The sequence below is a fragment of the Streptomyces sp. CB01373 genome (assembly GCF_002803075.1).
GTDB lineage: Bacteria > Actinomycetota > Actinomycetes > Streptomycetales > Streptomycetaceae > Streptomyces.
In genome coordinates this window covers 203,855-261,293 of the sequence record NZ_NNBK01000010.1, presented here as the reverse complement: position 1 = coordinate 261,293, position 57,439 = coordinate 203,855, and the positions used below count along the sequence as shown (strand labels likewise).

The following is a 57,439-nucleotide window of genomic DNA, read 5'->3' as shown; positions in this document are numbered from 1 at the left end:
GATCGCGTCCCGGGCCAGCCCGGCACGGCGCAGTTCCTCCGTGATCTCCAGGTCAAGGGCGACCGTGGCACCGGAGTCGGACGCCACCGACCAGCCCTCGCGCGGGGTCTCGGTGATGATCACCTCGTCCGGCGCGAGCGTCACCGTCTCGCCGTCGACCTCCACCGACGCCGTGCCCTCGCGCAGCGCCAGCGACAGCGCCGCCGCGTCCGCGCCCGCGATCGCCTTGGCGACGTCCTGCACCCGCTTGCCGAACCGCTTGCCCAGCGCACGGAAGTTGGCCTTGGCGGTGGTGTCCACCAGGGACCCGCCGACCTCGCTCAGCGATGCCAGGGAGGAGACGTTCAGCTCCTCCGTGATCTGCGCGTGCAGCTCCCGGTCCAGGGACTCGAAGCCCGCCGCCGCGACCAGGGCCCGGGACAGCGGCTGGCGGGTCTTGACGCCAGACTCGGCGCGCGTGGCACGGCCCAGCTCCACCAGGCGGCGCACCAGCACCATCTGCTTCGACAGCTCCGGGTCGATCGCCCCGAGGTCCGCCTCCGGCCAGGAGGCCAGGTGCACCGACTCCGGGGCGCCCGGGGCCACCGGCACGATCAGGTCCTGCCAGACCTGCTCGGTGATGAACGGGGTGATCGGCGCCATCAGCCTGGTCACCGTCTCCAGCACCTCGTGCAGCGTGCGCAGCGCGGCCTTGTCGCCCTGCCAGAACCGGCGGCGCGAGCGGCGGACGTACCAGTTCGACAGGTCGTCGACGAACGCCGACAGCAGCTTGCCCGCGCGCTGTGTGTCGTACGCCTCCAGGGCCTGCGTGACCTGGTCGGTCAGCGCGTGCAGCTCACTGAGCAGCCAGCGGTCGAGCAGCGGGCGGTCGGCCGGGGCCGGGTCGGCCTCAGTGGGTGCCCAGGCCGACGTACGGGCGTACAGGGCCTGGAAGGCGACCGTGTTCCAGTAGGTCAGGAGCGTCTTGCGGACGACCTCCTGGATGGTGCCGTGGCCCACCCGGCGGGCCGCCCACGGCGAGCCGCCGGCCGCCATGAACCAGCGCACCGCGTCCGCGCCGTGCTGGTCCATGAGCGGGATCGGCTGGAGGATGTTGCCCAGGTGCTTGGACATCTTCCGGCCGTCCTCGGCGAGGATGTGGCCCAGGCACACGACGTTCTCGTACGAGGACTTGTCGAAGACCAGCGTGCCGATCGCCATCAGCGTGTAGAACCAGCCGCGGGTCTGGTCGATCGCCTCGGAGATGAACTGCGCCGGGTACCGGCTCTCGAACAGCTCCTTGTTCTTGTACGGGTAGCCCCACTGCGCGAACGGCATCGAACCCGAGTCGTACCAGGCGTCGATGACCTCGGGCACGCGCGTGGCCGTCTTCTCGCACTGCGGGCACGGGAAGGCGACGTCGTCGATGAACGGGCGGTGCGGGTCCAGCTCCGACTGGTCGGTGCCGGTCAGGGCGGTCAGCTCCGCGCGGGAGCCGACACAGGTGAGGTGGCCGTCCTCGCAGTGCCAGATCGGCAGCGGTGTGCCCCAGTAGCGGTTGCGGGACAGCGCCCAGTCGATGTTGTTGTTCAGCCAGTCGCCGTACCGGCCGTGCTTGACGTTCTCGGGGAACCAGTTGGTCTTCTCGTTCTCCTCGAGCAGCCGGCCCTTGATCGCGGTGGTGCGGATGTACCAGGACGGCTGCGCGTAGTACAGCAGCGCGGTGTGGCAGCGCCAGCAGTGCGGGTAGCTGTGCTCGTACGGCACGTGCCGGAAGAGCAGGCCGCGCTCCCCGAGGTCCTCGGTGAGCTTCTCGTCCGCCTTCTTGAAGAAGACGCCGCCGACCAGCGGGACGTCGTCCTCGAACGTGCCGTCGGGGCGGACGGGGTTGACCACCGGCAGGCCGTAGGAGCGGCAGACCCTCAGGTCGTCCTCACCGAAGGCGGGGGACTGGTGGACCAGACCCGTGCCGTCCTCGGTGGTGACGTACTCGGCGTTGACCACGTAGTGGGCCGGCTCCGTGCTGTGCCCATCGGTTCCCTCGCCGGTGCTCGGGAACTCCACCAGCTCGAACGGGCGCTGGTACGTCCAGCGCTCCATCTCGGCGCCCGTGAAGGTCTCGCCCGTGGTCTCCCAGCCCTCGCCGAGTGCCTTGGCTACGAGCGGTTCGGCGACGACGAGCTTCTCCGTACCGTCCGTCGCGACCACGTAGGTCACCTCGGGGTGCGCGGCGACCGCGGTGTTGGACACCAGCGTCCACGGGGTCGTCGTCCACACCAGGAGCGAGGCCTGGCCGGCGAGCGGACCGGAGGTGAGCGGGAAGCGGACGTAGACGGAGGGGTCGACGACCGTCTCGTAGCCCTGGGCCAGCTCGTGGTCCGACAGTCCCGTGCCGCAGCGCGGGCACCAGGGGGCGACGCGGTGGTCCTGGACCAGCAGGCCCTTGTTGAAGATCTCCTTCAGCGACCACCAGACGGACTCGATGTACTCGGGCTCCATGGTGACGTAGGCCTCGTCGAGGTCGACCCAGTAGCCCATGCGGGTCGTCAGCTCGGAGAACGCGTCGGTGTGGCGGAGCACGGACTCGCGGCACTTGTCGTTGAACTCGGCGATGCCGTACGCCTCGATGTCCTTCTTGCCGCTGAAGCCGAGCTCCTTCTCGACCGCCAGCTCCACCGGGAGGCCGTGGCAGTCCCAGCCGGCCTTGCGGGCCACGTGGTAGCCGCGCATGGTGCGGAAGCGGGGGAAGACGTCCTTGAAGACGCGCGCCTCGATGTGGTGGGCGCCCGGCATGCCGTTGGCGGTGGGCGGGCCCTCGTAGAACACCCACTCGGGGCGGCCCTCGGACTGCTCCAGGCTCTTGGCGAAGATCTTCTGCTCGCGCCAGAAGTCGAGCACGGCGTGCTCGAGGGCGGGCAGGTCGACCTGCGCGGGCACCTGGCGGTACTGCGGCTGCGTATTCAACGAGCTTCCTCCGGCGGATGTGCTGCCTTCCGTCGGAGGGACGAGAGCCTTTGTGTGTCCACGCCGTGTGCGGCGCGCTCCCGCGGTACCACCCTCCTTGGCCCACCGGTGCGCCGTACGCTCCGACGAGCCCCCTCATTGAGGTCGCGATACCGGTTCTACCGGCCCCCGGCTCGGTGCTGGGGGCTTTCTTCCGGCGGCTCCGGGGTGATCTTCGCGTCGGGCTCGCCCCCGGGCTCACACCGTCCCCGGGTCGCTCTTGGCTGCGTACGCCGCTACTCGTCCCCATCCACGCTTTTCGCTCCGCCCAGTGTACGGCGCCCCGGCGACCGGGGCCGAACCGATTTTCCGGACCGGTGGTGACCCGGTTGCGCGGCGGCGCCGTCCGGATCGTAGGACGTGTGGCTGGTCGGATTACGTGGCGGCGAGCTGGGCACAACGCATGCATGCCGGCCGCGCGATCCGCGCGAGGCGGGCGAATCGGGCGGCGTGCCCCGTTGCCGCGGGACTCGAGTCGATTTATCGTCCCAGCACGATTCGCGAGCAAGATCACAATATGTGAAGGGGCCGCGGCCATGGTGGCGAAGCAGACCGCCGAGCAGTCGGCGTCCGGCAGGTCCCGGGGCATCGGCCCCGATGCCGCCGGTGGCGCGGCCAGGAAGACCACCCGAGCGGCGGCCAGGGCACCAGGCGGGGCCGCGAAGGAGGCGGTGGCCATGAAGGAGCCGGTCACGCCGAAGCAGAAGCGGACGGCCGAGGCCGGACCGACGACCGGACGCGGGCGCAGGGGCCCGACGGCAAGGGCGAACACGGCCGGGCGCGGGCAGGAGCCGGCCGGGGAGGAACCGGCTGCCGCGGGGGAGCCGGCTGCCGCGGGGGAGCCGACGGCGGCGCCCCGGGAACCGGCGCAGCCGGCTCCCGCGAAGGGCACGCGGAAGGCCGCCGCGAAGAAGCCGGCGGCGGGCAGGGCGACGCCTGAGAGGCGCCCCGCCGCCGCGGAGCCCCGCTCCAGGGGCGCCACGGCGAAGAAGCCCCCTGGCAAGCGGACCACGCCGGGGAAGCCCCCCGCCGGGCCGGAGCCCGCGGAGACCCCGGACGCGGGGGAGAGGGCGGCCGAGGGCCCCTCCGCGGCGGATGCCGCCGGCAGGGGCGCACGCAGCCCCCGGACAGCCGCGAAGAAGGCCGCCGCCGAGCGGCCGGGCACGGGGAAGGCCGCTGCCGATGGTGGCGCGGCCGGCGGGCGTGGCGTGGGCGCCGCACGGGAGGCCGTGAAGAAGCACGCCACGGGCGAGGAAGCGGGCGCCGCGGTGGCGGCCGGACCTGCCGTGTCCGAAAGGCCCGGGGGAAAGCACACCGACGGCGGGAGCGCGGGTACCCACAGCGCCGCCGAGAGGCCGGCCGCCCGGAGGGCGGCCACCGGCAAGGAGGCCACCCGTAAGGCGGGCGGAAAGGGCGCTCGTCGGTCGGTGGTGGCTTCCGGCGGGGGTGCGGCCGCCGAGGAGGAGCAGGCCGCCGGCGAGGACTCGATGGGGACCGCCGACGCGGCCGCCGACAGCGGTGTCGTCGAGGAGCCGGGTGCGCGGAGGGCCAACGGGGGAGGGGCCGCTCGTAAGGCGGGCGGAAAGGGCGCTCGTCGGTCGGTGGTGGCTTCTGGCGGGGGTGCGGCCGCCGAGGAGGAGCGGGTCACCCGTGAGGCGGGCCCAGAAGGCGCTCGGCGGGCGGTGGTCGCTGCCGGCGAGTCGGTGGCCGACGGGGCTGCCGTCGAGGGCGCGGGGACCCGGGAGGCCGGGCGGACGGGGAGCAGGGGGACCGTGCGCGATCGGGGTGGTGGGGCGGGGGGCGGGGACGACGCGGGGCATGCGGTGGCTCCTGGTGTCTCCGGTGCTGGTGCGGGCAGGAAGAGGACGGCCAAGAAGGCGGGCGCGGCGCGGGCCGCGAAGCAGACGGGAGCCACGACAGTGGTTGCGAAGAAGACCCCTGGCACGGCCGCGGCGGCCAAGACCGCCGTGCCCAAGGCACGCATCGCCGCGGCGGTGGATCCGGCCGACCTTCCGGTACGCCCGGGCGAGGACCCCTGGACCCTGGAGGAGGTCTCGGAGGCCCGCGCGGAGCTGGAGTCCGAGATGGAGCGGCTGAGCGCCGAGATCACCTCGTCCGAGGAGTCCCTCGCGGGCCTGATGCGGGACTCCGGCGACGGCGCGGGCGACGACGAGGCGGACACCGGCAGCAAGAACATCACCCGCGAGCACGAGATGGCGCTGGCCGCCAACGCGCGCGAGATGCTCACCCAGAGCGAGCGGGCCCTGCAACGGCTCGACGCGGGCACCTACGGCCTGTGCGAGACCTGCGGCAACCCCATCGGCAAGGCCCGCATGCAGGCCTTCCCGCGGGCCACCCTGTGCGTGGAGTGCAAGCAGAAGCAGGAACGCCGGTACTGAACCGGGTACGAGGCGTGCCGTAGTCTCGTCCTCAGTCAGGTACCTAGGTCAAGGGACTCACGTGGCAGAGGCGGAGCGCATCATCGGTACGCCGGACACTCCGGGGGTGGCGGGAGCGGGGCGGCAGCGACCCGGAGGGGACACCGCCCCGGGCGGCCCGTCCGGCGCCGAAGGGGCACGGGCCCCGGCGGGCGGGCCCGGCACCGGCGGCACGGCGGCGGGCCCGGACGGGACGAGCGGGACGCCGGCCGGCGCGGACGGACGGGCACCCGCCGCCGAGCGGCCCCGCGGCAGGCGCCGGATCGCCGTGCTGTTCACGGTCGCTGCCATCGCCTACGCCCTCGACCTGGCCAGCAAGATGCTCGTGGTCGCCAAGCTGGAGCACCGCCCGCCGATCCGGCTCATCGGGGACTGGCTGCAACTGGAGGCGATCCGCAACGCGGGCGCCGCCTTCGGCTTCGGCGAGGCCTTCACCGTGATCTTCACGGTCATCGCGGCCGCCGTGATCGTGGTGATCGCCCGCCTCGCGCGCAAGCTCTACAGCCTGCCCTGGGCCATCGCGCTGGGCCTGCTGCTCGGCGGCGCGCTGGGCAACCTCACCGACCGGCTCTTCCGGGCGCCGGGCGTCTTCGAGGGCGCCGTGGTCGACTTCATCTCGCCCAAGCACTTCGCCGTGTTCAACCTCGCCGACTCGGCGATCGTGTGCGGCGGCATCCTGATCGTGCTGCTCTCCTTCCGCGGCCTCGACCCGGACGGGACCGTCCACAAGGACTGAGCCCGGGACGGGAACGCCGGACCGGTCCGGCATACTCGACGGGTGAGCACGCTTCCCGAGATCCGTACCCTGCCCGTGCCCGAAGGCCTGGAGGGCGAGCGCGTCGACGCCGCCATCTCCCGGATGTTCGGCTTCTCCCGTACGAAGGCGGCGGAGCTGGCCGCCACGGGCAAGGTGCTGGTCGACGGCACGGTGGCCGGCAAGTCCGAGCGGGTGCGCGGCGGTGCCTGGCTCGAGGTCGAGATGCCGCAGGCACCCGCGCCCGTGCAGGTGGTCGCCGAGCCGGTCGAGGGCATGGAGATCGTGCACGACGACGACGACGTGGTCGTGATCGTCAAGCCGGTCGGCGTCGCCGCGCACCCCAGCCCCGGCTGGTCCGGCCCGACCGTGATCGGCGGCCTCGCGGCGGCCGGCTACCGCATCTCCACCTCCGGCGCCGCCGAGCGCCAGGGCATCGTGCACCGCCTCGACGTCGGCACCTCGGGTCTGATGGTGGTCGCCAAGTCCGAGTACGCGTACACGTCGCTCAAGCGCCAGTTCAAGGAGCGCACGGTCGACAAGCGCTACCACACCCTGGTCCAGGGCCACCCCGACCCGACCAGCGGCACCATCGACGCGCCCATCGGCCGGCACCCGAACCACGACTACAAGTGGGCGGTCACCGCCGACGGCAAGCCGTCCGTCACGCACTACGACCTGATCGAGGCGTTCCGCGCGGCCTCCCTGCTCGACGTCAAGCTGGAGACCGGGCGCACCCACCAGATCCGCGTCCACATGGCCGCCCACCGCCACCCCTGCGTCGGTGACCTGACCTACGGCGCCGACCCCACCCTCGCCAAGCGGCTGAGGCTGACCCGCCAGTGGCTGCACGCGGTCCGGCTCGGCTTCGAGCACCCCGGCGACGGCCAGTGGGTGGAGTTCGCCAGCGACTACCCCGAGGACCTCCAGCAGGCCCTGGACCAGGTCCGCGAGGAGACGTACGCGTGAGCGTGCCCTACGAGGTGCGCGTCGCCCGGGACCTCGCCGACCGCGAGGCGTGCTTCGCGGTGCGCAAGGAGGTCTTCGTCGTCGAGCAGGGCGTCCCGCAGGACATCGAGTACGACGAGTACGACGCCGTCGCCGTGCACGTGCTGGCGGTCCGCGACGACGGTGCGCCGCTCGGTACCGGGCGGCTGCTGCACGGCGCGGAGGCCGCCGCGAAGACCGGCGGCGACCCGGCCCTCGGCTCCCTGGGACGGCTCGCCGTCACCGAGGAGGCACGCGGTCTCGGCGTCGGCGCGGCCCTGGTGCGCGCGATCGAGGACGCGGCACGCGCGCGTGGCCTCACGGCGGTGGACCTGCACGCGCAGAGCCACGCGCTCGGCTTCTACGAGCGGCTGGGTTACGCGGCGTACGGACCGGAGTTCCCCGACGCGGGCATCCCGCACCGCGCGATGCGGCGCGCCTTGTAGCCCGCGAGTCCGAAGCGGCCGGTGAGCGGGGCGGCATGGCAGGCTTGAAGCCTGCCGTGTGAACGTCCGACGTCCCGGAGCGCTGAGCGTGGATCAGTTGGCCCTGCTGTTCGTCGTGTTGCTGGGGGCCGTGATCAGCGTCCCGGTCGGCGACCGGCTCGGGCTGCCCGCGCCGGTCCTGATGACGCTGCTCGGGATCGCCCTCGCCGTGCTCCACTTCGTGCCCAACATCGACATCCCGCCCGCCCTGATCCTGCCCGCCCTGCTGCCGCCGCTGCTCTACGCCGCCGTACGGCGCACGTCCTGGCGGCAGTTCACGGCGCACAAACGGCCGATCTTCCTGCTGGCCGTGGCGCTGGTGTTCGTCACGACCTTCTGTGTCGCTCTCGTCTCCCACGCCATCGTGCCGGGGCTGTCCGTCGCAGCCGCCGTGGCCCTGGGCGCGCTGGTCGCGCCGCCCGACCCGGTCGCTGCGACCGCCGTGGCCGGACAGCTCGGGCTGCCGCGCCGCCTGGTGTCGATCCTGGAGGGCGAGGGGCTGTTCAACGACGTCACCGCCATCGTCCTCTACCACGTGGCCATCGCCGCCGCCGTCAGCGGGGAGTTCTCGGCCTGGCGGGCCGGGCTCGACCTGGTGCTGTCCGCGGTGGTCGCGGTGGCCGTCGGCATGCTGCTCGGCTGGGGCACGAACAGGGTGCTGGACCTGCTGGGGGATCCGACCCTGCAGATCGGGCTGACGCTGCTCGTGCCGTACGCCTCCTACGTGCTGGCCGAGGAGCTGCACGGCTCCGGGGTCCTCGCCGTGCTCACCACCGCGCTGTTCCTGGCGGAGTACGCCTCCGACGCCGACGACGTGATGACCCGGCTGGCCGGGCACACCGTCTGGGACGTCGTGGACACGCTCGTCACCGGGGTCGCGTTCGGGCTGATCGGCCTCGAACTGCACAACGCGCTGCGCACCGCCTCGGGCCGCTGGGGCGAGCTGCTGGGCTGGGCGGGCGTGGTCGTGGGCGTGGTGGTGCTCGTGCGGCTGGTGTGGCTGCTGCCGGCCACCTGGCTCACCAGACGGCTGCACGCCCTGCGGGACTACGAGGAGGACATCCCCATGACCTGGCGGGAGACCGTCGTCATGTGGTGGTCCGGGATGCGCGGGGTGGCCTCGGTGGCGCTCGCCCTGGCCATTCCGCTGAGGACGGACAGCGGCGCGCCCTTCCCCGACCGGGACGAGATCGTGTTCATCGCCTTCGGGGTGATCATGGCGACGCTCGTCCTCCAGGGGCTCACACTGCCGTGGTTGGTCAAACGGCTGGGGGTGCGGGCGGACACCGAACGGGAGAAGGAGTTCGAGGAGGAACTGGCGGCTCGGGCGTCGCGGGCGGCCAGGCGGCGGCTGCGGGAGATCGAGGCGGTCGAGGAACTGCCGGAGGAGCTGTCCGAGCAGATGCTGCGGCGGGCCTTCGACATCGGGCTGCGGATCAGCCCGCAGTGGGGGGAGGAGGAGCGCAGGGAGGGCCACGACAAGCGCGTACGGAGGCTGAAGCGGCTGCGGCGGATCCAGAGCGAGATGCTGAGCGCGGCGCGGCACGAGGTGCTGGCGGCGCGCAGGGAGCCGGGGGCCGACCCGGAGATCGTGGACCGGGTACTGCGCCACCTGGACGTACGCAGTCTGCGGTGAGCCGCGCCCGACATCCGGGACCGGCCGGTGCCGTCTCGGTACGCTCCGGCCCATGAGTCGCAACGTCGTCATCAGCGGGGGCGGTACGGGGATCGGACTCGCCGCGGCGCTGACCTTCGCCGCCGGCGGGGACCGGGTGCTGCTGCTCGGCCGGCGGGGCGAGGTGCTGCACGGGGCCGGGGTGCCGGGCGCGCTGACGTTCGCCGCCGACGTGGGTGACGTGGCCGGGGCGCGGTCGGTCGCCCGGTTCGTGGCCGACGAACTCGGGGCGGTGGACGTGCTGATCCACAGCGCCGGGGGGTCGGGGCGGCTGGAGCCGCGGGTGGAGCGGGAGGACCCGCTCGAACTCGTCGCCGACAACTGGATGGTGAACTTCCGGATCAACACCCTGACCGCGGTGCTGCTGACGGAGGCACTCAAGGAGCGGCTCGCCGAACCGGGCGGCCGGGTGCTGTTCCTCAGCTCCATCGCCGCCTACCGCGGTTCGGGCAGCGGCGCCTACGCCGCCTCCAAGGCCGCCCTGCACCCCTACGCCCACGACCTCGCCCGACAGTTGGGCCCGCGCGGGATCACGGTGAACCTGGTCGCGCCCGGGTACGTCGAGGACACCGACTTCTTCGGCGACTCGATGGACGACGCCCGCCGTGAACGCCTCGTCGCCGAGACCTCCACCGGCCGCGCCGGAACCCCGGGTGACATCGCGGCCACCCTGCACTGGCTGGCCTCACCGTCCGCCGCCCACATCACCTCCCAGATCATCCAGGTCAACGGCGGCGCGGAACGCGGCCACTGATCCCACCGCCCGTGGTGAATCGGGCGGTGGTCGCGGGGCCGGTCCGGGTCTCGCTCCCGGCCAAAGGTCAGGCGGGACCCGTCCGGGAGTCCTCGAAGGCGGGGCGGGGTGTGCCGTCGTGGCGGGCCGGCGGTGGTACGGCTTGGGCCGTGTTGATGCGGGGGAGGGCGTAGGGGTGGTGTTCGGAGAGCCAGCGCAGCAGCTGCTCGCGGACCACGACCCGTACCGTCCAGATGTCGCCGGCGTCCTTGGCCGTCACCAGGGCCCGTACCTCCATCGTCGTCGGCGTCGTGTCCGTGACCACCAGGTTGTAGGCGCGGCCGTCCCAGGCCGGGCACTCGCGCAGGATGTCGCGCAGCTTCTCGCGCATCGCGTCCATCGGCGCGCAGTGGTCGAGGTGCAAGTAGACGGTGCCGGTCATCTGCGGGGTGCCGCGCGACCAGTTCTCGAACGGGTTGGACGTGAAGTACGACACCGGCATGGTGATCCGGCGCTCGTCCCAGGTCCGTACCGTCAGGAACGTCAGCGTGATCTCCTCGACCGTGCCCCACTCGCCGTTGACGACCACGGTGTCGCCGATCCGCACCATGTCGCCGAAGGCGATCTGCAGCCCCGCGAACATGTTGCTCAGCGTGGACTGCGCGGCGACACCGGCGACGATGCCGAGGAGGCCGGCCGAGGCCAGCAGCGAGGCGCCGGCCGCGCGCATCGCCGGGAAGGTCAGCAGCATCGAGGCCGCCGCCACCACGATGACCACCGCCGAGACGACACGCATGATCAGCTCGACCTGGGTGCGCACCCGCCGAACCCGGGCCGGATCCCGGTGGGCACGGGAGTTGGCGTACCGCGTGTACGTGGTCTCGACGACGGCCCCCGCGATCCGGATCACCAGCCAGGCGGCCGACCCGATCAGCACCAGCGTCAGCGTCCGGCCGATCCCGACCCGGTGCTCCTCCAGCAGCTCGGCCTGGTCGTAGGAGCCGCGCAGCAGGGCGGCGCACAGCACGAGCTGGTAGGGGACGCGGGCACGGCGCAGCAGGCCCCACAGCGGATTGTCGTGGTGCCGTTCGTCGGCCTTGCGCAGCAGCAGGTCGGTGGCCCAGCCGATGACCAGCGTGAGGACGACCGAGCCGCCGACGACGATCAGAGGGCGGAGTACGTTCTCCATGCCTGCGAACCTAACCCGCGACGCGCGGTGTGAACATGTGTGAGCGTGAAGATCGCGGGTAGGGCCGGGGGCGGTGTGACGATCCTCTCTCCGGGCCTGTCCGCGGGCCCTTCCCGGGCGGGCGCGCACCCGGCCGGTCGGAGGCCGTCGTACCCGGCTGGCACCATGGGCTCATGAACATCGTGCTCTTCCACTCGACCTACGGCCTCGGACCCGCGGTGCGCCAGGCCGCGGACCGGCTGCGTTCCGCCGGGCACGAGGTGTGGACCCCGGATCTCTTCGAGGGCCGTACGTTCGACACGGTCGAGGAGGGCACGGCCTGCAAGGAAGCGATCGGCAAGGACGAGCTGCTCAAGCGGGCCGTGCTGGCCGCGGCGCCCTACTCGGAGCGCGGCCTGGTCTACGCCGGGTTCTCGTTCGGGGCCGCCATCGCGCAGACGCTCGCGCTCGGTGACGAGAAGGCCCGCGGGCTGCTCCTGCTGCACGGCACCTCGGACGTCGCGCCGAACGCGAGCGCCGACGACCTGCCCGTCCAGTTGCACGTGGCCGAACCCGACCCGTTCGAGCCGGACGACTGGCTGAGCGCCTGGTACCTCCAGATGGGCCGGACCGGCGCCGACGTGGAGGTCTACCGCTACGCCGGGGCCGGCCACCTCTACACCGACCCCGACCTGCCGGACTACGACGGGGAGGCAGCCGAGGCCACCTGGCGGGTGGCGCTCGGCTTCCTCGCGGAGCTCGACGGGAACACCCAGGGCTCCTAGCTCCTGGGCGCTCCCGGCCGGGGTCAGCCCTTGAGGGCCGCGTCCACCGCCGCGTTGAACTCGTCCACCGTCATCGGCGGGTTCTCGGTGCCGGGCGTGGTCACCTTCTTGCCGTCCATGACCAGGCTCGGGGTGCCGGTCACCCCGTCCTTGTTGTTGTCGAAGGTCTTCGACATGGCGACCGCCCAGGCGTCGTACTTGCCGCTCTTGACGGCGTCGCGGAACGACGCGTTGTCCTTCAGGGCCAGCACGGTGTCCGCCACCTTGATGAGGTAGTCGTCGTTCTTGAACTTGTCGTCGGTCTCCTCCGGGTGCCACTTCGTCGAGTACAGGGCGGACTTGTACTCGAGGAACGCCTCGGGGCTGACGTCGAGCGCGGCGCCCATGGCGCTCATCGCGTTCTTGGAGCCCTCGCCGTTGTCGTGGTTGTCGATGAAGGTGCCGCCGATGTACTGGAGCTTGAACTTGCCGTCGTCGACGTCCTTCTTGACGGTCGTGCCGACCGCTTCCTCGAACTGGCCGCAGATCGGGCAGCGCGGGTCCTCGTAGATCTTGAGGGTCTTCTGGGCCGAGCTCTTGCCGATGACCACGGTCGTGCCGTCGGTGCCGGTGGTGTTGCCCGGGGCGACGACCTTCTCGTCCTTCACGGCCTCCCAGTGGCCGGGCTTGTTGGCCTGGACGACGGCGTAGCCGATGCCGCCGGCCGCGGCCAGCACGACCACGACCGCGCCGGCCACGGTGAGCTGCCGCTTGATCTTGGCCCGCTTGGCCTCGCGCTCGCGCTCGACGCGCAGCCGCTCCCGGGCCGCCGTCTTCGCCGACTGGGTGTTCCGCTTGCTCATGGTGGTGTTCTCCCGTGGGACGCGCAGCTTCGTGCGCGGGGTACGAAGGGGGGACTGGTCGTGCTCGGGGCGCCCGGGGTCGTCGCTCAGACGAGCGCGAGGGCGTCCGGGCACGGCGGTCCGCGCCGTCCCAGGGAGTACACGAGGACGCGTGCCCGCAGCCCGGCGATCGGCGGCGCCGGACGCGCCGGCCGGACCGCCGGGCGGGCACGGCGCACCGTGACGGCCGCCACCGCGAGCAGCAGCGGCCGGAAGGTCGTGGCGGCCACCGCGCACAGCAGCTGGGCGAGCGCCCGCTCGCCGCGCCGCAGCCAGCCGGCCGCGAGCAGGCCGACGCCGATGTGCGCGGCCAGCAGCAGCCAGGCCGTGGCCGGGTCGGCGTGCGCGAGCAGGGCCGTCAGCCGGCCGGTGTCGGCGCCGGTCATCTGGGCCAGCGGGGTGCCGACGTCGGTGTGCCCGCCGCACAGCACGTCGAAGCCGACCGAGCGCAGGGGACCGGCGACCGGGCCGCCCGCCGGGCCGTAGCACAGGTGCTGCCCGGTGGTGAAGACGGTGTCGGCGGCCAGCTCGACGGGGACCAGCAGGGCGGCGATCCGCCCGAAGCCGCGCTCGCGGCCGGCCAGGGCGTAGGCGAGCAGGAACACGGCGGCCGCGACCGCGGCCACCGTGTTCAGCGGCAGCGGGACCCGGGACAGCAGCACGTGCGACGCGGTGCTGAGCGTCACGACCACAGCCGTGAACAGCGCCGCGCGCACGGCTCTGAGTCGGGTCCCGGATATGTCCATAGCGAGAAAAGAGTCTGTCATGCGGGCCGGTAAGAGACCCCTAAAGGGTTCCTGTGTGCGGCCCATCCGTCACAGACCCGGAATCCCCCCGTTGCGCAGCAGCTCCACGAAGACGCGGTGGTCGGCACGCGCGCGTGCGCCGTAGGCGTGCGCGAAGTCGACGAGCAGCGGCGCGAAGCCCTCCTCGTCGCCCGCGATCGCCGCGTCGATGGCCCGCTCGGTGGAGAACGGCACCAGCGACTCGCCCGAGGCGTCGTCCGCCGCCGCGTGCATGGCGGCCGTGGCCCGGCCCAGGTCGGCGACCACCTGCGCGATCTCCTCCGGGTCGTCGATGTCGTCCCAGTCGAGGTCCACGGCGTACGGCGAGACCTCGGTGACCAGCCGGCCCGCGCCGTCCAGCTCGGTCCAGCCCAGCCACGGGTCGGTGTGCGCCTGGAGGGCACGGCGGCAGACCACCGTGCGGTGGCCCTCGTGCTGGAAGTGGTCGTGGATCGCCTGGTCCGTGATGTGCCGGGCGGCCGCCGGGGTCCGGGCCCGCTGGACGGAGATCACCACGTCGTGCTCCAGGGCGTCGCTGGGCCCCTCCAGGAGGATGTCGTACGACAGCCCGGCCGGGTCGATCCCGCGGCGGCCGACGACGTCCTTGACGCGGTAGGACTCCGGGCGGGCCAGCGACGCCTCCGGCAGGGTCTCCAGATAGCCGTCGAAGGCCGCGAGGACCTTGTAGCGGGTGGCGGCGTCCAGCTCGACCGCGCCGCCGCCGGGCGCGAAGCGGCGCTCGAAGTCGCGGATCCCGGTCATCGACTCCAGCAGCCCGGCACGGGTCAGCGAGCGGGCGTCACGCAGCGTGTCCAGAAGCGGGCCGTCGGCGGTGTCGAGGGTGAAGGGCGGCACCTCGTCGCTCTTGGCGCCGGTGGCCAGGGCGTGGATCCGGTCGCGGTACGCGCTCGCGTACAGCGTCACCAGCTCGGTGATCCGCTCGTCGCTGAGCGCCTTGGAGTACCCGACGAGGGCGAGGGAGGCGGCGAACCGCTTGAGGTCCAGGGTGAAGGGGCCGACATACGCCTCGTCGAAGCCGGTGGCGCTGAAGACCAGCCGGCCGTCGGCGTCCATGTAGGTGCCGAAGTTCTCCGCGTGCAGATCGCCGTGGATCCACACCCGCGAGGTGCGGTCGTCCAGGTACGGGCCGCCCCGCCGGTCGCCGCTCAGGTCGTGGTGGAAGAGACAGGCCGTGCCCCGGTGGAACGCGAGGGCCGAGGACGCCATCCTCCGCAACCTCATGCCGAGCGCGTCCGGATCGTCGGCCAGGAGCTCGCCGAAGGCGGTGTCGAGGACGGCGATGATCTCCTTGCCGCGCTGCTCGTCGCTGAGCTGGGGGACCGACATCGCTGACATCGCGGAGTGCCTCCTGGTGCGGGTGGTGCGTGACGTGTGGAGTGGGTCCGGCAGGGGCGTTCCCCCACACCAACGTCCGGCGGTGCGGCGGAGTGCCCGTGCTTGTCCCGCCCGAAGGTACGGCTGGAACGCGGTCGCGTGTCAGTGCCGGGGCATAGACTTCGACGCTGTTCACCGGACTGTCCGCAGCCCGTCGTCTATGTTGTCCATGGAGGCCGAACCGTGTCGAAGCCGCCGTTCACGCACCTGCACGTCCACACCCAGTACTCGCTGCTGGACGGTGCCGCGCGGCTGAAGGACATGTTCAACGCGTGCAACGAGATGGGCATGACGCACATCGCCATGTCCGACCACGGCAACCTCCACGGCGCTTACGATTTCTTCCACACCGCGAAGAAGGCCGGAATCACCCCGATCATCGGGATCGAGGCGTATGTCGCCCCCGAGTCCCGGCGCAACAAGCGCAAGATCCTGTGGGGCCAGCCGCACCAGAAGCGCGACGACATCTCCGGTTCCGGCGGTTACACCCACAAGACGATGTGGGCGGTGAACAGGACCGGCCTGCACAACATCTTCCGCCTCTCCTCCGACGCCTACGCCGAGGGCTGGCTGCAGAAGTGGCCCCGAATGGACAAGGAGACGATCGCCCAGTGGTCCGAGGGCGTCGTCGCCTCCACCGGCTGCCCTTCCGGCGAGGTGCAGACCCGGCTGCGCCTCGGCCACTTCGACGAGGCCCTGAAGGCCGCCGCCGACTACCAGGACATCTTCGGCAAGGACCGCTACTTCCTGGAGCTGATGGACCACGGCATCGACATCGAGCGCAAGGTCCGCGACGGCCTGCTGGAGATCGGCCGGAAGCTCGGCATCCCGCCCCTGGTCACCAACGACTCGCACTACACCTACGCGCACGAGGCCGGCGCGCACGACGCCCTGCTGTGCATCCAGACCGGCAAGAACCTCTCCGACCCCGACCGCTTCAGGTTCGACGGCACCGGCTACTACCTGAAGTCGACCGAGGAGATGTACGCCATCGACTCCTCGGACGCCTGGCAGGAGGGCTGCGCCAACACGCTCCTGGTCGCCGAGATGGTCGACACCACGGGCATGTTCGTCGAGAAGAACCTGATGCCGAAGTTCGACATCCCCGACGGCTACACGGAGATCACCTGGTTCAAGGAGGAGGTCCGCCGCGGCATGGAGCGCCGCTTCCCCGGCGGCATCCCCGAGGACCGCCAGAAGCAGGCGGACTACGAGATGGACGTCATCATCTCGATGGGCTTCCCCGGCTACTTCCTCGTGGTCGCCGACTTCATCATGTGGGCCAAGAACAACGGCATCGCGGTCGGTCCCGGCCGCGGCTCCGCGGCCGGCTCGATCGTCGCGTACGCCATGGGCATCACCGACCTCGATCCGATCCCGCACGGCCTGATCTTCGAGCGGTTCCTCAACCCCGAGCGCATCTCGATGCCCGACGTCGACATCGACTTCGACGAGCGCAGGCGCGTCGAGGTGATCAGGTACGTGACGGAGAAGTACGGCGCCGACAAGGTCGCCATGATCGGCACGTACGGCAAGATCAAGGCCAAGAACGCGATCAAGGACTCCGCGCGTGTGCTGGGCTACCCGTACGCGATGGGCGACCGGCTCACCAAGGCGATGCCCGCCGACGTCCTCGGCAAGGGCATCGACCTGGACGGCATCACCAACCCCTCGCACCCTCGCTACAACGAGGCGGGCGAGATCCGGGGGATGTACGAGAACGAGCCGGACGTGAAGAAGGTCATCGACACCGCCAAGGGCGTCGAGGGCCTGGTCCGGCAGATGGGCGTGCACGCCGCAGGCGTGATCATGTCCAGCGAGACCATCACCGAGCACGTGCCCGTCTGGGTCCGGCACACCGACGGCGTGACCATCACGCAGTGGGACTACCCGAGCTGCGAGTCGCTCGGCCTGCTGAAGATGGACTTCCTCGGCCTGCGCAACCTGACGATCATGGATGACGCCGTCAAGATGGTGAAGTCCAACAAGGGGATCGACATCGATCTCCTCGGCCTCCCGCTGGACGACCCCAAGACCTTCGAACTGCTCCAGCGCGGCGACACACTCGGTGTGTTCCAGTTCGACGGCGGCCCCATGCGCTCGCTGCTGCGCCTGATGAAGCCCGACAACTTCGAAGACATCTCGGCCGTGTCGGCGCTCTACCGTCCCGGCCCGATGGGCATGGACTCGCACACCAACTACGCGCTGCGCAAGAACAAGCTCCAGGAGATCACGCCGATCCACAAGGAGCTCGAGGAGCCCCTCGAGGAGGTCCTCGCGGTCACCTACGGCCTGATCGTCTACCAGGAGCAGGTGCAGAAGGCCGCCCAGATCATCGCGGGCTACTCGCTCGGCGAGGCCGACATCCTCCGCCGCGTGATGGGCAAGAAGAAGCCCGAGGAACTGGCGAAGAACTTCACCATCTTCCAGGCCGGTGCCCAGAAGAACGGCTACAGCGACGAGGCCATCCAGGCCCTGTGGGACGTGCTGGTCCCCTTCGCCGGCTACGCGTTCAACAAGGCCCACTCGGCCGCGTACGGCCTGGTGTCGTACTGGACCGCCTATCTGAAGGCCAACCACCCCGCCGAGTACATGGCGGGCCTGCTGACCTCCGTCAAGGACGACAAGGACAAGTCGGCGGTCTACCTCAACGAGTGCCGCCGCATGGGCATCCGGGTGCTCCCGCCCAACGTCAACGAGTCCCAGTCGAACTTCGCCGCCCAGGGCGACGACGTGATCCTCTTCGGCCTCTCCGCCGTGCGCAACGTCGGCACCAACGTCGTCGAGTCGATCATCAAGTCCCGCAAGGCCAAGGGGAAGTACTCGTCGTTCCCCGACTACCTCGACAAGGTCGAGGCGGTGGTCTGCAACAAGCGCACCACCGAGTCGCTGATCAAGGCCGGCGCCTTCGACGAGATGGGGCACACCCGCAAGGGCCTCACCGCGCAGTACGAGCCGATGATCGACAACGTCGTCGCGGTCAAGCGCAAGGAGGCCGAGGGCCAGTTCGACCTCTTCGGCGGAATGGGCGAGGAGACCAGCGGCGAGCCCGGCTTCGGCCTTGACGTGGAGTTCGCCTCCGAGGAGTGGGACAAGACGTATCTGCTCGCCCAGGAGCGGGAGATGCTCGGCCTCTACGTCTCCGACCACCCGCTGTTCGGTCTTGAGCACGTGCTCGCGGACAAGGCCGACGCGGGCATCTCCCAGCTCACCGGCGGCGAGCACGCCGACGGCGCGGTCGTCACCATCGGCGGCATCATCTCCGGCCTCCAGCGCAAGATGACCAAGCAGGGCAACGCCTGGGCGATCGCCACCGTCGAGGACCTCGCCGGCTCCATCGAGTGCATGTTCTTCCCGGCGACCTACCAGTTGGTGTCCACCCAACTCGTCGAGGACGCCGTGGTGTTCGTCAAGGGCCGCCTGGACAAGCGGGAGGACGTGCCCCGCCTGGTGGCGATGGAGCTGATGATCCCCGACCTGTCGAACGCCGGGGCCAACGCCCCGGTGATCCTCACCATCCCGGCGCTGAAGGTGACCCCGCCCATGGTGAGCCGCCTCGGCGAGATCCTCAGCCACCACAAGGGCGACAGCGAGGTCCGCATCAGGCTCCAGGGGCCGAGCAGGACGACGGTGCTACGGCTGGACCGGCACCGGGTCAAGCCGGACCCGGCGCTGTTCGGCGATCTGAAGGTCCTGCTCGGCCCGTCCTGCCTGGCGGGCTGACATGAACGAGGGGCGTGCCCGTGCGCATCGGGTACGCCCCTCGTCGATTACCGCACTTGCTCAACAGTCCATGGACCGGAGTCAGTTGTGGCCGAAGCGTTTCTGACGTCCCTTGCGGGCCATGGCAGTCGGACTCGTCTGCGGCCCGTGGGCGTGATGCTCGGCCTGCGGTTCCGACACGGACTGCTCCGTCTCCTGCGGGCCGTTCGCGGCCACGGACGTCTTCTGCCGGCTGCGGTCCTGCTTGCGGTTCTTGGCCATGGTGATCAGCCTCCTGTGGGGGATCTCGGGGCCAGGGCCGGGACCAGATTCACATAGGCCGACAATGAACGCATGTTGGATAATTACCGTATGTAACGCGGGGTGTCGGGGTGCGGGCTCCCGAAACGCCACGCCGAAGATCGAGTTCGGGCCGTTAACCCTGGCCGGTTCGGGCAGACTCGAAGCACATCCCGAAGTACATCCCCAAGCACATCCCGAAGCAACCTCCCGGAAAGAGGGTGGATCGCGTGGACCGCTGCATCGTCCTGGTGGACGCCGGGTATCTGCTGGGCGCCGCGGCCAGTCTCCTCGCCGGGGAGCCGTCGCGGTCCCGGATCACCGTCGACCACACCGCTCTCGTGCAGGGGCTGCGTGAACAGGCCGAGTCCGACACCGAGCGGCCCCTGCTGCGCATCTACTGGTTCGACGGCGCGCCCGACCGTGTGCCGCAGCCCGAGCACCGCCGGCTGCGCGTGATGCCCCGGGTCACCGTCCGGCTCGGCGCGCTCACCCGCAGCGACGGACGTTGGGCGCAGAAGGGCGTCGACGCCGCGATGCACGCCGAACTGACCGAACTGGCCCGCAACCGCGCCTGCTCCGACGTCGTCCTCGTCACCGGCGACGGCGACCTGTTGCCCGGCATGATGGCCGCCAAGGAGCACGGCGTCGCCGTACACCTGTGGGCGGTGCAGGCCGCCGACGGCGACTACAACCAGTCCGAGGACCTGGTCGCCGAGGCCGACGAGCGGCGCGTGCTGGACCGCACCTGGATCACCAAGGCCGTACGCGCCAAGGAACTCGGCGGTGTCTGCGCGCCGCCGCCCGCGCCTCGCCCCGAGATCGCCGCGATCCTCTCCGCGCCGCTGCCCGAGTCCACGCTCAGCGCGGGCACCGAGAGCCGCGCCGAACCGCGGGAGCACCCGGCCGCCGCCCCGGGGCGCGGCGGCACCGAGGAGCGGGTGCCCGCCGCCAAGGGCGTGCCCACGCCCAAGGACCTGGCCGCCCTGCGCGCCCCCGGCGCCCCGCCCGCGCAGCACCCCTCCACGGCGACGCTGCGCTGGTCCTCGGACCGGGGCTGGGTGGACCGGCCGGGCACGCCCGCCGAGCCTCCCGAGGCCGCCTCCATGCCGACGCTCGCCCAGCTGACGACGGCCGAGCAGCGGTGGGCGGACCGGGAGGAGGACATCACGACGGTCGGCGGCGACCCGTACGAGGTGGGACAGGTCTTCGCCAGGCGCTGGGTGGACCGGCTGGGCGACCAGTCGCACCTGCAGAAACTGTCGTCGATGTACCCCCGCGTCCCGCACCGCGTCGACGGCGAGCTGCTGCGCTACGCCGCCCGCTTCGGGCTGCTCGCGCACAAGGACGACCAGATCGACGAGCACGACCGGTACGCCATCCGCGCCGGGTTCTGGCGGGAGATCGACGTACGGACCTCCACCGAGCGCGCCCCCGCCGGCGACTGAACCGCGTACCGGACCTCCTCGGGGCGCCCCGAGGACGAGCGGGGCTCCGCGACCCCGTACCCTCGTCCCTTGTGAGTACGCGCACGGCACAGGCATTTCGCCCCGGGGACGACGTCGTGTGCGCGGTGCGCGGACTGACCCGGACCTACCCCGCGGTGCGCGGCCGGCGCGGTGCCCCCGGCACGCCCGAGGTGCTGGCCACCGACGCGGTGGAGCTCGACGTACGGCGTGGCGAGATCTTCGGGCTGCTCGGGCCGAACGGCGCCGGCAAGTCCACCCTCGTACGCCAGCTCACCGGGCTGCTGCGCCCCGACAGCGGCACGGTCGAGATCCTCGGCCACGACATCGTGGCGCACCCCGAGCGCGCCGCGCGGATCCTCGCCTACCTCGGGCAGGAGTCCACCGCCCTGGACGAGCTGACCGTCTCGCTCGCCGCCGAGACCACCGGGCGGCTGCGCGGCCTGGACCTCCGGCAGGCGCGTGCCGAGCGGGACGCCGTCCTCGACGAACTGGGTCTCACCCCGATCGCCGGGCGCCCGCTGAAGAAGCTCTCCGGTGGCCAGCGGCGGCTCGCCTGCCTCGCTGCCGCGCTGGTCGGCGAGCGCCCGCTGCTGGTGCTCGACGAGCCGACCACCGGAATGGACCCGGTGGCCCGGCGGGCGGTGTGGTCCGCCGTCGACCGGCGGCGCGCCGAACGCGGCACGACCGTCGTCCTGGTCACCCACAACGTCATCGAGGCCGAGACCGTCCTGGACCGGGTCGCCGTCCTGGACCGGGGCCGGGTCATCGCCTGCGACACCCCGGCCCGGCTCAAGGAGCGGGTCTCCGGCGAGGTGCGGGTGGAACTGGTGTGGCGGGAGCGGGCGCCCCTGGAGGTGGCTGAGGTCGCCGCGCTCAGGGAACGGGCCGTCGAGGCGGGCCGCCGCTGGACGCTGCGGCTGGCGCCCGAGGAGGCCCGCGCCGCCGTGGCCACGGTCACCGGCGGTGCCGCGTTCGCCGCCCTGGACGACTTCACGCTGACCACGCCCAGCCTGGAGGACGTGTACCTGGCGCTGGGCGGCGCCGCACGGCAGGGGCTGGTGAAGGCATGACCGGGATCAGCGGCATGAGCGCGGGGACCGGCGGATCCGTGGAGGAGTACGCGGGCGCCGGGGGGAACCCGTCCGGTGCGGGAGACACGACCGTACCCGCCGCGCTCGCCGCGACGGACAAGTCGGCCGCGTGCGCTGCCGCAGGGAAAGGGAGCAGTTCGACGTGAGTGTCGTACCCGCCGGTGTGCTGCCGGGCGCGACGGCCGTACAGGACGGCGTTTCCGGTGACGCGGCCGTGCTCGGGCCGCGGGCGCGGCTGTGGCCGTCGCTGGCCGCCGTGTACCGGGCCCAGCTGTCCCGGGCGCGGGTGGCGAGGCTCCCGCTGCTGTTCGTGGCGACCTTCCAGTCCGTCGGCATCATGGTCATGATGCGGGGCGTGGTCGACGGCGGCAGCGAGGCCCAATACGTGGTGTCCGGCGCCTCGGTCGTCGTGGTCGCCTTCGTCGCGCTGAACCTGCTCGCCCAGTACTTCGGGCAGCTGCGGGCCAGCGGCGGGCTCGACCACTACGCGACGCTCCCGGTGCCGCCCGCGGCCGTGGTGCTGGGCGCGGCGGCCGCGTACGCCTCCTTCACGGTGCCGGGCACGCTCGTGACCGCCGTGTTCGGGTGCGTGCTGTTCGGGCTGCCGCTCGGCAACCTGTGGGTGCTGGTGGTGGTGATCCCGCTCGCCGGTGCCGCGCTCTCCGGGCTCGGCGCGGCCTGCGGGCTGCTCGCACCGCGCCCGGAACTGGCCACACTGCTGGGACAGTTGGGCATGTCGGCGGCGCTGCTGCTGGGCGTGCTGCCCCCCGACCGCATGCCCGAGGCGGTACGGCTGCTGCGTGACCTGCTGCCGTCCACGTACGGCGTGGAGGCCTACGCCCACACTTTCGCGGCCCGTCCCGACTGGGCTCTGGTGGCCGGCGACATGGCCGTCTGCGCCGGGGTCGGGGTGGTCTCGCTGGCCGTCGCCACCTGGGCCTACCGCCGGGCCGCCGTCCGGTGACGCGGCCTTCCCCCGCAACTGGCACGATGACAAGGTGACAGCTCCGTTGACTCCGCCACCACCGCCGCACCGGCGCTCCTCACAGCCTTCCGGCCCCTCCGGGCCGTCCGAACCCTCGCCGTCCTCGGCGTCGTCGGGGCCCTCGGAGCCGTCGGGGTCCGAGCAGACCCCGCAGCCGGGGCCGGTCCAGTCCTGGCAGGTGCCGCCCGCCCGGCCGCTGAGCCTCTACGAACAGGACGGGCCCGGATGGGCGGCCGAGATCCGGGAGGCCGTCGTCGTCCTGGTCGCCGTGGCGCTCTGCGGGGTGCCGCTGGGACTGCTCTGGCTGCGGCTGGCACCGAAGGTGCCGCTGATCGCCGAGGTGTCCGGGAACAACTGGGTCGTGTACCTCAAGGACACCGAGGGTGAGCAGGCCATCGGCGTGGACGGCACGTTCACGCTGCTGGCCCTGGCCTTCGGCGTGGTGTGCGCGACGGCCGTCTTCCTGGTGCGCAGGCGCGGCGGTGTGCCGCTGGTGGTGGCCCTGTGCGTCGGAGGGCTGCTCGGGTCGCTGCTGGCGTGGCGGCTCGGTGTGTGGCTCGGACCCGAGCAGGACGTGATCGTCCACGCCAAGGCGGTGGGCAAGGGAGTGACGTTCCCGGCGCCGCTGAAGCTCGACGCCAAGGGGGCGCTGCTGGCCTGGCCGCTGGCCGCGCTGCTCGTCCACCTGGGGATGACGTCCCTGTTCGGGCCGCGGGACCCGGAGATGTACGTGGGCGGGGCGCACGGAGACAGCGCGTACGGGGACGGTGCCCACGGGCACGGGGACTCCTCGGCGCCCTAGCCGGCCGGGGCCGGTCCGGCTCACGGAGGCCGCGAGGCGGACGCGGGCGGGTGGCAGGACGGGCGGCAGAACGGGCCTCAGCCGGTCCCGCCCGCCGGCGCGATGGCCGGGCGGGGGACGGTCAGCCGCGCCCGATCGGGGCGAGGGCGGCGCCGGTGAGGCCCGCCAGGTCACCCGGGGACAGTTCGACCTCCAGGCCGCGGCGGCCCGCCGAGACGCAGATGGTGGTGTGGGCGGGCGCCGAGTCGTCCAGGACCGTGGGGAGCCTCTTGCGCTGGCCGAGGGGGGAGATGCCGCCGCGGACGTAACCGGTGGTGCGCTCCGCGAGGGCCGGGTCGGCCATCGCCGCCCGCTTGCCGCCGACCGCCGCCGCCAGGGCCTTGAGGTCCAGGGAGCCCGCGACCGGCACCACGGCCACCGTCAGGGCTCCGTCGACGTCCGCCACCAGCGTCTTGAACACCCGGTCCGGGGAGACGCCCATCGCCTCGGCCGCCTCCTCGCCGTAGGAGGGGTGGGAGGGGTCGTGGTCGTAGGAGTGCACGGTGTAGCGCACGCCCGCCGCGGTCAGCGCCACCGTCGCCGGGGTGCCCCCCGCCCCTTTGTCCTGCTGCTTCTTCGCCTTCTTGGCCATCCCGACCCGTTCCTTCAGTTGAGACTCGTCGGCCCGCGGGTCAGCTCCGCGGCCGGCAACGACGGCAGACTACGGAGGATCGCCGTCTCCCTGCGCAGGAGTTTCAGCTCGTCGCGCAGCCGGGAGGAGACGTCGGGCGCCTGGAGCAGCCGCTGCTTCGCCGGAATGTCGAGCATCATCGCCGCGGCCACCAGGTACGACACCACGCTCGGCTCGTCCGGCAGCTCCGCGGCAGTCAGCGACCGCTCCCGCGCGCCCGCCAGCCGCTTCTGGTACTGGCGGAAGGACCGCAGCACCCCCTCGGCCAGCGCGCCCGCCTCGTCGCCGGGCTCCTCGGCCAGCTCCCGCAGCTCCGCCACGAGATAGGGGCCGGAGGCGTCCACGGACAGCAGCCGGACCCGGGTCGTGCCCGTGGCCAGCACCTCGAAGGTGCCGTCGGCCCGCTCCCGGATCGTCGCCGCGTCCGCCACGCAGCCCACGGAGTGGAAGGCCTTGGCCGGGTCGGTGCCGAAGCCGGCGGCGGGGCCGCGTTCGATCCGTGCGGTCGGATCGGGCATGCCGGGGGCGCTCTCGGCCATTTCGTGGCCGTCGCGGATCGCCATGACGGCGAACCGGCGCGGTTCGTCCTCGGGCGTCTTCAGCAGCGCGCGCATCATGGCGCGGTAGCGCTCCTCGAAGACGTTCAGGGGCAGCACCAGCCCCGGGAACAGCACCGTGTTCAGGGGGAAGAGCGGAAGGTGGACGGTGGTCACGGCGCAAAAGCCTAATGCTCGCCGCGACGGGCGCGTCCGCCGAGCCCGTATCGCGGGCGCCGGGACGGCCCTGCGGGCGGTGCGGCCCCCAGGTCGGCGCGCAGTTTCAGGAAGAACCCCAGCGGGTCGTCCGACTGCCGCTCCCAGGGGAAGGAGGTGGCGTACGGGCCGATGAGGCGCAGCTGCACGAGGGCGTCCTCGGGGCGCTCCAGCCGCAGCAGGACGCAGGTCAGCAGGTTGCGGATCTCCGCGGGCCAGGGCACGGCCGCCGGGAAGCGGGCGGAGAGCACGATCGCCCGGTCGGCCGCCGCGTGCAGCCGGGCCCGCGGCACCCGGGGCCCGCAGCCGTCGGTCAGATAGGCGAAGGCGGCCCGCACGGGCAGCGCCTGGACGAGCGAGCCGGCCGGGGCGTCCTGGGCGGCCATGTCGGCGAAGTCGAAGCACTCGCGGTGCGAGCCGTGCCAGGAGGTGGTCAGATAGCGCAGGGCGGCCACGTGGCAGCCGTAGTGGTGCGGGGCGCGGCGGACCGCGGCCTCCCACAGCTCCTCGAAGTAGCGGTGCCCGGCGCGGCTGCCGCGCGCGTGGTCCAGCGCGACCCGCCACGGCACCGGGTCACGGGCGTCGGCGCGTGCGGCGGCCGTGATCAGGGGGCTGACGCCGCGCAGCAGCTCGGCCCGCGCGGGCGAGGGCCAGGCGCGGTCGACCGCGAGCTGGGCGGCGACCAGCAGCGCGTCCGGGTCGTGCGGGGCGGTGGCGAGCCAGGCGTCCAGCCACTCCGGTCGGGAGCGGGCGATGGCGGCCAGCCGTCTCGTGTACCGGTCGCGCTCCTCCCAGCGGGCCCCCTCCCGGGTACCGGCGAGCAGCGCCGCGGCGGGCCGGTACGCGCCCTGGGCGGCGGCGACCAGCGCCGGGCCGAGAGGTTCGTCGGGCACGTCGAGGAGGACCTCGTCGTCGGAGGGGAGCCCGGCGGCGGTGAACCCGGCGGCGGGGCTGGGGACGGTTCTTGTCATCCGGGCAGGGCGGATGAACGCGGGCAGCGTTGCCATGGTGTCGACCATTGAAAGACGCAGGTCGCACGCGCGCCAGGGGGTTCGGGCAAGGAGCGGAAAGTTGTACGCGGGATGGTCAAGGTCGAGTAAAAGGTGCCGATTTCAACAACTGTCCGCGCGCTCGGCCTGATCCGAACGAGAGGGTCCTGGTGCCGCGGCAGGCAACCCCGTGAAGGAGCGGCGTCCGGTGCTCCCCCAAGCTCGAAGAGCTTGGGGGAGTGCCGGACGCCGCGACGGGGCGAACGTTGCCTGTCGGGGCACTAGTTCCGTCGCAGCAGCCGTGTCGCGCCCGCCGCCACCGTCGTGGCCAGGATCCAGCCGACCACGATCAGCGCCGCGGCGAGCCACTGCCAGCCGCCGCGCAGCTGCCACTGGTCCGCCTGGCCCAGGTCGACGAACGGCAGCAGCAGGTCGAGGGCGAACAGGGCGGGGTTCCACTCCGGGTGGCCGCCGGGGTCGGCCGGCGGCGGGCCCAGGCGCGCGAAGGCCAGCGAACCCGCCGCCCACAGCACCGCCATCCACACCGCGGCCCGGCCCGGCCGGTACCCGTAGGCCACCGCCCAGTCCTGGACGTAGCCCACCAGCTTGGCGGCGAGCGGCAGGGTCTCGCGGCGGCGCCGCTGCTTGGCGAGCAGTACCTCGCGTGCGTCCACGTCCTCGCCCGCCTCCCGCAGCACCGCGGCCAGCCGCTCGTACGGCTCCGGGTTGTACTCGGCGGTCGCCGCCGCCACCCAGTCCAGCCGCTCGGCCAGCGGGAACGGGCCCCGCGGCACCAGGTTCTCGTAGACGAAGCCGCCCATGTGCAGACTGCCCGGGCCGGGCCAGCTGCTCGCCCGGTCGACGAGGGTGACGACCCGCGCCCCGGACAGCAGCACCTGCCCGCGCGGCGGCGGCTCCCCGAGGAAGCGCAGCTCCGGCGTCTGCACCCGGCGCAGCGACAGCACCTGTTCGTCCGTGAGGGTGAAACGGGCCCGCTCCAGATCGACCGCGTCGCCGAACCGCCCGTCGTCCAGACGCACCCCGCCCCGGCACTCGAAGGGCTGGATCCGGGTCCCGCGCGCGGGCGTCACCCCGCTCAGCGGGCCGCCCACGCCCGCCGGGGTGAGGTACAGGGTGCGCTCGACGGTGAGCTGCGGCGCGTTCAGCGCGAACCGCTCCCGCGGGTTCGCCAGCCGCGCGCCGCGCAGGCTCAGCGAGACACCGATCTTCGCGCTGCGCAGACTGAACTCGCCGTACGACTCCAGCAGCTCCGCCTGGAGGTCCTGGCCCACCGTCATCCCGTCGGCGGCGATCGAACGGCCGGCCCGGTCCCGGTGCACGACCGCCTGGCTGAGCAGCAGGTCCGTGCCGATGTGCGCGTCGGTCAGCCGTATCCCGCCGGTGAACCGGCAGCGCGGCAGATGCAGATCGCCCTCGGTGCGCACCCGGGCCGCCTCCAGCCGCGGCACCGCGCAGTCCACCAGCCGCACAGTGGTGAAGCGCGCCTCCGGCAGCAGGACCTCCTGGTCGAACCGGCAGCCGTTCAGCTCCACGTACGGCAGCACCGCGCCCCCGGCGAGGTCCAGGGCGTCCGTGATCCGCAGGCCGCGGAGCTTCAGGGACGACACGCGCCCGGCGAGCGCGGGCGGTCCGTCAAGGAGCAGCCAGCACACGACGCGCGCCCGCACGGTCCGCTCGGGCCCCCACGGATGCCCGCCGTGCGGATCGTCCACCACGGCGTCACCGCTGCGCAGGTCGTACACGCTGCCGTTGCGGAAGGCCTGCCACATTCCCGCCTCGGTGGCGGTCAGGTCGTCGGACAGGTCCCCGGAGTGCAAGTCGGCCCCCTCCGTCACGATCCTCCCTCCCTCCCCGGCTGCTCGCGGGATGACTACGCTTCGTACAACCGGTCATGCCCGATCGGTGACGCTCTGAACACGAAATGTGAGCGGCTCCTTCCGTGCCCCGCACCAGCCACCGACACGGCGGTCCGTATCAGTCACTGATACGGACGGACAGTGTCCGCGCGCGGTCTGAGAGAATTGACACCGTGATCTCCCGAATCGATCTGCGCGGCGACGCCCTCCCCGAGGGCCCCGCCCTGCGCGACCTGCTGCCCCGAGCCGACTTCGACGTCTCGGCCGCCCTGGAGAAGGTGCGTCCGATCTGCGAGGCCGTGCATCATCGTGGCGACGCGGCGCTGATCGACTTCGCCGAGCGGTTCGACGGCGTGCGGCTTGAGTCGGTGCGGGTTCCCGCCCAGGCACTCAAGGACGCGCTGGAGCAGCTCGACCCGGCCGTGCGCGCGGCGCTGGAGGAGTCCGTCCGGCGCGCCCGGCTCGTCCACCGCGAGCAGCGCCGCGCCACGCACACCACCCAGGTGGTGCCCGGCGGCTCGGTGACCGAGAAGTGGGTGCCGGTCGAGCGCGTCGGGCTGTACGCGCCGGGCGGCCGGTCGGTCTACCCGTCCTCCGTGGTCATGAACGTCGTGCCCGCGCAGGAGGCCGGCGTGGAGTCGATCGCGCTCGCCTCCCCGCCGCAGGCCCCCGCTTTTGAAAATGATCCAGCCGGCGGGCTGCCGCACCCGACGATCCTCGCCGCCTGCGCCCTGCTGGGCGTCGACGAGGTGTACGCGGCCGGCGGCGCCCACGCCGTCGCGATGTTCGCTTACGGCACCGAGTCCTGCCCGCCCGCGAACATGGTCACCGGCCCCGGCAACATCTGGGTCGCCGCCGCCAAGCGCTACTTCACCGGCAGGATCGGCATCGACACCGAGGCCGGCCCCACCGAGATCGCGATCCTCGCGGACGCCGGCGCCGACCCGGTGCACGTCGCGTCCGACCTGATCAGCCAGGCCGAGCACGACCCGCTGGCCGCCGCCGTCCTGGTCACCGACTCCGCGGAGCTCGCGGACGCGGTCGAGAAGGAGCTGGAGCCGCAGGTCGCGGCGACCAAGCACATCGAGGACCGGATCCGCCCGGCCCTGTCCGGCAAGCAGTCCGCGATCGTCCTGGTCGACGGCATCGACGCGGGCCTGAGGGTGGTCGACGCCTACGGCGCCGAGCACCTGGAGATCCAGACGGCCGACGCGGCCGCGGTCGCCGACCGGGTGCGCAACGCCGGCGCGGTCTTCGTCGGCCCCTGGGCGCCGGTCTCGCTCGGCGACTACGCGGCCGGGTCCAACCACGTGCTGCCGACCGGCGGCTGCGCCTGCCACTCCTCGGGCCTGTCCGTCCAGTCCTTCCTGCGCGGCATCCACATCGTGGACTACACCGAGGACGCCCTCGCCGAGGTCGCCCACCACGTGGTGACGCTGGCGGAGGCGGAGGACCTGCCCGCGCACGGCGCGGCGATCAAGGCGAGGTTCGGCTGGAAGGTACCGACGAGCAAGTGAGCTTCGGAATCGACGATCTTCCCGTACGGGACGAGCTGCGCGGCAAGTCCCCCTACGGCGCGCCCCAGCTGGACGTCCCCGTACGGCTGAACACCAACGAGAACCCCTACCCGCTGCCCGAGCCGCTGGTCGAGCGGATCACCGAGCGGGTGCGCGAGGCGGCCCGCCACCTCAACCGCTATCCCGACCGGGACGCGGTGGAGCTGCGTACCGAGCTCGCCGCGTACCTGACGAGGACGGGCGGCCACCGTGTCGGCGTCGAGAACGTCTGGGCGGCCAACGGCTCCAACGAGGTCATCCAGCAGCTGCTGCAGACCTTCGGCGGTCCGGGCCGTACCGCGATCGGCTTCGAGCCCTCGTACTCCATGCACGCGCTCATCGCGCGCGGCACGGGCACGGGCTGGATCTCCGGGCCGCGCCGCGAGGACTTCACGATCGACCTCGCCGCCGCCGAGCGGGCGATCGCGGAGCACCGACCGGACGTCGTCTTCGTCACCACCCCCAACAACCCCACCGGCAACGCGGTGCCGCCGTCGACGGTCCTCGCGCTGTACGAGGCGGCGCAGGCGGCCAAGCCGTCCATGGTGGTCGTGGACGAGGCGTACATCGAGTTCAGCCACGGCGCCTCGCTGCTGCCGCTGCTCCAGGACCGGCCGCACCTGGTCGTCTCCCGCACCATGTCCAAGGCGTTCGGCGCCGCCGGACTGCGCCTCGGCTACCTCGCGGCGCACCCGGCGGTGGTGGACGCCGTGCAGCTGGTCCGGCTGCCGTACCACCTCTCGGCGATCACCCAGGCGACGGCGCTGGCCGCCCTGGAGCACACCGACACGCTGCTCGGCTATGTCGAGCAGCTGAAGGCCGAACGGGACCGGCTCGTCGGCGAACTGCGCGCGATCGGCTACGACGTGGTCGAGTCGGACGCCAACTTCATCCAGTTCGGGCGGTTCGAGGACGCCCACGCCGCCTGGCGGCGGATCCTGGACCGGGGCGTCCTGGTCCGGGACAACGGCGTACCGGGGTGGCTGCGGGTCACCGCCGGAACGCCCCAGGAGAACGACGCGTTCCTCGACGCGGTACGGGAACTGAAGAAGGAACAGGAGCAGAGCGGATGACTCGCGAGGGACGCGTCGGCAGGGTCGAGCGCACCACCAAGGAGACCTCGGTCCTGGTCGAGATCGGCCTCGACGGCACCGGCAGGACCGACATCGCCACCGGCGTCGGCTTCTACGACCACATGCTCGACCAGCTCGGCCGGCACGGTCTGTTCGACCTGACCGTGAAGACCGACGGCGATCTGCACATCGACTCCCACCACACCATCGAGGACACCGCCCTCGCGCTGGGCGCCGCCTTCAAGCAGGCGCTCGGCGACAAGGTGGGCATCTACCGCTTCGGCAACTGCACGGTCCCGCTGGACGAGTCGCTCGCCCAGGTCACCGTCGACCTGTCCGGCCGCCCGTACCTCGTGCACACCGAGCCCGAGAACATGGCGCCGATGATCGGCGAGTACGACACCACGATGACCCGCCACATCCTGGAGTCCTTCGTCGCCCAGGCGCAGATCGCGCTGCACGTGCACGTGCCCTACGGGCGCAACGCGCACCACATCGTGGAGTGCCAGTTCAAGGCCCTGGCCCGGGCGCTGCGGTACGCGTCCGAGCGCGACACGCGCGCGGCCGGCATCATCCCCTCCACGAAGGGCGCGCTGTGAGCGACGCACGCGCGGCCGCCGGGCCGCAGACGACTGGGGGCACCTCCCAGGCCGTCAAGGCACTGGGGGAGACGCCCGCGCCTCTGCGCCGCGCGGGCGGAGAAGCGAACGGAGGGGCACTGTGACCGGCCTGTCGACCCTGCTGATCGTTGTCGGGCTGTTCCTGCTCGGCGGCATCATCTCCTTCGTCAAGCAGCAGATGCCGAAGAGCCTCATCGTGCTGCTGTCCATCGGCGCGGCGATGTGCCTCGTCGCGGGCGTGATGCGGCTGGGGGTGTGGAGTTGAGCACCGGTACGAAAAAGGTGGTGGTCCTCGACTACGGCTTCGGCAACGTCCGTTCGGCCGAGCGGGCCCTCGCCCGCGCGGGAGCCGACGTCGAGATCACCCGCGACTACGACGCGGCGATGAACGCCGACGGTCTGCTGGTGCCCGGCGTGGGCGCCTTCGCCGCCTGCATGCGCGGACTCAAGGACGTGCGCGGCGACTGGATCATCGACCGCCGGCTGTCCGGCGGGCGCCCGGTCATGGGCGTCTGCGTCGGCATGCAGGTCCTCTTCGCGCGCGGCATCGAGCACGGGGTGGAGGCCGAGGGCCTGGACGAGTGGCCCGGCACGGTCGAGCCGCTTCAGGCGGACGTCGTGCCCCACATGGGCTGGAACACCGTGCAGGCGCCGGCCGGCTCGGAGCTGTTCGCCGGCCTGGACGAGGACGCCCGCTTCTACTTCGTGCACTCCTACGCCGTCCACGACTGGCAGCTGGAGACCCACAACCCGGCGCTGCGCGCCCCCAGGGTGACCTGGGCGACGCACGGCAAGCCCTTCGTGGCCGCCGTGGAGAACGCCGCACTGTGGGCCACCCAGTTCCACCCCGAGAAGTCCGGCGACGCCGGAGCGCAGCTGCTCACCAACTGGATCGGAACCCTGTAGAGACATGGCCAAGCTCGAACTCCTCCCCGCCGTCGACGTCCGCGACGGCCAGGCCGTGCGCCTCGTGCACGGCGAGTCCGGCACGGAGACCTCCTACGGCTCCCCGCTGGAGGCCGCCCTGACCTGGCAGCGCGCGGGCGCCGAGTGGCTGCACCTGGTGGACCTGGACGCCGCGTTCGGCACCGGCGACAACCGCGAGCTGATCTCCGAGGTCGCCCGCGCCATGGACATCAAGGTGGAGCTGTCCGGCGGCATCCGCGACGACGACACCCTCGCCGCCGCCCTGGCCACCGGCTGCACCCGCGTGAACCTGGGCACCGCCGCCCTGGAGTCCCCCGAGTGGGTCGCCAAGGTCATCGGCCAGTACGGCGACCGGATCGCGGTCGGCCTGGACGTGCGGGGCACCACGCTGCGCGGCCGCGGCTGGACCCGCGACGGCGGCGACCTGTACGAGACGCTGGAGCGCCTCGACAAGGAGGGCTGCGCGCGCTACGTCGTCACCGACATCGCCAAGGACGGCACCCTCCAGGGCCCCAACCTGGAGCTGCTGAAGAACGTCTGCGCGGCCACCGACCGCCCGGTGGTGGCGTCGGGCGGCGTCTCCTCGCTCGACGACCTGCGGGCGCTGGCCGGCCTCGTGCCGCTCGGTGTCGAGGGTGCCATTGTCGGGAAGGCCCTGTATGCGAAGGCGTTCACCCTGGAAGAGGCCTTGGAGGCAGTGGCGTCATGACGTCGGAAGCCGTACGGCGCGTGCAGAGCGGAAGCCTTTGGGAAGAGACGTTCGGTTACGCGCGCGCCGTCGCGGCGGGTGACCGGGTCCTGGTGGCCGGCACGACGGCCTTCAAGGGCCCCGTGCTGTACGGGGAGGGCGATCCGTACGAGCAGGCGAAGATCGCGTTCACCAGCGCGCTGGAAGCGATCACCGAGTTCGGGCTGGGCCCGGACGCGGTGGTCCGCACCCGGATGTACCTGACCCATCTGCGGGACGTGGACGAGGTGGGCAGGGCCCACAAGGAACTGTTCGACTCGGTGCGTCCGGTCTCGACCCTGCTGGTGGTCGAGGGCTTCGTGGATCCGCGCATCCTGGTCGAGATCGAGCTAGAGGCATACAGAGGAGCCGTGGATTCATGACCCTGGCGGTCCGAGTCATCCCCTGCCTGGACGTGGACGGCGGCCGGGTGGTCAAGGGCGTCAACTTCCAGAACCTGCGCGACGCCGGCGACCCCGTCGAGATGGCCAAGGTGTACGACGCCGAGGGCGCCGACGAGTTGACGTTCCTGGACATCACCGCGTCCTCGGGCGACCGGGAGACGACGTACGACGTGGTGCGCCGCACCGCCGAGCAGGTGTTCATCCCGCTGACGGTGGGAGGCGGCGTCCGCACCACCGAGGACGTGGACAAACTGCTGCGGGCGGGCGCGGACAAGGTGGGCGTCAACACGGCCGCGATCGCCCGCCCGGACCTCATCCGGGAGATCGCCGAGCGCTTCGGCCGTCAGGTGCTGGTCCTGTCGGTGGACGCCCGCCGCACCCCCTCCGGGAGCTTCGAGGTGACCACCCACGGCGGCCGCCGGGGCACCGGCATCGACGCGGTGGAGTGGGCGCACCGGGCGGCGGAGCTGGGCGCGGGCGAGATCCTGCTCAACTCGATGGACGCGGACGGCACGAAGGACGGCTACGACCTGGAGATGATCGCGGCCGTCCGCAAGCACGTGACGGTACCGGTGATCGCCTCGGGCGGCGCCGGCCGGCTCGCCGACTTCGCCCCGGCCGTCACGGCGGGCGCGGACGCGGTCCTGGCCGCCTCGGTCTTCCACTTCGGCGACCTGCGCATCGGCCAGGTCAAGGATGCCCTGCGCGGAGCGGGCCACCCCGTCAGGTAGGCGCGAGGCAAGGCCCCGGCCGGTTCCGGCCGGGGCCTTCTCGCAGGTTGCACCTGTACGGATTCCCGTTCCGCGTCTGAGAGAGGCCACCCACGTGACCACCGTCTCCGCGGCATCCGCAGAGGCACTCGCCGTCGAGCGTCCCGCCCACCGTGACGGCAACGTCCTGCGGTGGCTCGGTGCCTACACCGCCTCGATGGTGGGCGACAACGTCTACTACCTCGCCCTGTCCTGGGCGGCGGTCCAAGCCGGGTCGCCCGCGCAGGCCGGAGTGGTGATGGCGGTCAGCGCGCTGCCCAGGGCCCTTTTGATGCTGGGCGGGGGAGTGATCGCCGACCGGCTCGGGCCGCGCAGGGTCGTCATCGGCAGCGACGTCGTGCGGTGCGCCTCCGTGCTCGGCGTGGCGGCGCTGCTGTGGCTCGCCGGTCCCGGCCTGTGGCCGCTGGCCGTGCTCGCCCTGGTCTTCGGCGCCGTGGACGCCGTGTTCATGCCCGCCGTGGGCGCCCTGCCCGCGCGCCTGACGAGCCGGGGCCAGCTCGCGCGCGTGCAGGGCATGCGCGGGCTGGCGATCCGCTTCGCGAGCGTCGTCGGCGCCCCGCTCGGCGGTCTCGGCGTCGCCCTCGGGGGCGCCGCCGCGGCGTTCGGGTTCGCCGGACTGCTGATCGCCGTGTCCGTGCCGCTGCTGGTCTCCGTGCGGATGAGGGACCTGCCGCCGGACGACACCGCAGGCGCCGGCGACTCCACCGCCTGGCGGGACCTGGTGGGCGGCCTTCGGTACATCCGCCACCACCGCGTCCTCGCCCCGTTGATGCTGGCCATCGCCTTGGGCGACCTCGGCTTCGTCGGCCCGCTCAACGTGGGCCTGGCCCTGCTGGCGGACCAGCGCGGCTGGGGCGCCTCCGGCATGGGCTGGGTGCTGGCCGGGTTCAGTATCGGGGCCGGCGCCGTCTCCCTGCTGCTCACCGTCCGGGGACGGCTGCCCCGTGCGGGGAGCCTGGCCGGCTGCTCGATCTTCGTCGGCTCCGCGGCCGTGGGCGCCCTCGCTTACGTACCGAACGTCCTCGGCGCCGCCGGGGTGGCCGTGCTCGTCGGCCTCCTCACCGGGCTCAGCGGCGCCCTGTGCGGCGCGCTGCTGCAGACCCAGTCCGAACCCGCCTACCTCGGACGCGTCACCGCCGTCGCCGGTCTGGCCAGCCTGGGTCTCGCCCCGCTCGGCATGCCGCTGTCGGCCGCCGCGATCGGGGCCTGGGGGACCGGCCCGGTGTTCGTCGCCAGCGCGGCGGTGTGCGCCCTGGGCGGGGTCGTCGCCCTGGCCGCCCCCGCCCTGCGCCGCGCCGAACTGCCGCACTGAACCCCGCCGGAGCGGCGGGGTTCAGAGCCCGAGCTGCTTGGTCTCCGTCAGCTTCGCGATCGCGTCCTGGTCGCCGGCCTTCTCGACCCGGGCCGCGTTCTGCCGGCCGAACGCGAACAGCAGCAGCTCCGACGGCTCGCCCGTCACCGTCACCACCGGCGTGCCCCGGTGCGCGACGGCCGTGCGGCCGTCGGGGCGGCGCAGGACCAGACCGGTGGGGATGCCCCGGCCCAGCAGCCGGGCGGTGCGCTCCAGCCGGGACCACAGGGTCTCCTGGAAGACCGGGTCAAGCTCGCGCGGCGACCAGTCGGGCTGGGCGCGGCGCACGTCCTCGGTGTGGACGTAGAACTCGACGGTGTTGGCCGCCTCGTCGAGCTGCTTGAGCTGGAAGGGTGAGAAGCGCGGCGGTCCGGTACGGATCAGCTGGATCAGCTCCTCGTACGGCTTGGCCGCGTACTCCTCCAGCACCTTCTGGAGGCGCGGCGCCAGCGGCTTGATCAGCACGCCGCCGGCCGCGTCTGGACGCCGCTCGCGCACCACCACGTGCGCCGCCAGATCACGGGTGAGCCACCCCTCGCAGAGGGTCGGCGCCTCAGGACCGGCGGTCTCCAAGAGGTCGGCGAGAAGGAGCCGTTCACGCTTGGCAAAGGTCGACATGTGGTCAGCCTACGACCACGTAGCGCGTCCGCCCACCCGTCGACCGGCCGCGCCACACCGACGAGGCACCCCCCGCAGGCGCCCCGCGGCACCCCCTCGTACCGGGGCGCCCACCCACTGGAACGCGGCCCCGGCCCGCGGTCCCGCGCGGCACAATGGCACCCATGAGCAGCACGCCCGGCACTCCCGCCCGTCACCACGGTGGTCCATCCAGCAGCCTCGATCAGGAGATCGCCCGCCGCCTCAAGCGCAGCGCCGACGGGCTCCTGCCCGCCATCGCCCAGCAGTACGACACCGGCGAGGTACTGATGCTCGGCTGGATGGACGACGAGGCGCTGCACCGCACGCTGACCACCGGCCGCTGCACCTACTGGTCGCGCAGCCGCGGGGAGTACTGGGTCAAGGGAGACACCTCCGGACACGTGCAGCACGTCAAGTCCGTCGCCCTGGACTGCGACGCCGACACCGTGCTGGTCAAGGTCGACCAGGTGGGCGCCGCCTGCCACACCGGCGACCGCACCTGCTTCGACGCCGACGTCCTGCTGAAGGACGCCGGTTCCGGCGCGGGCACCGAAGGTCAGTAGGGTCAGCCGCCATGGACCTCGAGACGTTCCGCAAGCTCGCCACCGACCGACGCGTCATCCCGGTCACCCGCAAGCTCCTCGCCGACGGCGACACCCCGGTCGGGCTCTACCGCAAGCTCGCCGCCGAACGCCCCGGCACCTTCCTGCTGGAGTCCGCGGAGAACGGTAGATCCTGGTCCCGATACTCCTTCGTCGGCGTCCGCAGCGCCGCCACCCTCACCGAGCGCGACGGCCAGGCCCACTGGCTCGGCACCCCGCCGGTCGGCGTCCCCGCCGAGGGCGACCCGCTCGCCGCCCTGCGCACCACCGTCGAAACCCTGCACACCCCCCGCGACCTCGCCCACGACCTGGGCCTGCCGCCCTTCACCGGCGGCATGGTCGGCTACCTCGGCTACGACATCGTGCGCCGCCTGGAGAAGATCGGCCCCGGCGAACGAGACGACCTGCGCCTCCCCGAGCTGACCATGCTGCTCACCTCCGATCTCGCGGTCCTCGACCACTGGGACGGCACGGTCCTGCTGATCGCCAACGCGATCAACCACAACGACCTGGACACCGGCGTCGACGAGGCGTACGCCGACGCGGTGGCCCGCCTGGACGCCATGGAGGCGGACCTGTCCCGCCCGGTCGCCCAGCCGCCCGCCGCGCTGCCGGCCTCCGAACTGCCCGAGTACACCGCGCTGTGGGGCGGCGAGGACTTCCGGGCGGCGGTGGATGACGTCAAGGAGCGCATCCGCGCGGGCGAGGCCTTCCAGGTCGTCCCCTCGCAGCGCTTCGAGACGCCGTGCACGGCGAGCGCGCTGGACGTCTACCGGGTGCTCAGGGCCACCAACCCCTCGCCGTACATGTACCTGTTCCGGTTCGACGGATTCGACGTCGTCGGATCCAGCCCGGAGGCCCTGGTCAAGGTCGAGGACGGGCGGGCCATGGTCCACCCCATCGCCGGCACCCGGCCGCGCGGCGCCACCCCGCAGCAGGACCAGGCCCTCGCCGAGGAACTGCTCGCCGACCCCAAGGAGCGCGCCGAGCACCTGATGCTCGTCGACCTCGGGCGCAACGACCTGGGCCGGGTCTGTGAGCCCGGCTCCGTCGAGGTCGTCGACTTCATGTCCGTCGAGCGGTACTCGCACGTCATGCACATCGTCTCCACCGTGACCGGACGGGTCGCGGCGGGCCGCACCGCCTTCGACGTGCTGACCGCCTGCTTCCCGGCCGGCACCCTCTCGGGCGCGCCGAAGCCGCGGGCCATGCAGATCATCGACGAACTCGAGCCGTCCCGGCGGGGGTTGTACGGCGGCTGCGTGGGCTATCTGGACTTCGCCGGAGACTCCGACACCGCCATCGCCATCCGCACCGCCCTGCTGCGCGACGGCACCGCCTACGTCCAGGCGGGCGCCGGAATCGTCGCCGACTCCGACCCGGTGGCCGAGGATACCGAGTGCCGCAACAAGGCGGCGGCCGTGCTGCGGGCCGTGCACACCGCGAACCGGCTGGGACAATAGGGCGTTTCTCACGTCCGCCACATGAACCCCGGATGACGCCACACCCGCGGTCCGAGCGATAGTGGAGTACGTGACTGCCCTACCTCACCCCCGTTCCGAAGCCGCCCCCGCCCGGTCCGGCCGCCGCAGCCTCGCCGTCGCCCTGCTCTGCGGCGCGCTCGGCGCGGCCGTGGCGCTGCTCGCCACCCGGCAGCGCTGGGCGGAGGGCACCGCGACGGTGGCCGGCGGAGCCTTCCCGCTGACCGCCAGGGGCAGCGAGGTCACGGGCGTGCCCGCCGCGCTCGCCATAGTGGGCCTGGCCGCGCTCGTCGCCGTCTTCGCCGTCCGCCGCTCCGGCCGCGTCCTGGTCGCCGTGCTGCTCGCGCTCTCCGGCGCGGGCACGGTCGCCGCCGCCCTGCTCGGCGCCACCGGCGACGGCGCCCTCGACGAGAAGGCCGCCCAGGTCTCCGGCGACACCGCCGCGACCGCCGCCGCGCTCAGCCACACCGGCTGGCCCTACGTCGCGGCCGCCGGCGGGGTGCTGCTGCTCCTGGCCGGACTGCTCGCCCTGCGCTACGGCCGCCTGTGGCCCGCCATGTCCGGCCGCTACGAGCGCTCCGGCGCCCCCCGCTCCCGCGCGGCCCGCCCGGTCGACCCCGACCGCCCCGAGGACCTGTGGAAGGCCCTGGACCGCGGCGAGGACCCGACCGGCTCCGGACCCGCCTGACCGGACCGGCCGGGGCGCACGTCCCGTCCGCACCCGAACGGCGGTCGCGAGGAGCCACCCCCGCTCACGACGTGTGCGCGCGTGCGGGACAATGGAGCCGAGCGTCCGGCTCAGACAAGAACACAGCAACGAGGAGCAAGTCATGGCGGGCAGCAGCCACGGTCACACCCCGGCCGCCTGGACCGGTGTCATCATCGCCTTCATCGGTTTCTGCGTCGCGGGCGCCTTCATGGTGATGGCCCAGCCGGTCGGCTTCTGGGTCGGCATCGGGATCGTGCTGGCGGGCGGCGTCGTCGGCGCCACCATGCGCATGATGGGCCTCGGCCAGAAGAACGAGCACCCGGTGCACCAGGTCGGCCCGCGTGAGACGGCCCGCGCCGAGAGCTGAGGTCCGCGCGGGGCGGACCCGTACGATCCGACAGCCCCAGGGGCGGCCCGGTGCCGCCCCTCGCGCGCGTGCGCGTCCGCTCCGGGGCACAATGCGAGGCGTGAACCCCGACAGCCAGAGGGTGACGCACGACCGGACGCCCGTACCCCGCCCCCGGCACAGCCCGGACGCCACCGCCGTCCCCTCGCACGCGACCGCCGTGCTCAGGCGGCTCGCGGTCCCCGCCGGGGTGCTGGCCGCCGTCGCCGGCGCCTTCGCCTACGTCGGGGCCGTGGACCCCAACCAGCCCGGCCACTACCCGGTCTGCCCCCTGCTGCGCTACGCAGGTGTCTACTGCCCGGGCTGCGGCGGGCTGCGCAGCGCCCACGCCTTCGTCCACGGGGACTTCGCAACGGCCCTGCACGACAACGCCCTGGCCGTGACGGGCTATCTGGTCTTCGCCGTGGCCTGGACGCTGTGGGCCCTGCGCGCCGCGCGGGGACGGCCGCCGCGTCCCGTGCTCGGGCCGGCGCACCTGTGGGGCCTCGGGGCCCTGGTGCTGGCATTCACCGTTGTCCGGAACCTGCCGTTCGGTGGTCGGCTGCATCCTTGATCGGGCACGGTATGTCCAGGTAGTGGGACCGCCGTCCACCGGATGCGGGGTCGGCGCCCGCCTCCGGATACCATCGCAAGTACCACCGGTCCCGCCCGCCTGATCGGTTTCACGGCGGGCCGCCGGAGGCCGCAAGACCCGCTGGAACAGTCCACCGCCCGGAAGGGGGCCGCTCGCGTGAGTGTGCTCGACGAGATCATCGACGGAGTCCGTGCCGACCTTTCGGAGCGGCAGGCGCGCGTCAGCCTCGACGAGCTCAAGGAGCGCGCGGCGAAGGCACCCGCGGCCAAGGACGGCGTCGCCGCGCTGCGCGGCGAGGGCGTCAAGGTCATCTGCGAGGTCAAGCGCTCCAGCCCGTCCAAGGGCGCGCTGGCCGCGATCGCCGACCCGGCCGGGCTCGCCGCGGACTACGAGGCGGGCGGCGCCTCCGTCATCTCGGTGCTGACCGAGCAGCGCCGCTTCGGCGGCTCGCTGGCCGACCTGGAGGCGGTCCGCGCGCGCGTGGACATCCCGGTCCTGCGCAAGGACTTCATCGTCACCTCGTACCAGCTGTGGGAAGCCCGGGCCCACGGCGCCGACCTCGCCCTGCTGATCGTCGCCGCCCTGGACCAGCCGGCCCTGGAGTCGCTGATCGAGCGCGCGGTGTCCATCGGACTCACCCCGCTCGTCGAGGTCCACGACGAGGACGAGGTCGAGCGCGCGGTGGACGCGGGCGCCAAGGTGATCGGCGTCAACGCGCGCAACCTGAAGACCCTCGAGGTCGACCGCGGCACGTTCGAGCGGGTGGCTCCGGAGATCCCGGACGGCCTCGTCAAGATCGCCGAGTCCGGGGTGCGCGGCCCGCACGACCTCATCGCCTACGCCAACGCCGGCGCCGACGCGGTCCTGGTCGGCGAGTCCCTCGTCACCGGCCGAGACCCGAAGACGGCGGTCGCCGACCTGGTGGCGGCCGGGGCGCACCCCGCGCTGCGGCACGGGCGGAGCTGAGCACCGGCCGCTCACCCGAGCGGCCGTACGCCGGTAGAGTGTGCCCCGATGACCCTCCCGATCGCCGAACCCGCCAGGGACCCGTACGCCCGCCTCGCGCGAGGCTGCCGGCCCCGGGGCTGCCGCGCGCCCGCACGCCGTGTGCACGGCCGCAGGGTGCGGTACGTCATCGGCGACGAACCGGGCCAGGTCAACGGCATGCGATGGCGTCGCCCGCGTGCGCGCCACCAGCGGTGAGCTGAGCCGCGTCGTCCGGTCCGAGGCCGGTCGCCCGGTCCTGGCCGCTCCCGGCCCCGGCCGCCGTACCGCGACCGCGGTCCGGCCGCCGGCCCAGTGGCCCGCCCGCCGGCACCCGTGCCCGCACACCCGCGGCACGGCACGCGCACGCGACCACCGTGACCCTCAGACCGACCGATCCCGGGGCAGACGCCCCTGTGAGGTATCCGCATGCCCAGCGAGTTCTTCATTCCCGACCCGGAGGGCCAGGTGCCGAGCGCCGAGGGCTACTTCGGCGCGTTCGGCGGCAAGTTCATCCCGGAGGCGCTCGTCGCCGCCGTGGACGAGGTCGCCGTCGAGTACGACAAGGCCAAGGCCGACCCCGAGTTCGCCCGCGAGCTCGACGACCTGCTCGCCCACTACACCGGCCGCCCCAGCGCCCTCACCGAGGTGCCCCGCTTCGCCGAGCACGCCGGCGGCGCCCGCGTGTTCCTCAAGCGCGAGGACCTCAACCACACCGGCTCCCACAAGATCAACAACGTGCTCGGGCAGGCCCTGCTCACCCGGCGGATGGGCAAGACCCGGGTGATCGCCGAGACCGGCGCCGGACAGCACGGCGTCGCGACCGCCACCGCCTGCGCCCTCTTCGGCCTCCAGTGCACGATCTACATGGGTGAGATCGACACGAAGCGGCAGGCCCTGAACGTGGCCCGGATGCGCATGCTCGGCGCCGAGGTCGTCGCCGTGAAGTCCGGCAGCCGCACCCTCAAGGACGCCATCAACGAGGCGTTCCGCGACTGGGTCGCCAACGTCGACCGCACCCACTACCTGTTCGGGACCGTCGCCGGACCGCACCCCTTCCCGGCCATGGTCCGCGACTTCCACCGGGTCATCGGCGTCGAGGCGCGCCGCCAGCTCCTCGAGCGTGCCGGGCGCCTGCCCGACGCAGCCGTCGCCTGTGTCGGCGGCGGCTCCAACGCCATCGGCCTCTTCCACGCCTTCATCCCGGACAGCGGGGTCCGCCTCATCGGGTGCGAGCCCGCCGGGCTCGGCGTCGAAACCGGCGAGCACGCGGCCACCCTGACCGCGGGCGAGCCCGGCATCCTGCACGGCTCGCGCTCCTACGTCCTCCAGGACGACGAGGGCCAGATCACCGAGCCGTACTCCATCTCCGCCGGCCTCGACTACCCCGGCATCGGCCCCGAGCACTCCTACCTCAAGGACTCCGGCCGCGGCGAGTACCGCGCGATCACCGACGACGCGGCCATGCAGGCGCTGCGCCTGCTGTCGCGGACCGAGGGCATCATCCCGGCGATCGAGAGCGCGCACGCGCTGGCCGGCGCCCTGGAAGTGGGCCGGGAACTGGGCGAGGACGGGCTGATCGTGGTCAACCTCTCCGGCCGCGGCGACAAGGACATGGACACCGCCGCCCGCTACTTCGGCCTGTACGACACCGACGCCCAGGTGGCCGCCGACGAAGCCGACACCGCCGAGATCGAGGGGGACGCCAAGTGAGCGGGACCGCAACGACCGGTGGCCAGGCCCGGCTGCTGGCCAACACCCTGGCCGCCGCCAAGGCGGAGGGCCGGTCCGCCCTCATCGCCTACCTGCCGGCCGGGTTCCCGACCGTGGACGGCGGCATCGAGGCGATCAAGGCCGTCTTCGACGGCGGCGCCGACGTCGTCGAGGTCGGACTGCCGCACAGCGACCCCGTCCTGGACGGCCCGGTCATCCAGACCGCGGACGACATCGCGCTGCGCGGCGGCGTCAGGATCGCGGACGTCATGCGGACGGTGAAGGAGGCCCACGCGGTCACCGGCAAGCCGGTGCTCGTCATGACGTACTGGAACCCCGTCGACCGCTACGGCGTCGAGCGGTTCACCGCCGAACTCGCCGCGGCGGGCGGCGCCGGCTGCATTCTGCCGGACCTGCCGGTCCAGGAGTCGGCCCTGTGGCGGGAGCACGCCGAGAAGCACGGCCTGGCGACGGTGTTCGTCGTCGCGCCCAGCAGCAGGGACGAGCGCCTCGCCGAGATCACCGCGGCCGGCTCCGGATTCGTCTACGCCGCCTCCCTGATGGGCGTCACCGGCACCCGTGAGTCGGTGGGCACACAGGCGCAGGACCTGGTGGAACGCACCCGGGCCACCGGCAGCGGCCTGCCCGTCTGCGTCGGCCTCGGCGTGTCCAGCCGCGCCCAGGCCGCCGAGGTCGCCGGCTTCGCCGACGGAGTGATCGTCGGTTCGGCCTTCGTCAAGCGGATGCTGGAGGCCCCGGACCCGGCGGCCGGCGTCGAGGCCGTCCGCGCTCTCGCGGGCGAGCTGGCGAGCGGGGTGCGCGGACAGGCGTAACGACGGCCGCGGCACATCCTTCGATCGCCCGAACGGGTGGTCCTGGCACCGGGGAGGCGCAATGCGCCTCCCCGGTTCGTTCAGGGGGTGTGAGCGAGAAGAACCATCAGGGAAAGCGCGGCGCCCGGGAGCGTCTGGCGGCCGAGCGCGAGAAGCAGAAGGCCACGGAGAGGCGGCGGCGGACGCTGATCGTGGCCGCGACCGTCGTCTGCGTCCTGGGCCTGGCGGCGGTGATCGGCGTGGTCGCCGCCAACTCCGGCAAGCACAAGAGCAGCAGCGCTGCCGGCCCGGTCGTGGCGCCCTCCGGCGCGCAGGGCAAGGACAGCCTGGCGATCCCGGTCGGCCAAGGCGGAGCCAGGTCGACGCTCACCGTGTGGGAGGACTTCCGCTGCCCGGCCTGCCAGGCCTTCGAGACGATGTACCGGCCGGTGATCCGCGAGCTGACCGACGCCGGCAAGCTCAGGGTCGAGTACCACCTGGTCAGACTGATCGACGGCAACCTCGGCGGCACCGGCTCCCTGCGCGCGGCCAACGCGGCGGCCTGCGCCCAGGACGCCGGCAAGTTCCCCGCCTACCACGACGTGCTCTACCAGCACCAGCCGCACGAGACCGACGACGCCTTCGCGGACAAAGACGAGCTCATCCGGCTCGCGGGCAAGGTGAGCGGCCTGAACACCCCGGCCTTCGACAAGTGCGTGCGCGACGGCACGCACGACAGCTGGGTCGACAAGTCCCACCAGGCCTTCCAGTCCGGCAACTTCTCGGGCACCCCGACCGTCCTGCTGAACGGGAAGAACATCCTCCAGGACCAGACGATGACCCCGGCGAAGCTGAAGCAGATGGTGGAAGCGGCCGCCAGCAAATGAGTGAGGCACGAGCCGCCCGTTATGGACCCGTAGCCGGGCCGCTTGCCGTGCCGCCGCACCGGCTGCGGTAGCGTCGACCCTGCCATGGAACTTGCCTACATTCCCAGCCCGTCGCGCGGTGTGCTGCACCTCGGTCCCATTCCGCTGCGCGGCTACGCCTTCAGCATCCTCGTCGGCCTCTTCGTCGCCCTCTGGATCGTCGACCGCCGGTGGGTCGCGCGTGGTGGCAAGAAGGGCACCGCCTGGGACATCGCCGTCTGGGCCGTCCCGTTCGGTCTGGTGGGCGGTCGCCTCTACCACGTGATCACCGACTACGAACTCTATTTCGGTGAAGGCCGGAACTGGGTCGACGCCTTCAAGGTCTGGCAAGGCGGACTCGGCATCTGGGGAGCCGTCGCGCTGGGCGCGCTCGGTGCCTGGGTCGGCTGCCGCCGCCGGGGCATCGCTCTGCCGCCGTACGCCGACGCCGTGGCCCCCGGACTGGCGATCGCGCAGGCGTTCGGGCGCTGGGGCAACTGGTTCAACCAGGAGCTGTACGGCCGGGAGACGCACGTTCCGTGGGCGCTGCGCATCACGTCCTCGGCGGACGGCCGCGTGCCGGGGTACTACCACCCGACGTTCCTGTACGAGTCGCTGTGGTGCGTCGGTGTCGCGCTGCTGGTGATCTGGGCCGACCGCCGGTTCAAGCTGGGTCATGGACGGGCGTTCGCGCTGTACGTCGCCGCGTACTGCGCGGGCCGGTTCTGGATCGAGTACATGCGGGTCGACGAGGCCCACCACATCCTGGGCCTGCGGCTGAACAACTGGACCGCGTTGATCCTCTTCCTCGCGGCCGTGGCCTACATGATCGTCTCGGCCCGGCTCCGGCCAGGCCGCGAGGAGACGGTCGAGCCGGACCTGCAGTCCGCCGAGGAGAGCGCCACGACCGAGGCCGGGACGGACGCCGAGGGCGAGAAGCCCGCGCGGGAGCGGGGCTCGGACGACGCGCAGGACACCGAGGACGCGCGCGCGGCCGCCGACGCGTCCCCCGACGGCCAGGACGGCGCGGCCGACAGTGGGAAGGACGGGGCCGAGACGGTTCGCAAGAACTGACGTCCGGCCGGACGTACAGGGACGAGGGCGCCCCGGATCACCGGGGCGCCCTCGTCGTGTCAGCACCGCCGGGCCAGGGCGAGCGTGCGCCGGGCCGCCGCCACCACCGCCGCGTCGATGAAGCGGCCGTCCGGGAGGGCCTGCGCGCCCCGCTCCGCGGTGGCCGCCTTGACGACCGTCTCGGCCTCCTCCAGCTCCCGGTCGGTCGGCAGATAGGCGCGCTCGATGATCGGGAGCTGGCGCGGGTGGATGGCCGCGCGGCCGAGGAAGCCGAGGGCGCGGCCGTGCGCGCAGGAGGACGCCAGGCCCTCCAGATCGCGGATGTCGGGGTGGACGGACTGGGTCGGCGGGGCGAGACCGGCCGCGCGGGCGGCCACGACGACCCGGGCGCGGCACCAGTCGAGGCCGGAGTCCTGCCGCACACCCAGGTCGGCGCGGAGGTCGGCCTCGCCGATAGAGATGCCGCGCAGGGCGGGGTGCGCGGAGGCGATGACGTGGGCGCGCTCGATGGCCAGCGCGGTCTCCAGGAGGGCGTACAGCGGAGGCCCCGCACCGTCCGCGGGCGGCGGGCCCTGCGCGGTCTCCGTCCGTGCCGCGACCCGGGCGACCTGCCCGGCGGACGTCACCTTCGGCAGCCTCAGCCCCGCAAGGCCCGGCCGGGGCGCCACCGCCGCCAGGTCCGCGGCGGCCAGCGGCCCGTCGACCGCGTTGATCCGCACATGCACCGGGACCGGCGGCGGCTCGGTCAGCAGCTCGGCGGTGGCCGCGCGGGCGTACTCCTTGCGGTCCGGGGCGACCGCGTCCTCCAGGTCGACGACCACCACGTCGGCGCCGGAGGCCAGCGCCTTGGCCACGACGTGCGGGCGGTCGCCCGGAGCGTAAAGCCAGGTGAGCGGACAGAAGGCGGTGACCGTCACAGGGCGCCCTCCGCACGCAGCGCGGCCAGCTCCTCCGCGGTGAGGCCGAGTTCGGTCAGCACCGCGTCCGTGTCCGCGCCGTGCGGGCGGCCCGCCCAGCGGATCGCGCCCGGGGTGGCGGAGAGCCGGAAGAGGACGTTCTGCATGCGCATCCGGCCGAGTTCCGGGTCGTGCAGGGTGGTCAGGGTGCCGAGGGCCCGGTACTGCGGGTCGGCCATCACGTCCCGTACGTCCTGGATCGGCGCGATCGCCGCCTGGGCCTTCGCGAAGGCGGCCAGGACCTCGGTGCGGGTGTGCCGGGCGATCCAGCCGCCGACCGCCTCGTCGAGCAGGTCGGCGTGCGCGGCCCGCTCCTCGCCGCTCGCGAACCAGGGCTCGTCGATCAGCTCCGGGCGGCCCACCAGCCGCATCACCCGTTCCGCGACCGACTGGGCCGAGGCGGAGACCGCCACCCAGGTGCCGTCGCTGGTGCGGTAGGCGTTGCGCGGGGCGTTGTTCTGGGTGCGGTTGCCGGTGCGGGGCTGGATGTAGCCGAGCTGGTCGTACCACAGGGGCTGCGGGCCGAGGACGGTCAGGATCGGCTCGATGATCGCCATGTCCACGATCTGGCCGGCGCCGGTGCGCTCCCGTGCCGTGAGCGCGGTCATCACCGCGTACGCCGTGGCCAGGCCCGCGATCGAGTCGGCGAGCCCGAACGGCGGGAGCGTCGGGGGCGCGTCCGGCTCGCCCGTGATCGCGGCGAACCCGCTCAGCGCCTCCGCCAGGGTGCCGAACCCGGGCCGGGAGGCGTACGGGCCGAACTGGCCGAACCCGGTGACCCGGGCCAGCACCAGGCGCGGATTGGCCGCCGACAGCTCCGGCCAGCCGAGCTCCCACCTCTCCAGGGTGCCGGGCCGGAAGTTCTCGACGATCACGTCGGCGCCGGCGGCCAGCCGCAGCAGGGTGCGGCGGCCACCGGGTTTCGACAGGTCCAGCGTGATGGTGCGCTTGTTCCGGCCGAGCAGCTTCCACCACAGGCCGACCCCGTCCTTCGACGGCCCGTGGCCCCGGGACGGGTCCGGCTTCACCGGGTGCTCGACCTTGATCACCTCGGCGCCGAAGTCACCGAGCATGGTGGCGGCGATGGGACCGGCGAAGAGGGTGGCGAGGTCGAGCACGCGCAGACCGGCGAGCGGGCCGCCGGCGCCGGGCGCGGTGTCGTGGGGCGCGGTCATGAGGTGGGCCCGTCGGCGTCGCTCATCGGACGGGAGGCCTCCAGGTGCGTGAGGTGGGCCAGGGTGTCGAATCCGGTGCCGTCGAAGTCGCCCACCGATGTGGCCAGCCGGTTCTTGAGCGGCGCCGTCCAGCGGTCGGGCAGCGCGCCCGGGGAACCGGCGAGGAGGGCCGCGACACCGCCGGCCGTGGCACCGTTCGAGTCGGTGTCCCAGCCGCCGGAGACGGCACGGCAGACGGAACCGGTGAAGTCGCCGTCGGCGTGGGTCAGCGCGGCTGCGATCAGCGCGGTGTTGGGCACGGCGTGCACCCAGTGGAAGTCGGCGTGGACGGCGTGGAGTTCGTCCACGATCCGGTCGAAGTCCTCGTGTTCCCGCGCGAGTCGGACGGCGTGGCGCACGGCGCGGGCGAGCCGGGAGCCGGGCGGCACGACGGTCAGGCCCGTGGCCAGGCAGGTGTGGACGTCGTCGGTTCCGGTCGCCGCGGCGGCGATGACGGCGGCGGCGAACATCGCGGCGTAGACGCCGTTCGCGGTGTGGGTCAGGGCGGCGTCGCGGTGGGCCTGCGCGGCCGCGGCCGCCGGGTCGCCGGGGTTGGTCCAGCCGTGCACGTCGGCACGGGTCAGGGCGCCGATCCACTCGCGGAAGGGGTTGCGGTGCCGGGCGGTGTGCGGGGGTTCGATGCCGAGCAGCAGGTTGCGGTAGGCGACGCGTTCGGCGGTGAAGGTACGGCCGGCGGGGAGTTCGTCCAGCCAGAGGCGCGCGGTGTCGGCGGTCGTGAACCGCTTCCCGTGCCGCTGCAGGAGAAGGAGGTTGAGCAGCGGGTAGTTGAGGTCGTCGTCCTCGGGCATGCCGTCGATGTTCTCGGCCAGGCAGTGGGCCGCCGAGCGGCGGTTCCAGGGGTAGGCGACGGCCAGGTCCTCCGGTACGCCCCTGGCGGTGAACCAGGTGTGCAGCGGCCAGTTGCCGGTGGCCCGGGCGAGTTGGCGGATGCCGGTGAGGGGCAGCTTCTCCACGGGCTTGCCCAGCAGACAGCCCGCGGCCCGGCCGAGCCAGGCCGCCTCCAGGCGCTCGGCAGTCACCGAGGGGGCGGAAGTCCCCGGCTGCTTCGGCCAGTTCGGGCACAGCGCCTCGATCGCGGCCGGGTCCGTCGGTTCCGCGTCCGCCAGCCGGCTGGGCAGTTCGGCCAGTTCGTCCAGCAGGTCCTCCGCCAGGAGGCGCAGATAGCGGGAGGCGCGCCCAGGGGACGCGCCCGCGCGGGCCGGGGCCTCCGGGCCGCCCGCCGCACGCCAGCGGGCGGCGATCGCCGACGGTTCGCGGCCGTCCTGCACCGCCTGGCGCAGCTCGTGGCCGAGCAGGTCCTCCGGCTGGACCCAGGTCAGTCGGAGCATTCCGGACCTCCCATCCCGGCGAACGCCCGCTCGTGGGCGCGCCGCCGCCGTACGTCCTTCTCGAAGATCTCCCGGGTCACCCCGGCCAGCGCGCGCGCCGGTTCCCACAGGTCCAGGCGGCTGGCCTCGGCCACCGTCTTCGCCCAGTCCTCCGGGACGGGCGAGCCCAGCGCGCCCGCCAGCGCCCCGGCCATCGTCGCGATGGAGTCGCAGTCGCGGCCGTAGTTCACCGCGCCGAGGACGGCCTGCCGGAAGTCGCCGCGCGCCACCGTCAACATGCCGAGCGCGACGGGCAGTTCCTCGATCGCGTGCAGACGGGAGGGGCGGCGGGCGCCCAGGGACGGGTTCCGGTAGTCCGGCCCGACCGTGTCGTACGGCGCCACCGCCTCCCGCAGCGGGCCGAGCGCCGACTCGAAGTCCGGGCAGTCACGGGCCACTTCGCAGACCCGCTCGATCGCGGCGCGGGTGCCGTCCTTCGCCAGCGACAGGCACGCCGCCACCACCGAGTCCGGGCTCGCCCCCGGCGCGCAGGCCGCCGCCACCGCGGCCGCCAGGACGCCCGCCGCCTCCCTGCCGTAGGAGGACTGGTGGGCGCCCGCGACGTCCAGGGCCTCGGCGTACGCGGCCGCCGGGTTGGCCGCGTTGACCAGGCCCACGGGCGCCATGTACATCGCGGCACCGCAGTTGACGATGTTTCCGGCGCCGGCCTCGCGCGGGTCGACGTGGCCGTAGTGCAGCCGCGCCACCAGCCACTTCTCCGCCAGGAACACCCGGTGCAGCGGCAGCGCCTCGGCCTGGAGCTCCGGGATCCAGCGCGGGTTCGTCATCAGGTCGGGCACCAGGTGGTCGGCGATCGCGTAGGCGTCGAGGTGGTCGCGGACGCGTGCGTACACCCGGACCAGGGCGTGTGTCATCAAGGTGTCGTCGGTGACGTGGCCGTCGCCCTTGTGGTACGGGGCGATGGGGCGGGCGGTGCGCCACTGCTCGCCGTGCCAGGGGCCGACGACGCCGTGCACGCGGCCGCCGTGGCGCTCGAAGATCTGATCGGGGGAGTAGCCCTCTACGGGGCCGCCGAGCGCGTCGCCGACGGCCGCTCCCACGAGTGCGCCGGTGATCCGCTCCTCCAGGTCCGCGTCCCGGACCGCGCCTCGGCTCTGTTCTCCTTTGGGCGTCATGCCCGGAATCATCCTCCTGGAGGGGTCGGTTGTGCGGCTTCCAGGAGTCCGGCGAGTTCCACCAGGTCGGTGCCGGTGAGGCGGGGCAGCACGCAGCCGGACAGGGTGCGGCACGCCTCGCGCCAGGACGCCGGGATCGCCTCGCCGCCGCCGAGCGCACCGGTCAGCGCGCCCGTCAGGGCCGGGGCGGAGTCGGCGATCCGGGACAGGCAGGCCGCGGCAGGCAGTGCGTCGGCGATCCGGCCCTCCGCCGCCGTGGCCAGCGCGAGGGCGACCGGTACGGTCTCGGCGGCGGCGATGCCGTAGCTGTAGACGTGGTCGACGATCCGGTGCTCGAGCAGCGGAACGAGCGCGAACGCGCTCTCGGTGTCCCCGGCCAGGCGCAGTGCCTGCCGGGCGTTGCGGCCGATCTCCGTCCGCCCGGGCAGTTCGGCCAGCGCCGCCGCGACGCACGCCCCGACCTCCGCGCCCGCCAGCGCCTCGGCGAGCGCCGCCGCCATCGCGCGGGCCCCGTGGACGCCGTCGCCGTCCTGGGTGTAGCGGGCGTCGAACTCGGCCAGGCCGGCCGCGCGCCCGGGGTCGCCCGGGTGGGCGGTGGCCAGCACACAGGCCCGTACGCAGGCGGCGTCGTCGAAGTAGTGCGGATTGTCGTGCCCGCTGGCGGGCGGGCGCAGTCCGGTCGCCAGGTTGCCGAGCCCGGCCCGCACGGAGATACGGGCGCGCAGCGGCAGCACCACCGACTCGGCCTCGGGGGCGCGTTCGGCCGCCGCCGCGACCTCGCCGGCGACGGCGTTCCAGGTCAGGTCGATCGCGGCCCGGACTCGCCGCTCCCGGCCGAGGTCGCCGAACGCCTCGTCGTCCCCCGCCCGCAACAGGGCCTCTGCGGTGAACACCGCCCACTCGGCGTCGTCGGAGGGGCCGAGGCGCAGCGGCTCGGGCGGCTGGTTCAGCGCGATGGGCACCGGGAGCGTCGTCGTCGCGTTCAGCTCGGCGAAGGTGTCCAGCTCCCGGGTGAGGCGCCGGGTCCACTCCGGCAGCCGGGCGGCCCGGTGGCGCGCGGCGGGCCACCCGGCGGCGTCCCCGGCGGCCAGCCCCAGCAACAGCCCTTCGATCCGCCGCGTCACGACCGCCTCTCCCCTTGGCCGCCGGGGGACCCGTGGCTCGGGGCGTGCGTGCGGGCCGGGCGTCGCGAGCGGGTGGTCGCGGCGTGCCGGGTGGTCGGTGACCGGCATCTCGGTCTGATGGCTCATGTCCGGGTCTCCTCGTCGCCCGCGGTGAGGGCGTAGGCCGCGCGGTCGGGAACGGGGGGTGCCTCATGTCGTGCGGGGGCTTCGTGACGGGGGAGTCCGGCGGAAGCGCCCGCGGTCACCAGCAGGTCGGCGACGTCCAGTACGTGCCGGCCCGCCATCGACGGCAGGCAGCTGCCCCGGACGGGACCGATGGCCCGCGCCCACTCGTCCGGAATGGCCGGGAGCCCCTGCGTCGCACCGGCCAGCGCGCCCGCGACCGCCGCTGTGGTGTCGGCGTCGCGGCCCATGTTGACGGCGGTGAGGACCGCCTCGCGGAAGTCGCCGTCGGCGGCGGCGTACGCGCCGAAGGCGAGGGCGACCGCCTCGGGTGCCAGGTCGGACCAGGGATAGCCGCCGATGACCACCGCGGAACGGACCGCGCGTTCGCCGCGGTGCGCGGCGGCCGTGGCCCGGCGCAGCGAGCGGGCCGTCCAGGAGTCGTCGGGGACGACGGCGAGGGCGGCGGCCACGACCGCGACCGGCGGCGCGCCCGCCATCGCCGCCGCGACCCCTGCGGCCACCGCCCGGCCGCCGTGGAGGCCCTCGCCCTCGTGGCTGACCGAGCCGTCGATCGCCACCAGCCGGGCCGCCTCGGCGGGCCGCCCGGCCGCGAACACCCCGAACGGCGCCGCCCGCATGGCCAGCCCGTCGCTCCAGGCGTGCCGGTGCTGGGCGGAGACGGGGGCGGCCAGCCCACGGCGAAGGTTCTCCAGCGTGCCCCGCTCGCTGAACCCGGCCCCGCGGAAGGGGCCCTCTTCGCGGTCGGCGATGAACTCGCGCCAGGCCGCCTCCACCCGGGCCGGGGTGAGCGCGTGGCCGTACCGGGCCAGCAGCAGCCCGGAGAAGATCGCGTACTCGGTGTCGTCCGTGCCGGCCGGCCGGTCGGCGACGTAGCCGGTGATCCGGCCCCAGCGGGCGCGGATCTCGGACGGCGTCAGATTCTCCGCGGGCGCCCCGAGCGCGTCGCCGACGGCGAGGCCGAGCAGCGCGCCGCGGGCCCGTTCGCGCGAGACGGCCGGGGCAGACGCCGGGGCCTGCGGGGCACGGACGGTCGATCCCACGGGCTCTCCTCCCGGGGCGCCCCGCAGGGGCGGGAGCCCTCAGCGGAACTGTCCCCAGAGCGGGGCCCGGTGCAGCCTCCGGCACCTCACCATCACCCGTACGACATGTGTGCGAGCTGATTCACGAATGAGCACACCAGTGCAAAACCGCAGGTTAGCCCAGCCTTCCCTTGCTGGCGGCCGTGAAATTTCGAGCGTAGATTCAGTGTTGTCGAAAAGTAGAACTCGTCCAAAAGTCAGCCTTACCTAAGTTCTCGCACAGCTCTCAGGGGGACCACGCCATGGCCATCATCGACACCGAAGCGACGCTTCACGAGGCGCACCGCGACAACCACACGCACCGCGACGTGAACGGTGGCTGGCTGCGCCCCGCGGTCTTCGGTGCGATGGACGGCCTGGTCTCCAACCTCGCCCTGATGACCGGTGTGGCGGGCGGCGCGCTGGGCCGCGAGACCATTGTCCTCACCGGTCTCGCGGGCCTGGCCGCGGGTGCCTTCTCCATGGCCGCCGGCGAGTACACCTCCGTCGCCTCGCAGCGTGAGCTGGTCGAGGCCGAGCTGGACGTCGAGCGCCGCGAGCTGCGCAAGCACCCCGAGGACGAGGAGCGGGAGCTCGCCGCCCTGTACGTCTCGCGCGGAGTGGAGCCCGGACTCGCCCAGGAGGTGGCCCGGCAGCTGTCGAAGGACCCCGAGCAGGCCCTGGAGATACACGCCAGGGAGGAGCTGGGCATCGACCCCGGCGACCTGCCCTCCCCGTTGGTCGCCGCGGTGTCGTCGTTCGGCTCGTTCGCGCTCGGCGCGCTCCTGCCCGTGTCGCCGTACCTGCTGGGGGCCACCGTGCTGTGGCCGGCCGTGCTGCTCGCCCTCCTGGGACTGTTCGCCTGCGGCGCGGTGGTGGCCAGGGTGACGGCGCGGACCTGGTGGTACAGCGGTCTGCGGCAGCTCGCCCTTGGTGGTGCCGCCGCCGGCGTGACCTACGCGCTGGGCAGCCTGTTCGGTGCCGCCGTAGGATGACGCACCGGAACCTGTGCGCTGTCAGTCGCACAAGTGCGTCATTACCCGCTCATCCGCTGGTTTCGGCCGTGCGACCACGGGGCATGAGCCGTAGGCACCCGCAGGCAACGAGGCCTGTCGCGCATGCGCAGGGCCGGGCGACGTCGCCCTCCCTGTTCCTCCCCGGGCCGACGGACACCGATCCGACCGATCTCGTCCGCCGCCCCCACAGCCTTCACCGCCGGGCGCGGTACCCCCGCCGTCAGCCCGAGGTGCCCGCATGCTGGAACGCGGTTTCCGATTCTTGAGAAACCCTCCATCATGTAATCTGCACGAAATCTCGCATTTCCGGCAGAGGGCCAACGTCGTCCCTCGGCACTCCTCCCCCAGAGCCTGAAAGGCCTGGGAGGGACCCCCAGCCACATGACGACGACGGGAGAGCCGATGCGTATGCCGCGCCAGCCGTCCCAGCATTCCTCGAACGGCCAGAACTGGGCCTTCATGGATGCCCGCCCTGCCGCGCAGGGCATGTACGACCCCCGCGACGAGCACGACGCCTGCGGCGTCGGCTTCGTGGCCACCCTCACCGGTGAGGCGAGCCATGCGCTGGTCGAGCAGGCGCTCACGGTTCTGCGCAACCTGGAACACCGCGGCGCGACCGGCTCGGAGCCCGACTCCGGCGACGGCGCCGGTCTGCTCTCCCAGGTGCCCGACGCCTTCCTGCGCGAGGTGGCCGGATTCGGACTTCCCGCGGCCGGCGCCTACGCCGTCGGCATCGCCTTCCTGCCCGGGGACGGCACCGAGGACGCCGTCACGCGCATCGAGGCCATCGCCGGCGACGAGGGCCTGACCGTCCTCGGCTGGCGCGAGGTCCCGGTCGCCCCCGAACTGCTCGGCGCCACCGCCCGCTCCACCATGCCCGTCTTCCGCCAGCTGTTCGTGACCGACGGCGTGAGCGAGGGCATCGCCCTGGACCGCAAGGCGTTCGTGCTGCGCAAGCGCGCCGAACGCGAGGCCGGCGTCTACTTCCCGTCGCTGTCGGCCCGCACCCTCGTCTACAAGGGGATGCTCACCACCGGCCAGCTGGAGCCCTTCTTCCCGGACCTGTCCGACCGCCGATTCGCCTCGGCCATCGCGCTCGTCCACTCCCGCTTCTCCACGAACACCTTCCCGAGCTGGCCGCTCGCGCACCCGTACCGCTTCGTCGCCCACAACGGCGAGATCAACACCGTCCAGGGCAACCGCAACTGGATGCGCGCCCGCGAGTCCCGGCTGGCCTCCGGCCTGTTCGGTCCCGCGGAGAAGCTGGAGCGGATCTTCCCGGTGTGCACACCGGGCGCCTCCGACTCCGCCACCTTCGACGAGGTCCTGGAACTGCTCCACCTCGGCGGACGCTCACTGCCGCACTCCGTGCTGATGATGATCCCGGAGGCGTGGGAGAACCACGCCGCCATGGACCCGGCCCGGCGCGCCTTCTACGAGTACCACTCCACGATGATGGAGCCCTGGGACGGCCCGGCCTGCGTCACCTTCACCGACGGCACCCAGGTCGGCGCCGTCCTCGACCGCAACGGCCTGCGTCCCGGCCGCTACTGGGTCACCGACGACGGCCTCGTCGTCCTCGGCTCCGAGGTCGGCGTGCTCGACATCGACCCGGCCAGGGTCGTCCGCAAGGGCCGGCTCCAGCCCGGCCGCATGTTCCTCGTCGACACCGCCGAGCACCGCATCATCGAGGACGACGAGATCAAGGCGGCCCTCGCCGCCGAGCAGCCCTACGCGGAGTGGGTCCAGGCCGGCGAGATCGAACTGGGCGACCTGCCCGAGCGCGAGCACATCGTGCACACCCACGCCTCCGTCACCCGCCGCCAGCAGACCTTCGGCTACACCGAGGAGGAGCTGCGCGTCCTGCTCGCGCCGATGGCCAAGAGCGGCGCCGAGCCGATCGGCTCCATGGGCACCGACGCGCCGATCGCGGCCCTCTCCGAGCGCCCGCGGCTGCTCTTCGACTACTTCACCCAGCTGTTCGCGCAGGTCACCAACCCGCCGCTGGACGCGATCCGCGAGGAGCTGGTCACCTCCCTGCGCAGCTCGCTCGGCCCGCAGGGCAACCTCCTGGAGCCCACCGCGGCCTCCTGCCGCAGCGTCGTCCTGCCCTTCCCGGTGATCGACAACGACGAGCTGGCCAAGCTCATCCACATCAACGCCGACGGAGACATGCCCGGCTTCAAGGCCGCGACCCTCTCCGGCCTGTACCGGGTCTCCGGCGGCGGCGACGCGCTCTCCGCGCGCATCGAGGAGGTCTGCGCCGAGGCCGACGCCGCCATCGGCAACGGCGCCCGCCTGATCGTCCTGTCCGACCGCCACTCGGACGCCGAGCACGCCCCGATCCCGTCGCTGCTGCTCACCGCGGCCGTGCACCACCACCTGATCCGCACCAGGCAGCGCACCCACGTGGGCCTGCTGGTCGAGGCCGGCGACGTCCGCGAGGTCCACCACGTCGCCCTGCTGATCGGCTACGGCGCCGCCGCGGTCAACCCGTACCTGGCGATGGAGTCCGTCGAGGACCTGGTCCGCGCGGGCACCTTCCTGCCGGGCGGCGAGCCCGAGAACGCCATCCGCAACCTGATCCAGGCCCTCGGCAAGGGCGTACTGAAGGTCATGTCCAAGATGGGCATCTCCACCGTCGCCTCCTACCGCGGCGCCCAGGTCTTCGAGGCCGTCGGCCTGGACGAGGCCTTCGTCGGCGAGTACTTCGTCGGCACCGCCACCAAGATCGGCGGCGTCGGCGTCGACGTCATCGCCAAGGAGGTCGCCGCCCGCCACGCCAAGGCCTACCCGGCGTCCGGCATCGCCCCGGCGCACCGCGCGCTGGAGATCGGCGGCGAGTACCAGTGGCGCCGCGAGGGCGAGCCGCACCTGTTCGACCCGGAGACGGTCTTCCGCCTCCAGCACTCCACGCGCACCGGCCGCTACGACATCTTCAAGAAGTACACGGACCGGGTGAACGAACAGTCCGAGCGCCTGATGACGCTCCGCGGCCTGTTCGGCTTCGCCTCCGGCCGGGCGCCGGTCCCCGTCGACGAGGTCGAACCGGTCTCCGAGATCGTCAGGCGCTTCTCCACCGGCGCCATGTCGTACGGCTCCATCTCCAAGGAGGCGCACGAGACCCTCGCCATCGCCATGAACCAGCTCGGTGGCAAGTCCAACACCGGTGAGGGCGGCGAGGACGCGGACCGCCTCTACGACCCGGCCCGCCGGTCCGCCGTCAAGCAGGTCGCCTCCGGCCGCTTCGGCGTGACCAGCGAGTACCTCGTCAACTCCGACGACATCCAGATCAAGATGGCCCAGGGCGCCAAGCCCGGCGAGGGCGGCCAGCTGCCCGGCCACAAGGTCTACCCGTGGGTGGCCAGGACCCGGCACTCCACCCCCGGCGTCGGCCTGATCTCCCCGCCGCCGCACCACGACATCTACTCCATCGAGGACCTGGCCCAGCTGATCCACGACCTGAAGAACGCCAACCCGCGGGCCCGGATCCACGTCAAGCTGGTCTCCGAGGTCGGCGTCGGCACGGTCGCCGCGGGCGTCTCCAAGGCGCACGCCGACGTGGTCCTGATCTCCGGCCACGACGGCGGCACCGGCGCCTCCCCGCTGACCTCGCTGAAGCACGCGGGCGGCCCCTGGGAACTGGGCCTGGCCGAGACCCAGCAGACGCTCCTGCTCAACGGGCTGCGGGACCGGATCGTCGTGCAGACCGACGGCCAGCTCAAGACCGGCCGCGACGTGGTGATCGCCGCGCTGCTCGGCGCCGAGGAGTTCGGCTTCGCGACCGCGCCGCTGGTCGTCTCCGGCTGCATCATGATGCGCGTCTGCCACCTGGACACCTGCCCGGTCGGCATCGCCACCCAGAACCCGGTGCTGCGCGAGCGGTTCACCGGCCAGGCCGAGCACGTCGTGAACTTCTTCCGGTTCATCGCCGAGGAGGTCCGCGAACTCCTCGCCGAACTGGGCTTCCGCTCCATCGAGGAGGCCGTCGGCCACGCCGAGGTCCTCGACGTGACCCGCGCGGTCGACCACTGGAAGGCGCAGGGACTGGACCTGGAACCGCTGTTCCACGTGCCCGAGCTGCCCGAGGGCGCGGTGCGCCACCAGGTGACCGCCCAGGACCACGGCCTGGAGAAGGCGCTCGACAACGAGCTGATCAGGCTCGCCGCCGACTCCCTGGCCGCGCCCGGCGCCGCCGGCGCCCAGCCGGTGCGCGCCCAGGTCGCCATCCGCAACATCAACCGCACGGTCGGCACCATGCTCGGCCACGAGGTGACGAAGAAGTTCGGCGGCGCGGGACTGCCCGACGACACCATCGACATCACCTTC

The 57,439-nt window shown here is 72.8% G+C and carries 52 protein-coding genes (2 of these 52 cut by a window edge); 35 read left to right on the top strand and 17 right to left on the bottom strand.

Features of this window, described 5'->3' with window-relative positions; translation table 11 throughout:
• Positions 1–2,943, bottom strand: partial view of an isoleucine--tRNA ligase gene (gene ileS / locus CG719_RS17695; protein WP_100569617.1) — the 5' portion only. The gene continues 231 nt to the left of window position 1, outside the view; 2,943 of the gene's 3,174 nt are visible here — the first part of the coding sequence; it begins with the start codon at positions 2,941–2,943; its stop codon lies off the left edge, out of view.
• A gap of 575 nt (positions 2,944–3,518) precedes the next feature.
• Here ileS and CG719_RS37380 point away from each other — a divergent pair.
• The 6 genes from CG719_RS37380 to CG719_RS17660 all read left to right on the top strand — a co-directional run bounded on the left by CG719_RS37380 (position 3,519) and on the right by CG719_RS17660 (position 10,075).
• Positions 3,519–5,381 carry a TraR/DksA family transcriptional regulator gene (locus CG719_RS37380; protein ID WP_324838208.1) on the top strand — a complete coding sequence of 621 codons (1,863 nt, stop codon included), beginning with the start codon at positions 3,519–3,521 and terminating at the stop codon, positions 5,379–5,381.
• Positions 5,382–5,442: 61 nt separating this feature from the next.
• The gene (gene lspA / locus CG719_RS17680) at positions 5,443–6,156 is read left to right on the top strand and encodes a signal peptidase II (protein ID WP_100569616.1); all 714 of its coding nucleotides are present in this window, start codon (positions 5,443–5,445) and stop codon (positions 6,154–6,156) included.
• 42 nt (positions 6,157–6,198) lie between these two features.
• Positions 6,199–7,143 (top strand): RluA family pseudouridine synthase, encoded by a 945-nt coding sequence (locus CG719_RS17675; protein WP_100569615.1) that lies wholly within the window; start codon positions 6,199–6,201, stop codon positions 7,141–7,143.
• Positions 7,140–7,607, top strand: coding sequence for a GNAT family N-acetyltransferase (locus CG719_RS17670; protein WP_100569614.1), 468 nt, complete (start codon positions 7,140–7,142; stop codon positions 7,605–7,607). Before CG719_RS17675 ends, CG719_RS17670 begins: the two co-directional genes overlap by 4 nt.
• A gap of 88 nt (positions 7,608–7,695) precedes the next feature.
• A complete protein-coding gene (locus tag CG719_RS17665; protein WP_100569613.1) occupies positions 7,696–9,282 on the top strand; it encodes a Na+/H+ antiporter in 1,587 nt (528 codons plus the stop codon).
• Between the two features lie 52 nt (positions 9,283–9,334).
• Positions 9,335–10,075: an SDR family NAD(P)-dependent oxidoreductase gene (locus CG719_RS17660; protein ID WP_100569612.1), complete on the top strand. Its 741-nt coding sequence runs from the start codon at positions 9,335–9,337 to the stop codon at positions 10,073–10,075.
• 67 nt (positions 10,076–10,142) lie between these two features.
• Here the strand turns inward: CG719_RS17660 and CG719_RS17655 are convergent, their stop codons facing one another.
• On the bottom strand, positions 10,143–11,243 hold the full coding sequence (locus CG719_RS17655; protein ID WP_100569611.1) for a mechanosensitive ion channel family protein: 1,101 nt from the start codon (positions 11,241–11,243) through the stop codon (positions 10,143–10,145).
• A gap of 173 nt (positions 11,244–11,416) precedes the next feature.
• On the opposite strand from CG719_RS17655, the gene CG719_RS17650 reads away from it, so the two are divergent.
• Entirely contained in the window at positions 11,417–12,007 is a 591-nt protein-coding gene (locus CG719_RS17650; RefSeq protein WP_100569610.1) for a dienelactone hydrolase family protein, read from the top strand.
• 23 nt (positions 12,008–12,030) lie between these two features.
• On the opposite strand, the gene CG719_RS17645 is transcribed toward CG719_RS17650, so the two are convergent.
• The 3 genes from CG719_RS17645 to CG719_RS17635 all read right to left on the bottom strand — a co-directional run bounded on the left by CG719_RS17645 (position 12,031) and on the right by CG719_RS17635 (position 15,020).
• Complete coding sequence (locus CG719_RS17645; protein WP_100569609.1) at positions 12,031–12,849, bottom strand: thioredoxin domain-containing protein; 819 nt, start codon at positions 12,847–12,849, stop codon at positions 12,031–12,033.
• Between the two features lie 86 nt (positions 12,850–12,935).
• Positions 12,936–13,634, bottom strand: a complete 699-nt coding sequence (locus CG719_RS17640; protein WP_100569608.1) for a hypothetical protein — start codon at positions 13,632–13,634, stop codon at positions 12,936–12,938.
• Between the two features lie 69 nt (positions 13,635–13,703).
• On the bottom strand, positions 13,704–15,020 hold the full coding sequence (locus CG719_RS17635; RefSeq protein ID WP_100569607.1) for a DUF2252 domain-containing protein: 1,317 nt from the start codon (positions 15,018–15,020) through the stop codon (positions 13,704–13,706).
• 231 nt (positions 15,021–15,251) lie between these two features.
• Here CG719_RS17635 and dnaE point away from each other — a divergent pair, with 231 nt between their 5' ends.
• A complete protein-coding gene (dnaE, locus tag CG719_RS17630) occupies positions 15,252–18,791 on the top strand; it encodes a DNA polymerase III subunit alpha (RefSeq protein WP_100569606.1) in 3,540 nt (1,179 codons plus the stop codon).
• A gap of 81 nt (positions 18,792–18,872) precedes the next feature.
• Here the strand turns inward: dnaE and CG719_RS17625 are convergent, their stop codons facing one another.
• Positions 18,873–19,052 carry a hypothetical protein gene (locus CG719_RS17625; protein WP_100569644.1) on the bottom strand — a complete coding sequence of 60 codons (180 nt, stop codon included), beginning with the start codon at positions 19,050–19,052 and terminating at the stop codon, positions 18,873–18,875.
• A gap of 248 nt (positions 19,053–19,300) precedes the next feature.
• Here CG719_RS17625 and CG719_RS17620 point away from each other — a divergent pair, with 248 nt between their 5' ends.
• From CG719_RS17620 to CG719_RS17605, 5 genes are all read left to right on the top strand, one after another.
• On the top strand, positions 19,301–20,518 hold the full coding sequence (locus CG719_RS17620; RefSeq protein ID WP_100569605.1) for an NYN domain-containing protein: 1,218 nt from the start codon (positions 19,301–19,303) through the stop codon (positions 20,516–20,518).
• 116 nt (positions 20,519–20,634) lie between these two features.
• Positions 20,635–21,609 carry an ABC transporter ATP-binding protein gene (locus CG719_RS17615; RefSeq protein WP_100569604.1) on the top strand — a complete coding sequence of 325 codons (975 nt, stop codon included), beginning with the start codon at positions 20,635–20,637 and terminating at the stop codon, positions 21,607–21,609.
• Entirely contained in the window at positions 21,606–21,776 is a 171-nt protein-coding gene (locus tag CG719_RS35415) for a hypothetical protein (protein ID WP_159024889.1), read from the top strand. Before CG719_RS17615 ends, CG719_RS35415 begins: the two co-directional genes overlap by 4 nt.
• Positions 21,773–22,594, top strand: coding sequence for an ABC transporter permease (locus CG719_RS17610; protein ID WP_100569603.1), 822 nt, complete (start codon positions 21,773–21,775; stop codon positions 22,592–22,594). The genes CG719_RS35415 and CG719_RS17610 overlap by 4 nt, the downstream gene beginning before the upstream one ends.
• Positions 22,595–22,628: 34 nt before the next feature.
• Positions 22,629–23,417 (top strand): hypothetical protein, encoded by a 789-nt coding sequence (locus CG719_RS17605; protein ID WP_234375626.1) that lies wholly within the window; start codon positions 22,629–22,631, stop codon positions 23,415–23,417.
• 121 nt (positions 23,418–23,538) lie between these two features.
• On the opposite strand, the gene ybaK is transcribed toward CG719_RS17605, so the two are convergent.
• The 4 genes from ybaK to CG719_RS17585 all read right to left on the bottom strand — a co-directional run bounded on the left by ybaK (position 23,539) and on the right by CG719_RS17585 (position 27,684).
• Positions 23,539–24,048 carry a Cys-tRNA(Pro) deacylase gene (ybaK, locus tag CG719_RS17600; RefSeq protein WP_100569602.1) on the bottom strand — a complete coding sequence of 170 codons (510 nt, stop codon included), beginning with the start codon at positions 24,046–24,048 and terminating at the stop codon, positions 23,539–23,541.
• Between the two features lie 14 nt (positions 24,049–24,062).
• Positions 24,063–24,800: an LON peptidase substrate-binding domain-containing protein gene (locus CG719_RS17595; protein ID WP_100569601.1), complete on the bottom strand. Its 738-nt coding sequence runs from the start codon at positions 24,798–24,800 to the stop codon at positions 24,063–24,065.
• Positions 24,801–24,811: 11 nt separating this feature from the next.
• Positions 24,812–25,858 (bottom strand): hypothetical protein, encoded by a 1,047-nt coding sequence (locus tag CG719_RS17590; RefSeq protein WP_100569600.1) that lies wholly within the window; start codon positions 25,856–25,858, stop codon positions 24,812–24,814.
• A 251-nt stretch (positions 25,859–26,109) separates the two neighbouring features.
• On the bottom strand, positions 26,110–27,684 hold the full coding sequence (locus CG719_RS17585) for an oxidoreductase (protein ID WP_100569599.1): 1,575 nt from the start codon (positions 27,682–27,684) through the stop codon (positions 26,110–26,112).
• Between the two features lie 194 nt (positions 27,685–27,878).
• On the opposite strand from CG719_RS17585, the gene hisD reads away from it, so the two are divergent.
• The 9 genes from hisD (at position 27,879) to CG719_RS17545 (ending at position 35,094) form a co-directional block, all read left to right on the top strand.
• Complete coding sequence (hisD, locus tag CG719_RS17580; protein WP_100569598.1) at positions 27,879–29,222, top strand: histidinol dehydrogenase; 1,344 nt, start codon at positions 27,879–27,881, stop codon at positions 29,220–29,222.
• A complete protein-coding gene (locus CG719_RS17575) occupies positions 29,219–30,334 on the top strand; it encodes a histidinol-phosphate transaminase (protein WP_100569597.1) in 1,116 nt (371 codons plus the stop codon). Before hisD ends, CG719_RS17575 begins: the two co-directional genes overlap by 4 nt.
• Positions 30,331–30,933, top strand: a complete 603-nt coding sequence (gene hisB, locus CG719_RS17570; RefSeq protein WP_100569596.1) for an imidazoleglycerol-phosphate dehydratase HisB — start codon at positions 30,331–30,333, stop codon at positions 30,931–30,933. Before CG719_RS17575 ends, hisB begins: the two co-directional genes overlap by 4 nt.
• A gap of 121 nt (positions 30,934–31,054) precedes the next feature.
• The gene (locus CG719_RS35835) at positions 31,055–31,219 is read left to right on the top strand and encodes a hypothetical protein (RefSeq protein WP_199836676.1); all 165 of its coding nucleotides are present in this window, start codon (positions 31,055–31,057) and stop codon (positions 31,217–31,219) included.
• A complete protein-coding gene (gene hisH, locus CG719_RS17565; RefSeq protein ID WP_376492910.1) occupies positions 31,210–31,860 on the top strand; it encodes an imidazole glycerol phosphate synthase subunit HisH in 651 nt (216 codons plus the stop codon). Before CG719_RS35835 ends, hisH begins: the two co-directional genes overlap by 10 nt.
• A 4-nt stretch (positions 31,861–31,864) precedes the next feature.
• On the top strand, positions 31,865–32,590 hold the full coding sequence (gene priA, locus CG719_RS17560; RefSeq protein WP_100569594.1) for a bifunctional 1-(5-phosphoribosyl)-5-((5-phosphoribosylamino)methylideneamino)imidazole-4-carboxamide isomerase/phosphoribosylanthranilate isomerase PriA: 726 nt from the start codon (positions 31,865–31,867) through the stop codon (positions 32,588–32,590).
• Positions 32,587–32,991 carry a RidA family protein gene (locus CG719_RS17555; protein WP_100569593.1) on the top strand — a complete coding sequence of 135 codons (405 nt, stop codon included), beginning with the start codon at positions 32,587–32,589 and terminating at the stop codon, positions 32,989–32,991. The genes priA and CG719_RS17555 overlap by 4 nt, the downstream gene beginning before the upstream one ends.
• Entirely contained in the window at positions 32,988–33,743 is a 756-nt protein-coding gene (gene hisF, locus CG719_RS17550) for an imidazole glycerol phosphate synthase subunit HisF (protein WP_100569592.1), read from the top strand. Before CG719_RS17555 ends, hisF begins: the two co-directional genes overlap by 4 nt.
• A 94-nt stretch (positions 33,744–33,837) precedes the next feature.
• Positions 33,838–35,094 (top strand): MFS transporter, encoded by a 1,257-nt coding sequence (locus tag CG719_RS17545; RefSeq protein WP_234375625.1) that lies wholly within the window; start codon positions 33,838–33,840, stop codon positions 35,092–35,094.
• Between the two features lie 21 nt (positions 35,095–35,115).
• On the opposite strand, the gene CG719_RS17540 is transcribed toward CG719_RS17545, so the two are convergent.
• On the bottom strand, positions 35,116–35,751 hold the full coding sequence (locus tag CG719_RS17540; protein WP_100569590.1) for a TIGR03085 family metal-binding protein: 636 nt from the start codon (positions 35,749–35,751) through the stop codon (positions 35,116–35,118).
• A gap of 164 nt (positions 35,752–35,915) precedes the next feature.
• Here CG719_RS17540 and hisI point away from each other — a divergent pair, with 164 nt between their 5' ends.
• From hisI to lgt, 11 genes are all read left to right on the top strand, one after another.
• The gene (gene hisI / locus CG719_RS17535; RefSeq protein ID WP_100569642.1) at positions 35,916–36,335 is read left to right on the top strand and encodes a phosphoribosyl-AMP cyclohydrolase; all 420 of its coding nucleotides are present in this window, start codon (positions 35,916–35,918) and stop codon (positions 36,333–36,335) included.
• Positions 36,336–36,346: 11 nt separating this feature from the next.
• The gene (locus CG719_RS17530; RefSeq protein WP_100569589.1) at positions 36,347–37,837 is read left to right on the top strand and encodes an anthranilate synthase component I; all 1,491 of its coding nucleotides are present in this window, start codon (positions 36,347–36,349) and stop codon (positions 37,835–37,837) included.
• Between the two features lie 61 nt (positions 37,838–37,898).
• Positions 37,899–38,543, top strand: a complete 645-nt coding sequence (locus tag CG719_RS17525) for a TIGR02234 family membrane protein (protein WP_100569588.1) — start codon at positions 37,899–37,901, stop codon at positions 38,541–38,543.
• A gap of 142 nt (positions 38,544–38,685) precedes the next feature.
• Positions 38,686–38,931 (top strand): HGxxPAAW family protein, encoded by a 246-nt coding sequence (locus CG719_RS17520; protein WP_100569587.1) that lies wholly within the window; start codon positions 38,686–38,688, stop codon positions 38,929–38,931.
• A gap of 91 nt (positions 38,932–39,022) precedes the next feature.
• On the top strand, positions 39,023–39,523 hold the full coding sequence (locus CG719_RS17515; RefSeq protein ID WP_100569586.1) for a DUF2752 domain-containing protein: 501 nt from the start codon (positions 39,023–39,025) through the stop codon (positions 39,521–39,523).
• 177 nt (positions 39,524–39,700) lie between these two features.
• Positions 39,701–40,510 (top strand): indole-3-glycerol phosphate synthase TrpC, encoded by an 810-nt coding sequence (gene trpC / locus CG719_RS17510; RefSeq protein WP_100569585.1) that lies wholly within the window; start codon positions 39,701–39,703, stop codon positions 40,508–40,510.
• 48 nt (positions 40,511–40,558) lie between these two features.
• Entirely contained in the window at positions 40,559–40,747 is a 189-nt protein-coding gene (trpM, locus tag CG719_RS17505; RefSeq protein ID WP_100569584.1) for a tryptophan biosynthesis modulator TrpM, read from the top strand.
• A gap of 210 nt (positions 40,748–40,957) precedes the next feature.
• Positions 40,958–42,241, top strand: a complete 1,284-nt coding sequence (gene trpB, locus CG719_RS17500) for a tryptophan synthase subunit beta (RefSeq protein WP_100569583.1) — start codon at positions 40,958–40,960, stop codon at positions 42,239–42,241.
• Positions 42,238–43,074, top strand: a complete 837-nt coding sequence (gene trpA / locus CG719_RS17495; protein ID WP_100569582.1) for a tryptophan synthase subunit alpha — start codon at positions 42,238–42,240, stop codon at positions 43,072–43,074. Before trpB ends, trpA begins: the two co-directional genes overlap by 4 nt.
• An 89-nt stretch (positions 43,075–43,163) precedes the next feature.
• Positions 43,164–43,940 (top strand): DsbA family protein, encoded by a 777-nt coding sequence (locus CG719_RS17490; RefSeq protein WP_100569581.1) that lies wholly within the window; start codon positions 43,164–43,166, stop codon positions 43,938–43,940.
• 84 nt (positions 43,941–44,024) lie between these two features.
• Positions 44,025–45,032 carry a prolipoprotein diacylglyceryl transferase gene (lgt, locus tag CG719_RS17485; RefSeq protein WP_100569580.1) on the top strand — a complete coding sequence of 336 codons (1,008 nt, stop codon included), beginning with the start codon at positions 44,025–44,027 and terminating at the stop codon, positions 45,030–45,032.
• Between the two features lie 59 nt (positions 45,033–45,091).
• On the opposite strand, the gene CG719_RS17480 is transcribed toward lgt, so the two are convergent.
• Genes CG719_RS17480 through CG719_RS17455 form a run of 6 tightly spaced genes read right to left on the bottom strand, consistent with a single transcriptional unit; the run spans position 45,092 to position 52,076 of the window.
• Positions 45,092–45,949, bottom strand: a complete 858-nt coding sequence (locus tag CG719_RS17480; RefSeq protein ID WP_100569579.1) for an HpcH/HpaI aldolase/citrate lyase family protein — start codon at positions 45,947–45,949, stop codon at positions 45,092–45,094.
• Positions 45,946–47,163, bottom strand: a complete 1,218-nt coding sequence (locus CG719_RS17475) for a CaiB/BaiF CoA transferase family protein (RefSeq protein WP_100569578.1) — start codon at positions 47,161–47,163, stop codon at positions 45,946–45,948. The genes CG719_RS17480 and CG719_RS17475 overlap by 4 nt, the downstream gene beginning before the upstream one ends.
• Positions 47,160–48,551: an ADP-ribosylglycohydrolase family protein gene (locus CG719_RS17470; RefSeq protein ID WP_100569577.1), complete on the bottom strand. Its 1,392-nt coding sequence runs from the start codon at positions 48,549–48,551 to the stop codon at positions 47,160–47,162. Before CG719_RS17470 ends, CG719_RS17475 begins: the two co-directional genes overlap by 4 nt.
• A complete protein-coding gene (locus tag CG719_RS17465) occupies positions 48,539–49,726 on the bottom strand; it encodes an ADP-ribosylglycohydrolase family protein (RefSeq protein WP_100569641.1) in 1,188 nt (395 codons plus the stop codon). Before CG719_RS17465 ends, CG719_RS17470 begins: the two co-directional genes overlap by 13 nt.
• 8 nt (positions 49,727–49,734) lie before the next feature.
• A complete protein-coding gene (locus CG719_RS17460) occupies positions 49,735–50,976 on the bottom strand; it encodes an ADP-ribosylglycohydrolase family protein (protein ID WP_100569576.1) in 1,242 nt (413 codons plus the stop codon).
• Positions 50,973–52,076, bottom strand: coding sequence for an ADP-ribosylglycohydrolase family protein (locus CG719_RS17455; protein WP_199836675.1), 1,104 nt, complete (start codon positions 52,074–52,076; stop codon positions 50,973–50,975). The genes CG719_RS17460 and CG719_RS17455 overlap by 4 nt, the downstream gene beginning before the upstream one ends.
• 281 nt (positions 52,077–52,357) lie before the next feature.
• Between CG719_RS17455 and CG719_RS17450 the strand changes: the two genes are divergently transcribed.
• Entirely contained in the window at positions 52,358–53,089 is a 732-nt protein-coding gene (locus CG719_RS17450; protein ID WP_100569575.1) for a VIT1/CCC1 transporter family protein, read from the top strand.
• A gap of 507 nt (positions 53,090–53,596) precedes the next feature.
• Positions 53,597–57,439, top strand: partial view of a glutamate synthase large subunit gene (gltB, locus tag CG719_RS17445; RefSeq protein WP_100569640.1) — the 5' portion only. Its footprint extends 669 nt past the window's final position; 3,843 of the gene's 4,512 nt are visible here — the first part of the coding sequence; the start codon lies at positions 53,597–53,599; the stop codon falls past the right edge of the window.

Excerpts from the sequence above, each read along its gene's own strand:
- CG719_RS37380 (WP_324838208.1), top strand. The coding sequence starts at position 3,519 with ATGGTGGCGAAGCAGACCGCCGAGCAGTCGGCGTCCGGCAGGTCCCGG.
- CG719_RS17660 (WP_100569612.1), top strand. The coding sequence starts at position 9,335 with ATGAGTCGCAACGTCGTCATCAGCGGGGGCGGTACGGGGATCGGACTC.
- CG719_RS17655 (WP_100569611.1), bottom strand. The coding sequence starts at position 11,243 with ATGGAGAACGTACTCCGCCCTCTGATCGTCGTCGGCGGCTCGGTCGTC.
- CG719_RS17650 (WP_100569610.1), top strand. The coding sequence starts at position 11,417 with ATGAACATCGTGCTCTTCCACTCGACCTACGGCCTCGGACCCGCGGTG.
- CG719_RS17645 (WP_100569609.1), bottom strand. The coding sequence starts at position 12,849 with ATGAGCAAGCGGAACACCCAGTCGGCGAAGACGGCGGCCCGGGAGCGG.
- CG719_RS17640 (WP_100569608.1), bottom strand. The coding sequence starts at position 13,634 with ATGGACATATCCGGGACCCGACTCAGAGCCGTGCGCGCGGCGCTGTTC.
- CG719_RS17635 (WP_100569607.1), bottom strand. The coding sequence starts at position 15,020 with ATGTCGGTCCCCCAGCTCAGCGACGAGCAGCGCGGCAAGGAGATCATC.
- CG719_RS17625 (WP_100569644.1), bottom strand. The coding sequence starts at position 19,052 with ATGGCCAAGAACCGCAAGCAGGACCGCAGCCGGCAGAAGACGTCCGTG.
- CG719_RS35415 (WP_159024889.1), top strand. The coding sequence starts at position 21,606 with ATGACCGGGATCAGCGGCATGAGCGCGGGGACCGGCGGATCCGTGGAG.
- ybaK (WP_100569602.1), bottom strand. The coding sequence starts at position 24,048 with ATGGCCAAGAAGGCGAAGAAGCAGCAGGACAAAGGGGCGGGGGGCACC.
- CG719_RS17590 (WP_100569600.1), bottom strand. The coding sequence starts at position 25,858 with ATGGTCGACACCATGGCAACGCTGCCCGCGTTCATCCGCCCTGCCCGG.
- hisB (WP_100569596.1), top strand. The coding sequence starts at position 30,331 with ATGACTCGCGAGGGACGCGTCGGCAGGGTCGAGCGCACCACCAAGGAG.
- priA (WP_100569594.1), top strand. The coding sequence starts at position 31,865 with ATGGCCAAGCTCGAACTCCTCCCCGCCGTCGACGTCCGCGACGGCCAG.
- CG719_RS17555 (WP_100569593.1), top strand. The coding sequence starts at position 32,587 with ATGACGTCGGAAGCCGTACGGCGCGTGCAGAGCGGAAGCCTTTGGGAA.
- hisF (WP_100569592.1), top strand. The coding sequence starts at position 32,988 with ATGACCCTGGCGGTCCGAGTCATCCCCTGCCTGGACGTGGACGGCGGC.
- CG719_RS17540 (WP_100569590.1), bottom strand. The coding sequence starts at position 35,751 with ATGTCGACCTTTGCCAAGCGTGAACGGCTCCTTCTCGCCGACCTCTTG.
- hisI (WP_100569642.1), top strand. The coding sequence starts at position 35,916 with ATGAGCAGCACGCCCGGCACTCCCGCCCGTCACCACGGTGGTCCATCC.
- CG719_RS17530 (WP_100569589.1), top strand. The coding sequence starts at position 36,347 with ATGGACCTCGAGACGTTCCGCAAGCTCGCCACCGACCGACGCGTCATC.
- CG719_RS17520 (WP_100569587.1), top strand. The coding sequence starts at position 38,686 with ATGGCGGGCAGCAGCCACGGTCACACCCCGGCCGCCTGGACCGGTGTC.
- CG719_RS17515 (WP_100569586.1), top strand. The coding sequence starts at position 39,023 with ATGCGAGGCGTGAACCCCGACAGCCAGAGGGTGACGCACGACCGGACG.
- trpM (WP_100569584.1), top strand. The coding sequence starts at position 40,559 with ATGACCCTCCCGATCGCCGAACCCGCCAGGGACCCGTACGCCCGCCTC.
- trpB (WP_100569583.1), top strand. The coding sequence starts at position 40,958 with ATGCCCAGCGAGTTCTTCATTCCCGACCCGGAGGGCCAGGTGCCGAGC.
- lgt (WP_100569580.1), top strand. The coding sequence starts at position 44,025 with ATGGAACTTGCCTACATTCCCAGCCCGTCGCGCGGTGTGCTGCACCTC.
- CG719_RS17475 (WP_100569578.1), bottom strand. The coding sequence starts at position 47,163 with ATGACCGCGCCCCACGACACCGCGCCCGGCGCCGGCGGCCCGCTCGCC.
- CG719_RS17470 (WP_100569577.1), bottom strand. The coding sequence starts at position 48,551 with ATGCTCCGACTGACCTGGGTCCAGCCGGAGGACCTGCTCGGCCACGAG.
- CG719_RS17465 (WP_100569641.1), bottom strand. The coding sequence starts at position 49,726 with ATGACGCCCAAAGGAGAACAGAGCCGAGGCGCGGTCCGGGACGCGGAC.
- CG719_RS17460 (WP_100569576.1), bottom strand. The coding sequence starts at position 50,976 with ATGAGCCATCAGACCGAGATGCCGGTCACCGACCACCCGGCACGCCGC.
- CG719_RS17450 (WP_100569575.1), top strand. The coding sequence starts at position 52,358 with ATGGCCATCATCGACACCGAAGCGACGCTTCACGAGGCGCACCGCGAC.